Source organism: Streptomyces sp. NPDC036813 (genome assembly GCF_055609245.1).
Genome location: NZ_JBVJPV010000007.1, coordinates 1 through 57,671, shown reverse-complemented (window position 1 = coordinate 57,671; position 57,671 = coordinate 1). Strand labels below are relative to the sequence as shown.

General features: G+C 73.5%; 46 protein-coding genes, 1 pseudogene and 1 riboswitch. Of the genes and pseudogenes, 26 read left to right on the top strand and 21 right to left on the bottom strand.

Features of this window, described 5'->3' with window-relative positions; translation table 11 throughout:
- Window positions 1-306: 306 nt before the first annotated feature.
- Window positions 307-1,203, bottom strand: a complete 897-nt coding sequence (locus tag ACZ67Q_RS16380) for a hypothetical protein (RefSeq protein ID WP_471182071.1) — start codon at window positions 1,201-1,203, stop codon at window positions 307-309.
- 300 nt (window positions 1,204-1,503) lie between these two features.
- Complete coding sequence (locus ACZ67Q_RS16375) at window positions 1,504-1,992, bottom strand: hypothetical protein (protein ID WP_471182068.1); 489 nt, start codon at window positions 1,990-1,992, stop codon at window positions 1,504-1,506.
- Window positions 1,993-2,346: 354 nt separating this feature from the next.
- Here ACZ67Q_RS16375 and ACZ67Q_RS16370 point away from each other — a divergent pair, with 354 nt between their 5' ends.
- From ACZ67Q_RS16370 to ACZ67Q_RS16350, 5 genes are all read left to right on the top strand, one after another.
- Window positions 2,347-3,450, top strand: a complete 1,104-nt coding sequence (locus ACZ67Q_RS16370) for a PP2C family protein-serine/threonine phosphatase (protein ID WP_471182693.1) — start codon at window positions 2,347-2,349, stop codon at window positions 3,448-3,450.
- A 384-nt stretch (window positions 3,451-3,834) separates the two neighbouring features.
- The gene (locus ACZ67Q_RS16365; protein ID WP_471182065.1) at window positions 3,835-4,914 is read left to right on the top strand and encodes a hypothetical protein; all 1,080 of its coding nucleotides are present in this window, start codon (window positions 3,835-3,837) and stop codon (window positions 4,912-4,914) included.
- Between the two features lie 89 nt (window positions 4,915-5,003).
- Window positions 5,004-5,360 (top strand): hypothetical protein, encoded by a 357-nt coding sequence (locus ACZ67Q_RS16360; protein WP_471182063.1) that lies wholly within the window; start codon window positions 5,004-5,006, stop codon window positions 5,358-5,360.
- A 4-nt stretch (window positions 5,361-5,364) separates the two neighbouring features.
- Complete coding sequence (locus tag ACZ67Q_RS16355) at window positions 5,365-7,992, top strand: substrate-binding domain-containing protein (protein ID WP_471182060.1); 2,628 nt, start codon at window positions 5,365-5,367, stop codon at window positions 7,990-7,992.
- Between the two features lie 30 nt (window positions 7,993-8,022).
- Window positions 8,023-9,414, top strand: a complete 1,392-nt coding sequence (locus ACZ67Q_RS16350) for an extracellular solute-binding protein (RefSeq protein WP_471182057.1) — start codon at window positions 8,023-8,025, stop codon at window positions 9,412-9,414.
- A gap of 44 nt (window positions 9,415-9,458) precedes the next feature.
- Here ACZ67Q_RS16350 and ACZ67Q_RS16345 read toward each other — a convergent pair whose 3' ends face one another.
- On the bottom strand, window positions 9,459-9,656 hold the full coding sequence (locus ACZ67Q_RS16345; RefSeq protein ID WP_471182054.1) for a hypothetical protein: 198 nt from the start codon (window positions 9,654-9,656) through the stop codon (window positions 9,459-9,461).
- 200 nt (window positions 9,657-9,856) lie between these two features.
- Complete coding sequence (locus ACZ67Q_RS16340; protein WP_471182052.1) at window positions 9,857-10,639, bottom strand: hypothetical protein; 783 nt, start codon at window positions 10,637-10,639, stop codon at window positions 9,857-9,859.
- 267 nt (window positions 10,640-10,906) lie between these two features.
- On the opposite strand from ACZ67Q_RS16340, the gene thrS reads away from it, so the two are divergent.
- Both thrS and ACZ67Q_RS16330 read left to right on the top strand, forming a co-directional pair.
- Window positions 10,907-12,109, top strand: a complete 1,203-nt coding sequence (gene thrS / locus ACZ67Q_RS16335) for a threonine--tRNA ligase (protein ID WP_471182050.1) — start codon at window positions 10,907-10,909, stop codon at window positions 12,107-12,109.
- A gap of 45 nt (window positions 12,110-12,154) precedes the next feature.
- The gene (locus ACZ67Q_RS16330; protein ID WP_471182047.1) at window positions 12,155-13,120 is read left to right on the top strand and encodes a nucleoside hydrolase; all 966 of its coding nucleotides are present in this window, start codon (window positions 12,155-12,157) and stop codon (window positions 13,118-13,120) included.
- Here the strand turns inward: ACZ67Q_RS16330 and nicT are convergent.
- Window positions 13,117-14,220 (bottom strand): Nickel transporter NicT, encoded by a 1,104-nt coding sequence (nicT, locus tag ACZ67Q_RS16325; protein ID WP_471182044.1) that lies wholly within the window; start codon window positions 14,218-14,220, stop codon window positions 13,117-13,119. The two genes, ACZ67Q_RS16330 and nicT, sit on opposite strands and share 4 nt — an antisense overlap.
- Window positions 14,221-14,247: 27 nt before the next feature.
- Window positions 14,248-14,432, bottom strand: a riboswitch (cobalamin riboswitch).
- Window positions 14,433-14,557: 125 nt separating this feature from the next.
- On the opposite strand from nicT, the gene ACZ67Q_RS16320 reads away from it, so the two are divergent.
- Entirely contained in the window at window positions 14,558-14,917 is a 360-nt protein-coding gene (locus ACZ67Q_RS16320) for an ArsR/SmtB family transcription factor (protein WP_471182041.1), read from the top strand.
- An 85-nt stretch (window positions 14,918-15,002) separates the two neighbouring features.
- Window positions 15,003-16,646 (top strand): glycoside hydrolase family 13 protein, encoded by a 1,644-nt coding sequence (locus ACZ67Q_RS16315; RefSeq protein ID WP_471182038.1) that lies wholly within the window; start codon window positions 15,003-15,005, stop codon window positions 16,644-16,646.
- Window positions 16,647-16,717: 71 nt separating this feature from the next.
- On the opposite strand, the gene ACZ67Q_RS16310 is transcribed toward ACZ67Q_RS16315, so the two are convergent.
- Entirely contained in the window at window positions 16,718-17,428 is a 711-nt protein-coding gene (locus tag ACZ67Q_RS16310; RefSeq protein ID WP_471182690.1) for a DUF4142 domain-containing protein, read from the bottom strand.
- A 210-nt stretch (window positions 17,429-17,638) separates the two neighbouring features.
- Between ACZ67Q_RS16310 and dnaK the strand changes: the two genes are divergently transcribed.
- From dnaK to ACZ67Q_RS16260, 10 genes are all read left to right on the top strand, one after another.
- A complete protein-coding gene (gene dnaK, locus ACZ67Q_RS16305) occupies window positions 17,639-19,504 on the top strand; it encodes a molecular chaperone DnaK (RefSeq protein WP_471182036.1) in 1,866 nt (621 codons plus the stop codon).
- A 176-nt stretch (window positions 19,505-19,680) separates the two neighbouring features.
- A complete protein-coding gene (locus tag ACZ67Q_RS16300) occupies window positions 19,681-20,400 on the top strand; it encodes an Ig-like domain-containing protein (protein ID WP_471182033.1) in 720 nt (239 codons plus the stop codon).
- Between the two features lie 115 nt (window positions 20,401-20,515).
- A complete protein-coding gene (locus ACZ67Q_RS16295) occupies window positions 20,516-21,178 on the top strand; it encodes a DUF6445 family protein (RefSeq protein ID WP_471182030.1) in 663 nt (220 codons plus the stop codon).
- Between the two features lie 181 nt (window positions 21,179-21,359).
- Window positions 21,360-23,672 carry an ATP-binding protein gene (locus tag ACZ67Q_RS16290; RefSeq protein WP_471182028.1) on the top strand — a complete coding sequence of 771 codons (2,313 nt, stop codon included), beginning with the start codon at window positions 21,360-21,362 and terminating at the stop codon, window positions 23,670-23,672.
- 334 nt (window positions 23,673-24,006) lie between these two features.
- The gene (locus ACZ67Q_RS16285) at window positions 24,007-25,194 is read left to right on the top strand and encodes an NAD(P)/FAD-dependent oxidoreductase (RefSeq protein WP_471182025.1); all 1,188 of its coding nucleotides are present in this window, start codon (window positions 24,007-24,009) and stop codon (window positions 25,192-25,194) included.
- Between the two features lie 15 nt (window positions 25,195-25,209).
- Window positions 25,210-26,127, top strand: a complete 918-nt coding sequence (locus tag ACZ67Q_RS16280) for an RNA polymerase sigma-70 factor (RefSeq protein WP_471182022.1) — start codon at window positions 25,210-25,212, stop codon at window positions 26,125-26,127.
- Window positions 26,128-26,192: 65 nt separating this feature from the next.
- On the top strand, window positions 26,193-26,603 hold the full coding sequence (locus ACZ67Q_RS16275; RefSeq protein ID WP_471182019.1) for a GntR family transcriptional regulator: 411 nt from the start codon (window positions 26,193-26,195) through the stop codon (window positions 26,601-26,603).
- Complete coding sequence (locus ACZ67Q_RS16270; RefSeq protein WP_471182016.1) at window positions 26,600-27,490, top strand: ABC transporter ATP-binding protein; 891 nt, start codon at window positions 26,600-26,602, stop codon at window positions 27,488-27,490. Before ACZ67Q_RS16275 ends, ACZ67Q_RS16270 begins: the two co-directional genes overlap by 4 nt.
- A complete protein-coding gene (locus ACZ67Q_RS16265) occupies window positions 27,490-28,443 on the top strand; it encodes a transporter (RefSeq protein WP_471182687.1) in 954 nt (317 codons plus the stop codon). Before ACZ67Q_RS16270 ends, ACZ67Q_RS16265 begins: the two co-directional genes overlap by 1 nt.
- A 47-nt stretch (window positions 28,444-28,490) precedes the next feature.
- Window positions 28,491-29,285 carry a class I SAM-dependent methyltransferase gene (locus ACZ67Q_RS16260; protein ID WP_471182013.1) on the top strand — a complete coding sequence of 265 codons (795 nt, stop codon included), beginning with the start codon at window positions 28,491-28,493 and terminating at the stop codon, window positions 29,283-29,285.
- Between the two features lie 79 nt (window positions 29,286-29,364).
- Here the strand turns inward: ACZ67Q_RS16260 and ACZ67Q_RS16255 are convergent, their stop codons facing one another.
- The 7 genes from ACZ67Q_RS16255 to ACZ67Q_RS16225 form a co-directional block, all read right to left on the bottom strand.
- Window positions 29,365-29,697 carry a TcmI family type II polyketide cyclase gene (locus ACZ67Q_RS16255; RefSeq protein WP_471182011.1) on the bottom strand — a complete coding sequence of 111 codons (333 nt, stop codon included), beginning with the start codon at window positions 29,695-29,697 and terminating at the stop codon, window positions 29,365-29,367.
- 14 nt (window positions 29,698-29,711) lie between these two features.
- Entirely contained in the window at window positions 29,712-30,197 is a 486-nt protein-coding gene (locus tag ACZ67Q_RS16250) for an SRPBCC family protein (protein ID WP_471182009.1), read from the bottom strand.
- 1 nt (window position 30,198) lies between these two features.
- Window positions 30,199-30,480 carry an acyl carrier protein gene (locus ACZ67Q_RS16245; protein ID WP_469815050.1) on the bottom strand — a complete coding sequence of 94 codons (282 nt, stop codon included), beginning with the start codon at window positions 30,478-30,480 and terminating at the stop codon, window positions 30,199-30,201.
- Window positions 30,481-30,514: 34 nt separating this feature from the next.
- On the bottom strand, window positions 30,515-31,747 hold the full coding sequence (locus tag ACZ67Q_RS16240) for a ketosynthase chain-length factor (RefSeq protein WP_471182006.1): 1,233 nt from the start codon (window positions 31,745-31,747) through the stop codon (window positions 30,515-30,517).
- Window positions 31,744-33,012, bottom strand: a complete 1,269-nt coding sequence (locus ACZ67Q_RS16235; RefSeq protein WP_471182004.1) for a beta-ketoacyl-[acyl-carrier-protein] synthase family protein — start codon at window positions 33,010-33,012, stop codon at window positions 31,744-31,746. The genes ACZ67Q_RS16240 and ACZ67Q_RS16235 overlap by 4 nt, the downstream gene beginning before the upstream one ends.
- A complete protein-coding gene (locus tag ACZ67Q_RS16230; RefSeq protein WP_469815046.1) occupies window positions 33,009-33,416 on the bottom strand; it encodes a cupin domain-containing protein in 408 nt (135 codons plus the stop codon). The genes ACZ67Q_RS16235 and ACZ67Q_RS16230 overlap by 4 nt, the downstream gene beginning before the upstream one ends.
- Window positions 33,417-33,508: 92 nt before the next feature.
- Window positions 33,509-34,642 carry a SchA/CurD-like domain-containing protein gene (locus ACZ67Q_RS16225; protein ID WP_471182001.1) on the bottom strand — a complete coding sequence of 378 codons (1,134 nt, stop codon included), beginning with the start codon at window positions 34,640-34,642 and terminating at the stop codon, window positions 33,509-33,511.
- 176 nt (window positions 34,643-34,818) lie between these two features.
- Between ACZ67Q_RS16225 and ACZ67Q_RS16220 the strand changes: the two genes are divergently transcribed.
- Window positions 34,819-36,537: an FAD-dependent oxidoreductase gene (locus ACZ67Q_RS16220; protein ID WP_471181998.1), complete on the top strand. Its 1,719-nt coding sequence runs from the start codon at window positions 34,819-34,821 to the stop codon at window positions 36,535-36,537.
- Between the two features lie 775 nt (window positions 36,538-37,312).
- On the opposite strand, the gene ACZ67Q_RS16215 is transcribed toward ACZ67Q_RS16220, so the two are convergent.
- From ACZ67Q_RS16215 to ACZ67Q_RS16205, 3 genes are read right to left on the bottom strand one after another with little or no spacing between them, the layout of a single operon-like run.
- Entirely contained in the window at window positions 37,313-37,792 is a 480-nt protein-coding gene (locus tag ACZ67Q_RS16215; protein WP_471181996.1) for an RNA polymerase sigma factor, read from the bottom strand.
- On the bottom strand, window positions 37,782-38,357 hold the full coding sequence (locus ACZ67Q_RS16210) for a class F sortase (RefSeq protein WP_471181993.1): 576 nt from the start codon (window positions 38,355-38,357) through the stop codon (window positions 37,782-37,784). Before ACZ67Q_RS16210 ends, ACZ67Q_RS16215 begins: the two co-directional genes overlap by 11 nt.
- The gene (locus tag ACZ67Q_RS16205; protein WP_471181991.1) at window positions 38,354-38,722 is read right to left on the bottom strand and encodes a sortase-dependent protein; all 369 of its coding nucleotides are present in this window, start codon (window positions 38,720-38,722) and stop codon (window positions 38,354-38,356) included. The genes ACZ67Q_RS16210 and ACZ67Q_RS16205 overlap by 4 nt, the downstream gene beginning before the upstream one ends.
- A 298-nt stretch (window positions 38,723-39,020) precedes the next feature.
- Here ACZ67Q_RS16205 and ACZ67Q_RS16200 point away from each other — a divergent pair, with 298 nt between their 5' ends.
- On the top strand, window positions 39,021-41,282 hold the full coding sequence (locus tag ACZ67Q_RS16200) for a peptidoglycan recognition protein family protein (protein WP_471182685.1): 2,262 nt from the start codon (window positions 39,021-39,023) through the stop codon (window positions 41,280-41,282).
- Between the two features lie 54 nt (window positions 41,283-41,336).
- On the opposite strand, the gene ACZ67Q_RS16195 is transcribed toward ACZ67Q_RS16200, so the two are convergent.
- On the bottom strand, window positions 41,337-42,506 hold the full coding sequence (locus tag ACZ67Q_RS16195) for a serine/threonine-protein kinase (RefSeq protein ID WP_471182682.1): 1,170 nt from the start codon (window positions 42,504-42,506) through the stop codon (window positions 41,337-41,339).
- Between the two features lie 305 nt (window positions 42,507-42,811).
- On the opposite strand from ACZ67Q_RS16195, the gene ACZ67Q_RS16190 reads away from it, so the two are divergent.
- Together ACZ67Q_RS16190 and ACZ67Q_RS16185 are read left to right on the top strand one after the other, a co-directional pair.
- Window positions 42,812-43,771 (top strand): ATP-binding cassette domain-containing protein, encoded by a 960-nt coding sequence (locus ACZ67Q_RS16190; RefSeq protein ID WP_471181989.1) that lies wholly within the window; start codon window positions 42,812-42,814, stop codon window positions 43,769-43,771.
- Complete coding sequence (locus tag ACZ67Q_RS16185) at window positions 43,768-44,556, top strand: ABC transporter permease (protein WP_471181987.1); 789 nt, start codon at window positions 43,768-43,770, stop codon at window positions 44,554-44,556. The genes ACZ67Q_RS16190 and ACZ67Q_RS16185 overlap by 4 nt, the downstream gene beginning before the upstream one ends.
- Before the next feature lie 62 nt (window positions 44,557-44,618).
- Here ACZ67Q_RS16185 and ACZ67Q_RS16180 read toward each other — a convergent pair whose 3' ends face one another.
- Together ACZ67Q_RS16180 and ACZ67Q_RS16175 are read right to left on the bottom strand one after the other, a co-directional pair.
- Entirely contained in the window at window positions 44,619-47,747 is a 3,129-nt protein-coding gene (locus tag ACZ67Q_RS16180) for an ATP-binding protein (protein WP_471181984.1), read from the bottom strand.
- A 206-nt stretch (window positions 47,748-47,953) separates the two neighbouring features.
- Window positions 47,954-50,884 carry a S53 family peptidase gene (locus ACZ67Q_RS16175; protein WP_471181981.1) on the bottom strand — a complete coding sequence of 977 codons (2,931 nt, stop codon included), beginning with the start codon at window positions 50,882-50,884 and terminating at the stop codon, window positions 47,954-47,956.
- Between the two features lie 474 nt (window positions 50,885-51,358).
- Between ACZ67Q_RS16175 and ACZ67Q_RS16170 the strand changes: the two genes are divergently transcribed.
- The 3 genes and pseudogenes from ACZ67Q_RS16170 to ACZ67Q_RS16160 form a co-directional block, all read left to right on the top strand.
- The gene (locus ACZ67Q_RS16170; protein ID WP_471181979.1) at window positions 51,359-54,757 is read left to right on the top strand and encodes a hypothetical protein; all 3,399 of its coding nucleotides are present in this window, start codon (window positions 51,359-51,361) and stop codon (window positions 54,755-54,757) included.
- Between the two features lie 82 nt (window positions 54,758-54,839).
- Window positions 54,840-55,277, top strand: a complete 438-nt coding sequence (locus ACZ67Q_RS16165) for a PPOX class F420-dependent oxidoreductase (protein WP_471181977.1) — start codon at window positions 54,840-54,842, stop codon at window positions 55,275-55,277.
- A 35-nt stretch (window positions 55,278-55,312) separates the two neighbouring features.
- A pseudogene (locus ACZ67Q_RS16160) lies at window positions 55,313-55,462 on the top strand (GNAT family N-acetyltransferase); the annotation flags it as partial.
- 37 nt (window positions 55,463-55,499) lie between these two features.
- On the opposite strand, the gene ACZ67Q_RS16155 reads toward ACZ67Q_RS16160, so the two are convergent.
- Together ACZ67Q_RS16155 and ACZ67Q_RS16150 are read right to left on the bottom strand one after the other, a co-directional pair.
- Entirely contained in the window at window positions 55,500-55,835 is a 336-nt protein-coding gene (locus tag ACZ67Q_RS16155; protein WP_471181974.1) for an SCO5918 family protein, read from the bottom strand.
- Window positions 55,836-55,902: 67 nt separating this feature from the next.
- Window positions 55,903-57,396 (bottom strand): DEAD/DEAH box helicase, encoded by a 1,494-nt coding sequence (locus ACZ67Q_RS16150; protein ID WP_471181971.1) that lies wholly within the window; start codon window positions 57,394-57,396, stop codon window positions 55,903-55,905.
- Window positions 57,397-57,671: the final 275 nt, after the last annotated feature.

Genomic DNA, 57,671 nt, shown 5'->3' with positions numbered 1-57,671 from the left:
CCACGACGCGACCGCAACGGGCCGCCGCAGGCAAGAAAGGGGCGCGGGGAACGGCGCGAGCAACCGGGAGGCACCGGCACAGGCTGCCGCAGGCGACGCACGCCACGATGTGACCGCAACGGGCCGCCGCAGGCAAGAAAGGGGCGCGGGGAACGGCGCGAGCAACCAGGACGCACCGGCACAGGTCGCCGCAGGCGAACGCACCGGGACAGGTCGCCGCAGGCGAACGCACCGGGACAGGTCGCCGCAGGCGAACGCACTCGCACAGGCCGCCGCAGGCGAACCCGTACAAGGACCGGCCAAACCTCACGCCGGCGGCGCCGCAGGCGCGGGTTCCGGTGTCGGCTCCGGTGCCGGAGTCCCCCGCCGGCGCCCGGCGCGAGCCAGTAGCCAGGTCAGTCCCGCCACCGTCAGCCCCAACGTCAGCAGCATCCACGACGCCGTACGCAGAGTCTCGGTCAGCGCGTCGTACACCGCCCCCGCCGCCTGCGCGGAGACCTCCGTCGGCAACCCCCGCAACGTCACCCGCCGCACCACCGCGACCGCGACCCCGAGCAGCGCCCCGCCCACCGCCGTGCCCAGGGCCGTCGCGGTCAGCGCCCGCCGCCGGCACGCGGCAAGCCCGATCCCGGCGGCCGCCAGGGTGACGGCCGCGACGGGCAGCCAGAACCCGGCGACCTCCAGCACGTCGTATCCCTTCCGCAGTCGCGACAGATCCTCCGCCGGCACCAGGGCGACCTGCGTGTGCCGCACGGGGATCCGCGCGGCCAGCGGCACATGGTCCTCGGCGAGCTGCCGCTTGACCTGCGCGGTGACCGGCGCGAGGTCGACGGTCACCGGCCGGTCGTCGTCCTCCCGCAACGCCCGCAGCACGGCGTCGTGGGCGGACCGGTTCGCGGTGTCCCACGCGGCGCGGAACGCCTCGGTCTGCGTGAACGACCGCACCGCGTCGTGCACGAACGGCCCCATCGCGCCCTGCGCCGTCCCGGTGCCGACCTGCCGCAGGATGCCCTCACCGACGGTGTCGGCGATCTGCCCCTGGACGGCGGGGTCACCGGCCAGCGGCGCCATCGTGGCGACGTACCGCCCGGTGTCGGTCAGGCCGTACGCCGCCCACGCCGCCAGTGCGCCGAGCGGCACCAGCAGGCAGGACAGGACGATGAGAACGGCCGACGAAGCGGTCCGCAGGCGTCGTGACGACACGCTTCAAGGCAACGCCCCCGGCGCGGACGCCGCCAGCGGGCGTGCGCCGTACGGGTGACCTGAGGCAGCGGCTGGACCTGGGCTTTCCGCCCTCCGGTGGAGGGTTCACCCGAACGGGTGTTTCCTGGTGCTGGCGGACGTTTCCGGTACGGGGGAGCAGGAAGCGCCGCGTGCGGTTCGTCCGAGTCCTCTCCGGGCGCCCGGAACCGGGTTCCGGCGGTCCGGTGAGTGGAGGGATGAGGGAAACGTGGGCCCCGGTGCACCACACCGGGGCCCACGTGTGCGCCGGTCGCGGCGCCCTCACCGGATGCGGTTGCCCTCCGCGTCCTCCCGCGTGTAGTAGCGGTAGAAGAACACCAGGTAGATGGCCGCCCCGGTGATCAGCCCCAGTGCCACGGAGCGCAGGATGGTGTCGCCGGTCTGGCTGTACAGGAAGCCGATGGAGATGCCGGCGAAGGCCGATTTCACGCCCGAGTGCAGTTCGCGCGTGAGCCGCGGGGCGAAGAGGGCGACGCCGATGCACGCCACGATGAACACGATCGCGGTGACGAAGCCGAACAGCAGGTTCCAGCCCGTGATGGGTCCGCCGCCGCGACGGTTGGCCGCGGCCCAGTAGCCGTAGACGAGCCCGAGGACGACGGGGACGCCGTACCTCGCCAGGGTGTGCGTCCGTTCGCTGAGGACGTCGGGCAGTCCGTTGGGCGCCCGGCGGGCGCCTAGCGCGCCGAGGCGGGTGCCGATCGAGCCGCGGGTACGACCGCTCCCGGGTGCGGGTGCCGCATGAGCCATGAGAGCGCTCCTCTCTCTCCTCGCCCCCGCCTTCCAGGGCACACCTGGCGGGGACCACCGGCAAGTCGACGTGTGCCCCTCTCGCGGACGCTGATGCGAGCCGCGCGGGCCCGTGTTTCGCTGGGGTGCGTGAGCGGCGGCACGGACAGCGAGAACCCGGACGACGCCGGCCAGCACAGCCCCGGCCCGGACGGTCACGGGCCGCGTCGTCACGCCCCGGACCCTCGGGCCCCGGACGTCCAGGCCCCGGACCATCACGTCCCGAACCTTCAGCCCCCGAACCTCCGGGCCCCGGACGGACCCGCCCGTCGCCGTCACGCCCCCTCCCTCCGTGCCGCCCGCCGCCGGGACGTCGTGCACCGCCACCAGCTGCTGCAGATTCGCGGCCACAGCGTGGCCTGGGTGCCGCCGTTGCTGCTGCTCGCCGCGATCGCCATCGTCGACATCAACACACCCGGAGAGTTCCGCATCGTCTCCTGGATCGTGCTGGTGCCCGGCATCGCCGCGGCGATCTGCGGGGTGCGGGGCACGGCCGCCTTCGCGGTGCTCGCGGTCGTCACCTACGTCGTCGTGGACGGCGCCTGGCCGAACCGGTACCAGGCCGGTCTGGCCGACTTCGTCCTCGTCACCGTCGGCGGTGTGCTCGCCACGCTGGCCTGCGCGGTCCGGGTGCGCGACGAGCGGCGGATGCTGCACATGATGCAGATCGCCGACACCACCCGCCGTACCGTGCTGCGCCCGCTGCCCCCGCACTGGGGCGGCCTCGACCACGCCGCCGTCTACCTCGCCGCGGACACCGACGCCCGGATGGGCGGCGACTTCTACGACATCCAGCCCGGCCCGCACGGCACCCGGGTGCTGCTCGGCGACGTCCAGGGCAAGGGGCTCGGCGCGGTGGAGGCGGCGGCCGCGCTGCTGGGCACGTTCCGGGAGGCGGCGTACCACGAGCCGGACCTGCTGACGGTCGCCGTGCGCCTGGAGACCCGTATGGCGCGCCACCGCGGCCACACGGCCGCCCTCGGCCGCACCGACGCCGACCGCTTCGCCACGGCCGTCCTGCTGCACTTCCCGCCCGGCGTGCCCGACGCCGTCGACGTGGTCCTCTTCGGCCACGAGCCGCCGCTCGCGGTGGGCCCCGCGGGCGTACGGCCCCTGCCGGAGGGCGACGGCCTTCCGCTCGGCCTCGGCGACCTCACCGGCGCCCCGCCCCGTGCGCGCCGTGTGCCGCTGGCCCCCGACGAGACGCTGTTGCTGGTCACCGACGGGGTGACCGAGGCCCGGGACGACACCGGCTGCTTCTACCCGCTGGCCGAGGACCTCGCCCGCGCCGTCGGGGCCGACCCCCGCACGGCCGAGCCGGACCGCCTGGTCACCCATGTCCGCGACGCGACCCTGCACCACTGCGGGGGCCACCTCGCCGACGACACGACGGTCTTCGCCGTGCACCGCCGACGCTGACCCGGCATCCGGCATCCGGCACCCGGCATCCGGCACCCGGACGGCGCACCGGCCCCGGCACCCGGACGGCGCACCGGCCCCGGCACCCGGACCGCGCACCGGCCCCCGACGCTCCGGACGTCGTACCGAACCAGGCCCTCCGCCCCGGTACGGCCCCGTACCGCTCCGGTACCGACCAACGGCGCACCTGGCCGGAGCCCCGCCGCCACACCCCTCCGCACACCCTCCCCACACCTCTCCCCGGGCACCTTCCCGATCGCCTCCCCGGTCGCCTCCGCCCGTACCGTCCCGGTCGTCGTTCCGTCCCCCGGTCCCCCTTTGCAGCCGCAGCGGTTACGGTGCTGCCGTACGTGATCCACGACAGTCGTCAGGGGGGAGTGGCCCATGGCCGGAACCGTGCTGCTGCTCGCGGCCTCGCCGGTGGGGCGGGGATGTCTGGTGGACGCGGCCTCCGTGCTCCCCGTCCTGGCCGCCGTGCCGCCCGCCGTGCTCGCCGGGACGGACACCGCGAACGTCGTCGAACTTGCCGACCCGCTTCAGCCACAGGCCGTGCTGACCCGGCTGCGGGCCGCCGCGGCCGCGCCCGGGCCGCTGACCGTGTTCGTCACCGGGCAGCTCCAGCTGGACCGGCGTCAGCGCCTGCCCCATCTGGCGCTGGCCCGCACCACCGCCGCCAGCGTGCGCTACACCGCCTTCCCCTGGCACTGGTTCCGCGAGGAACTGCGGCTGCGGGCCGGCGGCAGCACCACCCTGGTGGTCGACCTGCACGCCGACGCCGAGTGCTGGCAGTGGCTGCGCACCTCGGTGCTCGACTCCGGCCGCGGCACCGCCGTTTACGGTCGCATCGCACCGCCGCCCGGCCGGCGCAGCGTGGCGGCACCGGCGTACATGAAGGCCGTCGCGACGATCCTGCGCAGCGGGCGACGGCCGCCGTTGCCGCAGCTGCACGAGCAGGCGCTGGCCCGGATCGCCGCGGACGGCCCGCTGCACGACCTGGTGCTGAGCGCGCCCGGACCGGCCCCCAGCGACCCGCACGTGGCGCTCAGCACCGCCGTGCGCGAAGGACGGCACGCCGACGCCGACGCGCTCGCCGCGCAGTGGGAACAGGCCGCCCGGCGGGCCCACGGACCCGGCTCCGACGAGGCGCTGCACTGGACCGAGGTCCGCGCCGACCTCGCGATGTTCGCCGGGGACCCGGTGCGCAGCTGCCGCACCTGGCTCGAGGTCGCCTCGGTGCGGCTCGCCGCCGGGCAGGCGCCCGACGCGCCCGCGGTGGAGGCCGCGGTGGACCGGGCGCACCACCAGTGGGCGTCGATCCGTGACGCCGGCCGGGCGCGGGACCTGGGCGCGGCGCTCGCCGAGGTGCGGGGCCGCGTGCCGGGGCGGCGGGAGGGCGCCCTGGATCATGTGCTGGACCAGCTGCGGCAGTTGGACGGCCGGCCGGAGTCGCCGACCCGGGTGTGAGCGGCCCGGCGCGGGGGCGCGCACCCGGGGTGCGCGAGGTCCGTCCGAGGTCTCCCTTCACCACCTGAGCCGGTGTCATGATGAGGTACATGGCTGAGGGGGACGCAGTGGCCGGGGTGGGCGTGCGGGTCAGTTTGGACGCGAGCGCGAGCAGAACCGACGTGAGCGCGCTCCAGGCGTGGCTGGAACAGGAACAGCCGCTCCAGGACCTGGTGCGCGGGGGAACGCTGCAGATCGAGGTGCGGCCCGGCACGGACGCGGCCGGGGAGCACATGGGCTCCGCGTGGGAGATCGCGCTCCACATCGCCGGGGACGTCACCACCGTCGCCACGCTGGCCGAGTACACCAGCCGCGCGGTCAGGGCCTGGCAGGCCAACCGCCGGCGCGTCGAGGACGGCGAACCGCCGAGGACACGGGTCGAGCCACTGGACTCCGACGAGGACTGAACCGGTGAGCTTCGACCCACGGGGGAAGGCGAACCGGGCGCTCGTCGTCGGCGTGTCCGAGTACGACCACACCAGGGCCGACGCCCCGGACGGCGTGCCCGGACAGCTGCCCGCCGTCCGCTACAACCGCACCACCCTCACCGAGGCCCTCTACCGCGGCGGGCTCTTCCGCGAGGGGGAGGTCGTGCCGTGCGTCTCGCCCGCCCACGACGAGTTCGCCGCCGCCCTGCACCGGGTGGCGCGGGACGCGCGGGGGCTGCTGCTGCTCTACTTCGCCGGGCACGGCATCGTCACCGCCGCGGGCGACGAACTCTTCCTGCAGATGCGCAACGCGCGCGTGGCGCGGGGCCGGCACGACGTGTTCCCCGGCGCCGTGCCGCTGACCGAGGTGCTCGCCGTGCTGGCGGCCAGCAGCGCCGAGCGGATCGTGGTGATCCTCGACTGCTGTTACGCCGGGAACGCCGCCGGTGTCTGGCACCGCTTCGAGCCGCGCGAACGGCAGAAGATCCTGCTGCTGATGAGCGTGCAGGCCAACCGGCTGATCCATCCCGGCGGCGGCAACCGGGCCACCCCCTTCACCCGGCACCTGGTCCGCGCCCTCGAGAAGAGCGGAACCGACGGCGCCGCCGGCGGGGGTGAGCTGTGGCTGACCGAGCTGTACGCCGGGCTGAAGGAGCGGATGGCCAAGGCGCGGGTCCCCACCGGGGCCGGCGACCACCAGGATCCGCAGGCGGCCTGGGAGCCGGGGCAGGACGTCCTGCTGCGTGCGGTCGCCCGCCGGCCGGGGCACGGGCCCGAGCCCGTGCCCCGGCCCCGTACCGAACCGGCATCCCGGCCCGGGCAGGCGCCCCGGCGCAGACGGCGCGCGGCGTTACGGGCGGTCGCGTCCCTCTGGGGCGAGACGGCGGCCCGGCTGCGGCGCCGGCTCCGCCTCTGGCTGATTTTGGTGCTCGCCCTCGCCGCCACGGCCGCCGGGGGCTACGCCGTCGCCGAACTGTTCGGCGACGACGCGCCGTGCGCCCCGCCGCTGGAGCTGCGGGTGCTGACCGACCCCGACCTGGAGCCGGCGCTGACCGCGGCCGCGGACGCCTACCTCGCGTCGGACACCGGCGACGGCTGCCGCCGCACCGGCATCACCGTCGACAGCGCGGGCGCCGCCGACGCGGTCGCCGCGCTGCGCGACCGCACCGACGCCTGGCAGCAGCCGCGCGACGACGACGATCCGCAACGGGACGTCGGCCCGCAGCCGGACGTGTGGATCCCGGCGTCCCCCGCAGACGTCACCCGGGTGACCGCCGGACAAGGGGAACGGGTCTTCGCCCATGTGGAGCAGCTGGGCGAGCCGTTGGCCTACTCACCGGTGGTGCTCGCGGTGCCGGGCGGGGACGGTGTCCGGTCCGCAGCCGCCGGTACCGGGTCCGGCGCGGGAGCGGGTTCCGGCGGGGGGCTGGCCGAGCTGGTCGCCCAATTCGAGGCGCGCGGCGGACGGGCCCAAGTCCTGCGCCCCGACCCGGAGTTCACCGACACCGCGCTCCTCGCCACGCTGGGTCTGTACGCCGGCGGGGCCGACACCCGGGCCGTCGAACGGAGCGTGCGGCAGAGCGGGTCGCCCGCGGCTACGGCCGGCGAGCTGCTGTGCTCCCTGCCCTACGACCCGGCCCAGGACCGGCGCACCGCCGTGCTCGCGCCCGAGTTCCTGCTCAAGAGCGGCCTCGGCTGCGCCTCGGAGATGGTGCGCGCCGAGCGCGTCGCTCAGTACCCCGACGACGTGCCCGCCCTGCAGCCGGCGTTCGTACGGGTGCGCTGGGAGGACGGCGACCGGGACGCGAAGGCCCGGGACGACGCCGTACAGCGGTTCCGCGACTGGCTCGGCGGTGACGGCGGCCGCAAGGTCCTCGGCGACTACGGCTTCCGTTCCGCCGACGCCCCGCACCGGCTGCTCGGCCGGGGCAAGGCCGCGCCCGGCGTGCTGACCGACCCGGGCGCCCCGCGCGAGGCGGCCGAGCCGACCGCGATGAACGCGGCGCTGGAGCGCTACCGCAGCGCGGGCGGCCCCGGCCAGGTGCTGTTCCTGCTCGACAGCTCCGGCTCCATGGCGGGGCTGTGGGAGGGGCCCAGTGGGGGGCCGGGCCTGCTGAAGCAGTCCCTGGGCGGGCTCGGCGACCGGGACGAGTACGGGGTGTGGGCGGTGGCCGGCACCTCGGGCCCCACCCACAGCGAGCTGCTGCCGTTCGGCACGCATCGGCGCGCCGACGGCGTCCGCGCCCTCGATCCCGGCGGCAGGGCCCGGGTGCGCGACGCCGAGGCGGACCCGCACGCGGCGCTGCTGGACGCCCTGGAGTTCCTGCACGGGCGCGGCACCGACGACCAGCGGCCGCAGCTGATCGTCTACCTCACCGACGACGAGGACGACAACCGGCTGAGCGGCCACCAGCTCGACGAGGTCCTCCAGCGGGCGCGTACGGCGCGCGTACCGGTCGTCATGGTGTCGCTGGCCAACGGCGGATGTGACGGCGGCCGGCCCGACGCGCGTGTCGCCGCGGCGAGTTCGGGGCGCTGCCTGGACCCCGGCGACGACCTGGGGGCGGCGCTGCACGACGAGGTCGCGCGGACCGGGACGGGGGAGGAATGAGGGCGGGAGAGGAATGAGGTCGGGGGAGGCATGAGACTGCGACGGATCGCCGCCGTCCTGGCGCTGCTCGCCGTGGCGTCCTGCACGGGCGGCGCGGACGACGACACGCCGCCCGGGGCCTCGTCGTCCCACTGGATCGTGGTCGCCAGCGGACGGGACGTCACCGGCAAGGGCGGCATCCGTCAGCAGCTGATCGACGCCTGGAACCGCACGCAGCCGGAGGGCGGCTACCGGGCCCGGCTGGTGGAACTGCCCGGTTCGGCCGACGCGCAGCGCAGCCAGCTGCTCGGCGCGCTGCAGTCGGGCAGCGCGTCCTACGACGTGGTCAACCTGGACGTGACCTGGGTGCCGGAGTTCGCCGCTGCCCGGCTGATCCAGCCGCTGCCGGACAGTGCCGTGGAGCGCAGATCCGATCTCGTGCCGTCCGTGGACGACACGTCCCAGTGGGACGGCGAGCGGTACGCGGTGCCGTTCAACAGCGATGTCGGGCTGCTGTACTACCGGCGCGATCAGGTGGCGGCCGTCAGCGGGCGCAGCGATCTGGGCACCAGCGTGAGCTGGGACGAACTGCGGGCGCTGATCGAGGCGCTCAACCGCAAGCGGCCGACGGGATACGAGGCCGGGTGGACCACCCAGCTCGACGGTTACGAGGGGCGGACCGTCAACGCCGTCGAGGCGTTCGCCTCCGCGTGGGGCGACGACGTCCGGCTCACCGACTCCACGGGGCGCTACCGGGGCGACGAGGAGCAGCTCGCGGCCGGGATCGGCGAACTGCGCCGGCGCACCGGGACGGCGTACACGCTGCGGGACGCCTACGAGTCCGACGAGGCGCGCTCGCTCGACGACTTCGCGCGGGGCCGCACGACGTTCCTGCGGCACTGGCCGTACGTGTATCCGACGCTGTACGGGACGTTCAAGGACAATCTGGGGGTGACCCGGCTGCCCGGCAAGGCGGTGCTCGGCGGGCAGGACCTCGCGGTCACCTCGACGACGGCGGGCGAGCGGGCGACGCGCGCGTACGACCTGATCCGCTTCCTCACCGATCCCGACAGCGAACGGTGTCTGCTGCGGGCCGGGTTCGCGGCGACACGGACGTCCGCCTACGAGGACGGCGCCACGTGCACGCACGCGCCGGTGTACGCGGAGACGCCGTCGGCGTCCCCGACCGGCGAGAGCCCCGGCCGGACGCCACCGGACCGGCTCGGCGGTCTCAGCTACCGCCGGCAGATCCTGCTGCCGTCCCTGCGCGAGGCCGTGCAGCGCCCGCGCACACCCCTGTACGGCGCGGTGTCGCGCACGCTGATCACCACCCTGGGTCCGCTGTACGACGTGGGGCCGCGGGGCGGGGGCGCGCAGGCGCCGAGCGACCAGGAACTGGCGGAGTCGCTGAACCGGGCGCTGAAGCGGGAGCTGCCGCACTGAGGCCGGGCGTTGCGCCAGGCCCACGTGCCGTGGGCCACGACTGCCTAGGGGTGGCCCGGCCAGTGGGGCTGCACCACGGTGCTGGGGTGGGGCGACGCCTTCGCCGGACCGGCGTTGGCCGCCGTGATCAGGGCCGCGACGGCGAGTACGGCCGCGACCACGCCCCGGGTGACGGGTGTCGCGCCGGCCGGGCGCGGGCGGGCGTAGGGCTGGTCGTGGCGTGCGGAGGGGCGGACGTGCACGGCAACCTCGCAGCGGGCGGGCGATGACAGCGGCTTGTCGGTGGGCTCGAGTCGCTGTTCAACCTAGGGGGCGCCGGAAGCCGACGGCAAGGGTGACCGGGGCAGTTCGGGCGAGGCGGGGGGTGGCGGGCGTGGGTGAGATGGCGGGGGTGAGGGGGCGGTTCGTCTGCGGGTGCGTTGTGGCTGGTCGCGCGGTTTGCCTACACCTGCGCCCGCCCCTGCTTGCGGACTTCCGCCAGGCGTAGTGCTCCCAGTTGGACCGCTACCTGCGTCGCGTCGGAGGGGACGTCGGAGAGGCCGCCGTTGGTCAGGGTGAAGGCGTCCGGGCCCTGGCGGACCACCGCCACGTCGAGGGTGAGGACCGTCGGGTCCTCCGTGCCCTCGGCCGGCGGGGCCGTCACCGTGACGTGCAGGCCCTGTCTCGCGTCCCCGACCGGGGGCAGGGAGGTGGCGGAGATCTGGACGTCCTGGGCCACGCCACGCCCCGTCGTCGCTGTGAAGTGCGCGCACGTCTGCGGCACCGTCGCGAGCCAGGCCAGCGTCCGGTCGACGTCGGCCGGCGGCTGGGCCGAGACCTGGTAGCGCAGCTGGGCGCCGGTGTCGGTGTTGTCGAGGCCGATGACCGCGCGGGCCGGGGAGCCGAGGAGTTCGTCCGCGTACAGGGCGTCGAGGAAGCGGGCGCAGTCGCCGGGTGCGCCCGTCGTCTTCAGCATGCCGTCCCGCCAGGTCGCCGCGCCCCGCGTGGGCGTCCAGGCCGGGCCGAGGTCGGACTCGGTGACCAGTACCGACTGGGCCTGGGCGGCGGTCAGCGCGGGCGTGGTGGTGGGGGAGGCCGGTGCCGTGCGGGAAGCGGAGGACGTGGTGGGCGTGCTGGTGGGGGCCTCTTCCATGTCGAGGTAGCGGCCCGAGCAGGCGGTGGCGGTCAGGAGGGTGCCGGCGGCGAGCGTCAGGGCGAGGGCGGCGGGGGCCGGGGGTCGGGGCATCGGGGCTCCTGGGCGGGGCGGGTGCGTAGGTCCAGGTCAGCACCGTGATCGCCGGGCGACCAGCGCACAGGACCGTCCGGGCGACAAAAGCGCTCGCGCCGAGGAGACGGGCGTCGGTACCGTCGTCGTATGCAGCGCGTACAGGTCCTGTCCACGACGACGCCGGAGAGTGTCCCGGCGCGCTGAGCGATGTCGCGAAAGCCCCGGGGCGGGTGCCCCGGGGCTTTCGGCGTGCGGGGGCTCGTCCCGCTGGAGGAGGAGCCCACCATGCATGATCACCGCCGTCTCGGCCGTGAGCTCGACCTGTTCGGCACCGACCCGCTGATCGGGGCGGGCCTGCCGTACTGGCTGCCCGACGGGGCCGTCGTGCGGCACACCCTCGAGGAGTACGTCCGGGACGTGGAGCGTGCCGCCGGCTACCGGCATGTGTACTCGCCCGTGCTCGGCAAACGGGAGCTGTACGAGATCTCCGGGCACTGGGACCTGTACAGCGACGACATGTTCCCGCCGATGCGGCTGGGGGCGGAGGAGGTCGTGCTGCGGCCCAGTCTGTGTCCGCATCATGCGATCGTCTACCGGTCACGCTCCCGGAGCTATCGGGAACTGCCGTATCGCGTTGCCGAGGTGGGCGGCATGTTCCGGTCCGAGCTGTCCGGGGTGCTCGGGGGTCTCACCCGGGTGCGGGCCATCCAGCTGAACGACGCACACATCTTCTGCACCCCGGACCAGGCCGTCGGCGAGGCCCGGGCCGCCCTGGAGCTGATCGCCCGCGCCCATGCCGATCTCGGCATCCGGGGCGCCCGCTATCGGCTGTCGCTGCCGGGGGAGGGCGGCAAGTACGTCGCCGACCCGGAGCTGTGGCGGCGTGCGACCGGCATGCTCCGGGAGGTGCTGGCGGGGGTCGAGCACGAGGAGGCCGAGGGGGAGGCCGCGTTCTACGGGCCGAAGATCGATGTGCAGGTCGCTGATGCGGCGGGGCGGGAGTCGACCCTGTCGACCGTGCAGATCGACCTCCATCAGCCGGAGCGGTTCGGGCTGTCGTACGTCGGCGCGGACGGTGCCAGGCACCGGCCCGTGATGGTGCACCGCAGTGTCATCGGCAGCGTGGAGCGGGTGGTCGCGCACCTCCTCGAACAACACGGCGGTGCTTTTCCCGCCTGGCTGGCGCCGGTGCAGCTGGTCGTGCTGCCGGTGTCGCCGGAGCAGGAGGAGCGGGCCCGGGAGGTGGCGGGGCGGGCGCAGGCCGCCGGGTTGCGGGCCGAGGTCGCCGCGGAGGGCAGCCTGGGGGCGCGGATCCGGGCGGCGCGGCTGGTGCCGTACCAGGCGGTCATCGGTGCCCGGGAGGACGCGGCCGGGGAGGTCGCGCTGCGGCTGCGGGACGGGCGGCGGGCGGGGCAGGTGCCGGTGGCGGAGCTGGTGCGGCGGGTGGCGGGGGTGGTGGCGGCGCGCGGAGCGGATCTGTGGGGCTGAGCGGCCCGGGCGCTTATCGTCGGGGGACGACGGAAGGAGCTCGTGGTGGCCGGTCAACCCATCCCCGTGATCATTGACTGCGACACGGGTGTCGACGACGCCCTCGCCCTGCTGTTCGCCGTACGTCATCCCGGTCTGGATCTGCGCGCGGTGACGTGTGTCGCCGGGAACACGGACGTGGACGGCGTCGTGCGCAACACGCTGACCGTGCTGGAGCAGGCGGGGGCGCCGGAGATTCCGGTGGGGCGGGGTGCCGAGCGTCCGCTGATCGAGCCGGCGCGGTCGGCGCGGCACGTGCACGGCCACGACGGCATGGGCGACCTGGGGCTGCCCGCGCCGAAGCGCCGGCCCGCCGACGTCGACGCGGTGACGCTGCTGCGCCGCGAGATCCTCGCCAGCGAGCGGCCGGTGACCCTGATCCCGACGGCGCCGCTGACGAACGTCGCGCTGCTGCTGCGCACCCATCCGGAGGTGACCCGCAACATCGAACGGATCGTCTTCATGGGCGGCGCGGTCGCCTCCGGCAACGCCACGCCGGTCGCGGAGTTCAACGTCTGGCACGACCCGGAGGCCGCGGCGATCCTGCTGACCGCGGGGGTGCCGATCACCATGTACGGCCTGGACGTGTTCATGCGGGTGGTCGTGCCGGGCGCCGATGTGCACCGGATGCGTGCGAGCGGTGAGCCCGGGACCCGGCTGGCCGGTGAGCTGCTCGCCCACCGGCCGACCACGCAGGGCGGCGAGCCCGAGGCGGAGGAGGCGGGCGGCCTCGGTGACGCGGGCGCGGTGTGCGCGGTCGCCGATCCCGCGGGCCTGACGACGCGGCTGCTGCCGGTGGAGGTGTCACTGGCGCCGGGCCCGGGCCGCGGGCAGACCGTCGTCGACCGGCGCCCGCGCCCCGGCGAGTCCGAGATCCACGAGGGCGCCCGCGAACAGCCCCTGGTGGACGTGGCGTTGGAGGTCGACGTCGACCGCTACGTGAAGCTGTACCTGGACACGGTCGAGCGCTAGTCGGCGGCGGAGGCCGTCCAGCGTTCCTCGACCCTGGCCAGCCTCCAGTACGTCAGGGCCGCCGCCCACACCAGGACGAACAGGCCGACGATGAGGTAGCCGACGTTGTCCAGGTCGATGCCGGCGATCCAGCCGGTGACGCCGTCGTCGAGGCCGAACTTGTCGTGCAGCACGCCGACCAGCTCGATGGTGCCGATCACGAAGGCGACGGCGATGGACAGGCCGGTGATGGCCAGGTTGTAGAACACCTTGCGGACGGGGTTGGAGAACGCCCACTGGTAGGCGAAGTTCATGAACGTGCCGTCCAGGGTGTCGAAGAGGCACATGCCGGCCGTGAACAGCAGCGGCAGGCACAGGATCGCGTACCAGGGCAGCCCGGCCGCGGCGCCCGAGCCGGCCATCACCATCAGGGTGACCTCGGTGGCGGTCTCGAAGCCGAGGCCGAAGAGGAAGCCGAGCGGGTACATCTGGCCCGGCCGGGAGATCGAGCGGGTGAGACGGCCCAGGAAGCGGTTCATGAAGCCGCGCGAGTCCAGGTGCCGCTCCAGCTCGGACTCGTCGTACGCGCCCGCCCGCATCGACCGGAACACCTTCAGGATGCCGAACAGGGCGACCAGGTTGAGGGCGGCGATGAGGTACAGGAAGGTGCCGGCGACGGACGTGCCGAGGACGCCGAGCACCTGGTGGGTGGTCGACCCCTCGTTCATGACCTTCCCGGCCAGCGAGGTGCCGCCCGCGATCAGCAGCGCCAGCAGGACGACGACGCTGGAGTGGCCGAGCGCGAACCAGAAGCCCACGGACACCGGGCGCTTGCCGTCGGCCATCAGCTTGCGGGTGGTGTTGTCGATGGCGGCGATGTGGTCGGCGTCGAACGCATGCCGAACGCCGAGGGTGTAGGCGGTGACACCGAGGCCGATGCCGAACGCCTTGGAGCCGACCTCGTAGTGGCCCGGCACGACGAGGAGGAAGAGGATCCCGAAGGCGGCGACGTGCAGGGCGGCGATGGCGGCCAGCAGGCCGGCGGTCTTGACGGTGTCCTCGCGGCGCCACTTGAAGGCGGCCGCGGTCGTCGTCGTCGGGGCAGGGTCGGGCAAGGTCATCCGGTCACGCTCCAGCACCTCGTGGATCACTTCGTGAGTGCCGTGGCCGGTCTCCTGGCTGACGGGTCGTGCGTCCGCCGTCCCTGCCTTCCCGGCCGTACGACCAGTGGCCCGGCGTGCGCCGGACGGGACGAGAACTTCCCCGATCACAGTGGCGAGGGCCGCTCCGGTTTCCCACCGGCTTCCCGAACACCACGGCCCGCCCACGGTAGGGGGGCGGAGCGTCTTCTGCATAGCTGCACAGCTGAGCAGGTATCCAAGATCACAGAGGGAATAAGCCGCCCGGGTTCCGCGGGCCCGCGGCCGGTGGCCCGGGCGGGGGCGGGAGAATGCGGGCATGCACCTCGTGCCTCCCGACCGCGCCGACCGCCGGACCATCGACGGTCACCGTGTCTGTGACGCCATCGCCGCCATCGGAGACGCCGCCCACGTGCGCGGCTGGGCCGACCGCTTCTCGCTGCTCGCCGACCCCAACCGGCTCGCTCTCCTGCTCGCCCTGCACCGCACCGGCCCGCTCGCGGTGTCCGACCTGGCGATCGCGACCGGCATGAACGACCCGGCCGTGTCGCAGGCACTGCGGCTGCTGCGGGCGGCCGGCACGGTGGCGGGCGAGAAGCAGGGCCGGGTGGTCCGCTACCGGGTGGTCGACCCGGACGTACGGACGCTGCTCGCGCGCTGCACCGCCGACGGCGCCTGACCCGAGCGGGCGCGGACACGTTCCCTCGCGCGGCGAAGTGGACAGTCATCTCCCTGTCGTGCCCGAACCGGCGAACGGAGACCGCGTGCCCGATCTCTCCTCCCGCGACCCCGACTGGTGGCGGCAGGCCGTCGTCTACCAGGTCTATCCCCGCAGCTTCGCCGACGCCGACGGCGACGGGCTCGGCGACCTGCGCGGCATCACCGACCGCCTGACCCATCTGGCCGCACTCGGCGCCGACGCGCTGTGGCTGAGCCCGTTCTACCCCTCCGAACTCGCCGACGGCGGCTACGACGTCGCCGACCACCGCGCCGTCGACCCGAGGCTGGGCAGCCTGGACGACTTCGACGCCCTCGTCGCCGAGGCGCACCGGCTCGGCCTGAAGGTCGTCGTCGACATCGTCCCCAACCACACCTCGCATCAGGGCGCCTGGTTCCAGGAGGCGCTGCGCGCCGGGCCCGGTTCGCGCGCCCGGGAGCGGTACGTCTTCCGCGACGGCCGTGGCGTCCACGGGGAGCTGCCGCCCTCGGACTGGCAGTCGGTGTTCGGCGGCAGCGCCTGGGAGCGAGTGCCGGACGGGCAGTGGTACCTGCATCTGTTCGCCCGTGAGCAGCCCGACCTGAACTGGGCCGACGACGAGGTCCGCGCCGACCTGCGCCGCACCCTGCGCTTCTGGGCCGACCGCGGCGTGGACGGTTTCCGGGTGGACGTCGCGCACGCCCTGGCCAAGGACCTGTCCGAGCCGCTGCGCGACCTCGGCGCGCCCGAACTGAGCGACGAGGCGGCCCTCACGGTGCTGCCCCCGGGCAGCCATCCCTTCTACGACCGTGACGAGGTGCACGAGATCTACCGGGACTGGCGCCGCCTGCTCGACGCCTACTCCCCGCCCCGCGCGGCCATCGCCGAGGCGTGGGTGCCGGGGGAGCGCCGCGCGCTGTACGCCCGGCCGGACGAGCTGGGCCAGGCGTTCAACTTCGAGTATCTGCAGGCCCCCTGGCACGCGGACGCGCTGCGCGAGGTCATCACCGCGTCGCTGGCCGGCGCGCGGGCCGTCGGCGCCTCGGCCACCTGGGTGCTGTCCAACCACGACGTCATCCGGCACGCCTCCCGGCTGATGCTGCCGCCCGGCACCGACGACAACGCCTGGCTGCTGTCCGGCGGCAAGGCGCCCCGGATCGACCCGGCGGCCGGGCTGCGCCGGGCCCGCGCGGCGACGCTGCTGATGCTGGCGCTGCCCGGCTCGGCGTATCTCTACCAGGGCGAGGAGCTGGGGCTGCCCGAGGTCGCCGAGCTGCCGGCCGAGGTGCTCCAGGACCCGATCTGGGAGCAGACGGGCCATGTCCGCAAGGGCCGCGACGGCTGCCGGGTGCCCCTGCCGTGGACGGCCGGCGGCCCGTCGTACGGTTTCGGGGCGGGCGGCGCCTGGCTGCCGCAGCCGTCGTCCTTCGCGTCGTACGCCGTGCAGGCGCAGGACGGCGTGGAGGGCTCGACACTGGAGCTGTACCGGGCCGCGCTGAAACTGCGCCGCAAGCTGGTGGAGGGCGAGGAGCTGCGGTGGGCCGAGGACGTCCCGGCCGGTGTGCTCGCCTTCGCCCGCTCTCAGGGCTGGCGGTGCGTCGCCAACCTGTCGGAGCGGGCGGTACCGCTGCCGGCCGGTGAGGTGCTGCTCGCCAGCGCCCCGCTGGAGGACGGCCGGCTCGGCCCGGACACCACGGTCTGGCTGGGCTAGGGCGCCGTCGGGGGCGGTGGGCTAGCGCACCGTCGGGGGCGGTGGGCTAGCGCACCGTCGGGGGCGGTGGGCTAGCGCACCGTCGGGGACGGGTCGCCGGGCAGGGGGACCGGGACGGACGTCGGGTTCGGCGGCGGGGTGAGGACCACCTGCGGCTGTCCCCCGGCCGGGGGCGGCGGGGTGACGTCGTTCGAGGGCAGCTTCGGCGGGGCGGTCTGCTGGAAGAGGGCCTGGTCGAAGTTGACCAGGCCGGTCTTCTCCATGACCGTCATGTGGTCGAGCACGGTGTCGTTGGCCTGGTCGGCCAGCGCGCGCACCAGGGTGTTCTTCGTCGTGGAGCGGATCTTGGCGATCGTGTTGAAGATCGAGCCGTGCGTGATGCGCAGGATGTTCGCGAAGTCCGAGTCGAACTGCCTGCCGCTGTCCGCGTTGAGGGTGGCGACGAATCCCTGCTGCTGGGGGCTGGGCAGGTTGGGCAGCGTGATGTTCAGCATCGGAGCGACCCTGCGGCAGGTGATGTCCAGGGCCGCGTGCCCGTCGATGAGGTGCCGGCCCGCCGTGAGGACCGCCTTGTCGGTGCTCTTCTTCAGGGCCATCTGCCCCACGGGGTACTCCCACAGGCCGGCCGCGCGCACCTTCACCACGAAGTCGCGGTCGCCCTCCGTGAGCGGTCCCCACTGGGTGTTGGCGATCACACGTGAGGTGTCGCTGGACACCGTCTGCAGGCCCAGCATGGCGGGATAGGCGAGTGCGACGAGGGTCAGGCCGAGGGCTCCGCCCACGAAAAGGGTTCCCGTCGCGGTCCGCGAGAGTCGCACCATGCCTCCTGTCGTCGTCCGGTCGGACGCACAGGAGTACGGGGGCAAGGGCGGTTGTGTTCGGGCGGCGCCGTAAAAAATCTTCCTTGACGGCGGTCGGCTGGGGTTTTATGCAGGTATGTGAGGTCACGTCCGCAGCCCCGGCAGCTACGGCACCCGAGAAGGGAGAGCCCGATGGCGCGTTCGGTCGGAATCGATCTCGGCACCACGAACTCGGTGGTCGCGGTCCTGGAGGGCGGCGAGCCCACCGTCATCACCAACACGGAGGGCGCCCGCACCACCCCGTCCGTCGTCGCCTTCGCCAAGAACGGCGAGGTGCTCGTCGGGGAGGTCGCCAAACGGCAGGCCGTGACGAACGTGGAGCGCACGGCCCGGTCCGTGAAACGGCATGCGGGCGACCACTCCTGGCGGTTCCCGGAGAGCGGCGACGTCGACGGCAAGCGGTACACCGCGCAGGAGGTCTCCGCGCGTGTGCTGCAGAAACTCAAGCGGGACGCGGAGGCGTACCTCGGGGAGGACGTCACGGACGCCGTGATCACCGTACCGGCGTACTTCGACGACGCCCAGCGGCAGGCCACGAAGGAGGCCGGGGAGATCGCCGGCCTGAACGTCCTGCGGATCGTCAACGAGCCGACGGCGGCCGCGCTGGCGTACGGGCTGGACAAGGGCAACGACCAGACGGTGCTCGTCTTCGACCTCGGCGGCGGCACGTTCGACGTGTCGCTGCTGGAGATGGGCGACGGTGTGATCGAGGTCAAGGCGACCAACGGCGACACGCACCTCGGCGGCGACGACTGGGACCAGCGGATCGTCGACCACCTCGTCACCGGGTTCAAGAACAACTACGGCGTCGATCTGTCGAAGGACAAGATGGCCGTGCAGCGGCTGCGGGAGGCGGCGGAGAAGGCGAAGATCGAGCTGTCCTCGTCGACGGAGACGAGCATCAACCTGCCCTACGTCACCGCCTCCGCCCAGGGTCCGCTGCATCTGGAGGAGAAACTCACGCGGGCGCAGTTCGAGCAGCTGACGGCGGATCTGCTGCAGCGCTGCAAGGGGCCCTTCCAGAACGCGGTGCGGGACGCGGGGATCTCCGTCAAGGACATCGACCACGTGGTGCTGGTCGGCGGGTCGACGCGGATGCCGGCCGTGACGGAGCTGGTGAAGGAGCTGACGGGCAAGGAGCCGCACAAGGGCGTCAACCCCGACGAGGTGGTGGCGGTCGGCGCGTCGTTGCAGGCGGGTGTGCTCAAGGGCGAGGTCAAGGACGTCCTTCTGCTGGACGTCACCCCGCTGTCGCTCGGCATCGAGACCAAGGGCGGCATCATGACCCGGCTCATCGAGCGCAACACGACGATCCCCACGCGGCGTTCGGAGATCTTCACGACGGCGGAGGACAACCAGCCGTCGGTGACGATCCAGGTGTACCAGGGGGAGCGGGAGATCGCGGCGTACAACAAGAAGCTCGGCATGTTCGAGCTGACCGGTCTGCCGCCCGCGCCGCGCGGGGTGCCGCAGATCGAGGTGGCGTTCGACATCGACGCCAACGGGATCATGCACGTCTCCGCGAAGGACCTCGGCACCGGCAAGGAGCAGAAGATGACCGTCACCGGGGGCTCCGCGCTGCCGAGGGACGACATCGACCGCATGGTGCGGGAGGCCGAACAGCACGCCGAGGAGGACCGGGGCCGACGGGAGGCGGCGGAGACCCGCAACCAGGGGGAGCAGCTCCTCTACCGGACGGAGAAGCTGATCCGGGACAACCCGGAGAACATCCCGGCGGACGTCAGGAGGGAGACGGAGGAGGCGCTGGCCGAGCTGAAGGAGGCGCTGAAGGGGGAGGACACGGGGGCGATTCGCTCCGCGGTGGACAAGGCGGCTCAGGCGGCGCAGAAGATCGGTACGGCGATGTACGAAAGGGCCTCCGGCGGCCGAGGTGAGGGTGAGGGTGAGGGTGCGGGTGCGGGTGCCTCCGGCGGTGGCGCCGATGATGACGTAGTGGATGCGGAGATCGTGGATGACGACAAGCGGCAGGCGGGCTGAGGGGTCCGGTCGTCTGCGGCTGGGTGGCGGGTCGCTCGCGCAGTTCCCCGCGCCCCTGAAGGTCGGCTGCCGTTGCTGTCACTCGCATGGGCGCACCGGCGCGGCACGTGACGTGCAGGGCACTGAGAATCGGCGTGGGGGGTCGACACCCGTTCGTTCAGGGAGATCGCGCCACCATGAGACGCCCCCTCGCTTCGCTGGGCTGCTGTGCAGCTCTCGTTCTGACCGTCCTCGTCCAGTCGCCCGCCGGGGCTCGGGAACGCGAGCTGTGGGGCTCGGTGACCATCGTTCCCGGCCGGCAGGGGCTGCTGGAGGTCACCGGGTACGGCGGTCCCGCTCTGGGCGCCGGGTCCCGGCTGACGCTGACCGTGTCGGAGCCGGCCGCGGTGACCGGTACACCGCTGGCCGACGGCGGGTACCGGGGGGCCGTCGCCTCCGACGGCGGCACCGGCAGTTACACGTTCACCGGCACCACGGCGGCCGGTCCGTGGGCGGGCCGGACGTTCCCGTTCGTGCTCTCCGTTCCCGCGGACGCCGTGCCGGGGACCCGGCTCAGCGCGTGCGCGATGGTCGTCACCGACGCCGGCGGCGGCCGCCGGGACGAGGGGGCGTGCACCGTCACGGTGGGGCTGCCCGAGCCGACGCTGACGCAGCCGCTGGCCGGTGTCCCGCTCGGCTCGCGTCCGCGGACCGCCGGGACCGCCTATCCGGGCGCCCAGGTCAGCGTCCTGGACCAGGACGAGAACGAGGTGTGCTCCACGACCGCCGCCGCCGACGGCACCTGGTGGTGCGTCCCCGGGACCGATCTGCCGGCCGGCGCCGGGCGGCTCCAGGCGACCGCCACCTTCAACGGGGTCAGCGCGACGAGCGAGCAGATCCGGATCACCGTGACGTAAGGGGCCGTAACGGCGCAGCGGGGCCCGCTTGTTGGGGAAACGTTGACCTTTCGTCCGGGAGTGTTGACTCTTCCCCGGGAGAGTCCATAGCCGGGCCGCCCCTACATTCGGCCGCATGTCCGTGCCGCTCCCCGTCCTGCCGTATCGCAAGCCCACCAAGGGCCGCGACTACTGGGTCTTCGACGACGTCCTGCCCGATCCCGACGCGGTGCGTGAGCGCGTGCTGGGCAGGGACGACTGGGTCAAGGGGTATCCGTACACCTCCGAGAGCTGGCCCGGGCTGCGCGCCATGCCCGGTCTGGAACCCGATGAGCTGGCGGTCGTCGAGAAACTCGTGCGCAAGGCGACCGGGGCGAAGGAGCTGTGGGTGCAGCAGGCGCCGGGCGGCGGCACCCTCAACCACAACTGTGTGCAGGTCGTCGGGGAGGGCGAGAGCGAGCCCCGGCCGCACACCGACTCGCGGGCGCTGTGCCGGTACGCAGCCGTGCTGTACCTCAATCCGACGGTGCCCAAGGGGTGCGGTACCGCCTTCTACCGGCAGTCCCTGCCCGGCGGGCGGCTCGGCGGGAACGTCGTGCAGGCGCCGCACACCAATCTCGTCCAGGCCCTCGGGACACGGTTCGTCGCGCCGGACGCCTTCGAGGAGGACGTGACCGTTCCGCACCGGTACAACCGGCTGCTGCTCTATCACGCCAACCTCGTGCACAGCGCGACCGGTTACCACGGCATCGCGCTGGAGGAGAAGCGCATGACGGCGGTGTTCTTCTGGATGGCCTGACGTCCACATCGGTCGCCGCCTCACCCCTCGGACGGCTGTACGGGTGGCAGTACCGCTGCGGGTGATACCTAGGGGCCGTGCGTCCTCCGACCGGGCGGTGTGCGGACGTGTGACGGCGACGCCGCGCATCCGCATCCCTACGCTGTGACGAGTTCCGGCAGCAGGACCGCACGGGGGTCGTATGGGATTCGGATTCGGACAGCGGCGTGGCGGGCAACTCCCCGCCGAGGTCACCGGTTTCGTGGGGCGCGCGCCGGAACTGGCCGCGCTGCGCGATGCGTTGGCGCAGGCGCGGCTCGTCACGGTGGTCGGGCCGGCCGGCGTCGGCAAGAGCCGTACGGCGCTGCGGGCGGCCGGGGAGGCGGCCGCGCGGTACGCGGACGGGGTGCGGCTCGTCGAGCTGTCGGCGCTGCACGACGCCGAGTTGGTCCCGGCGACGCTCGCCGGGGTGCTGGAGCTGCCCGAGCAGTCCGGCATGAGCGCGCTGGACGCGGTCGTGGAGCATCTGCGCGGGCGGCGGATGCTGGTCGTCCTGGACACCTGTGAGCATCTGCTCGACGCGTGCGCGACGCTCTGCGACATCCTGCTGCGCGAGGCGCCCGGGCTGAGCGTGCTCGCCACCAGCCGTCAGCCGCTCGACGTGCCCGGTGAGCACTGTCTGACCCTGGCTCCGCTGCCCCGCGAGGACGCGGTGGAGCTGTTCCTCCAGCGGGCCGCCGCCGTCACCGCGGGGCAGGGCGTGACCGACGCGGACCGGGAGCGCACGCTCGCCCTGGTCGACCGGCTCGACGGCATTCCGCTCGCCCTGGAGCTGGCGGCGGTCAGGCTGCGCGCCCTGCCGCTCGCGGAGCTGGTCGCCCGGCTCGACCGCCGCTTCGAGGTCCTCACCGGGGGCCGGCGCACCGCGCTCACCCGGCACCAGACCCTGCGCACCGCCATCGACTGGTCCCACGAGCTGTGCACCCCGCCCGAACGGCTGCTGTGGGCGCGCCTCTCGGTCTTCGCGGGGCCCTTCGACCTGGCGGCGGCCGAGCAGGTCTGCGCCGGGGGCGGTCTGCCCGCCGAACGGGTCGTCGAGACCCTGGTCGCCCTGGTCGACAAGTCCGTCGTGCAGCGCGTCGACGAGGACGGCGGCGCGGCGCGCTACCGGCTGCTGGACACGATCCGTGAGTACGGGCGGGCACGGCTGTCCCTGACCGACGACCACGAGGCGGTGCCGGAGCGGCACTTCGGGCGCTACGAGCGGCTCGCGGGCCGGTTCTGGGACGAGTTCGTCGGGCCGTCCCAGGTCGCCCTGCACCGCGCGGTACGGCGGGATGCCGCCGATGTGCGGGCCGCCCTGGAGTACGGCTGCGCGAGCCCCGCACGGGCGCCGCGGGCGCTGTGGCTGGCGTCCCGGCTCGGGCCGTACTGGCGGGCCGCGGGCACCCTGTCGGAGGGGCGGTACTGGATCGACAAGGCGCTGGAGCTGACCCCGCGGGACTGCCCCGAGCGGGCCTGGGGGCTGTTGATGACAGGGGTGTTCGGGGTGTGGACGGCCGACCTGGACACCGCCCTGGAGCGGTTCCCCGAGGCCCACGCGGTGGCGCGACGGGTGGGGGAGCGGCGGGTGGAGCTGTTCGCGGAGGCGTATCTGGGGGCGCTGACCGCGCTCGGCGGCAAGGTCGAGGAGGGGCTCGCGGACCTGGAGCGGGCGCGGCAGCGGATCGTCGCGGCCGGTGACGCGCTGGGCATCGGGGTCGTGCACTACGAGGGCGCGCTGCTGCGGGCCGTGCTCGGCGACACGATGGGGGCGCTGGAGCTGTGCGCGACGGGGCTGGCGTATCTGGAGGGCACCGGGGAGCGGCAGATCTACGCCTCCACGCTGGCGGTGCAGGGGCTGATCCTGTCGCTGGCCGGGGATCACGACGACAGCGCGGCGTGCTTCGAGCGGTCCCTCCAGGCGGCCGCGGAGATGGGGGAGGTGCTGGTGGCGGCCCTGGCATGCCTCGGGCTCGCCTGGTACGAGGCCCGGCGCGGGCGGCACGCGCGCGCGTGCTGGCTGCTGGGGTACGCCGAGCACGCCCGCCGTCTGGGTGGTGACCCGGTGGCGATGCTGCCGCGGCTGCTGCAGGAGCAGGAGGCGGTGCAGCGGGCGGTGCGGGCGGCGCTGGGCGCGGAGGACTTCGGCCGGCTTCGGGACGCGGGGGCGCGGATGTCGGGGCGGCAGGTGCTCGAGGCGGTACGCGCGGGTGCCGACGAGCCGGAGCCCTGGGACGGTGTGCGGCGGCCGCCGCGGCCCCGGGAGCCGGTGGAGGGGCGCGCCGCGGACGCTCTCACCCGGCGCGAGCGGGAGGTCGCCGCGCTGGTCGCGCGGGGGCTGTCCAACCGGGAGATCGCCGAGCGGCTGGTCATCTCCAAGCGCACGGTCGACGCCCATGTCGAGCACATCCTCGCCAAGCTGCGCATCACCTCGCGCACCGAGATCACCGCGGTGACCGGCCCGGTCACCTAGGTACGGGGTGGGAGCGCGCCGGACGGGGCCTGGCGGGAGTAGGTATACGGATCTTGCCCGGTCGTGGTGCGCGGCGCCCGTCCGGCACGGCAGCCTGGGGGCAGCCGCCGCGGGGACGGAGCGTCCGGGTGCCGACAGTGGTCGGATCCCCCACGGCTGTCATGGCAGGCATCCGGCGCGGTACCTCCCTCCGGCGGCTGCAGCGGGGCTGCCCCTGGTCGGCGGGGCAGCCCCGCCGTGTGTGATGTGAGTCACTTTCGGTACCTGTCACGTCTGTTCCCCGTCCCTTGTCCCCTGGGCGTCACCGCTTGGTGGCCCGGACCCGGGAGGGACCATGACGCACCAGGATCAGTACGCAGAGCACCGCATCGTCGTCCTCGGAGCCGGCTACACCGGCATGCTGGCGGCCCTCCGCCTGGCCCGCCGCACCCGCCGCAGCGGCGTCCGCATCACCCTCGTGAACCCCTCGGACCGCTTCACCGAACGCCTGCGGCTGCACCAGCTGGCCGCCGGTCAGGAACTGGCCGACCACCGCATCCCCGGCCTGCTCGCCGGCACCGGCGTCGCCTTCGTGCAGGGCACCGTCACCGCGCTGGACGCAACAGCCCGCACGGTGACCGTCGACGGGGGTGCGGCGGTGCTGCCGTACGACACACTCGTGTACGCCCTCGGCAGCGCCCCCGACACCGGGCGGGTGCCCGGCGCGGACGCCCACGCGCACACGCTGAACGGCCGGGACGCGGCGCTCGCGCTGGCCGGCCGGCTGCGCGAGCTCGCCGCGGCCGGCGGCGGCACGGTGGCCGTGTGCGGCGCCGGACTGACCGGTGTGGAGGCGGCGACGGAGATCGCGGAGGCCTACCCGGCGCTGACGGTGACGCTGATCAGCACGGGCGAGCCGGGCGCCCTGATGGGCGAGCGGGCCCGTACCCATCTGCGCCGCGCGCTGCACCGGCTCGGGGTGAGCACGCGCACCGGCGCCGCGGTCACCAAGGTGCTGCCCGACGGCGTGGAGCTGGCGACCGGAGAGGTGGTGTCGGCCGACGTCTGTCTGTGGACGACCGGCGTGCGCGCCCCGCGGACGGCCGCCGACGCCGGGATCGAGGTGGACGGCACCGGCCGTGTGGTCACGGACCGCACCCTGCGATCCGTGTCCCACCCCGAGGTGTACGCCGTCGGTGACGCGGCCGCCGTGCGCATGCCGTGGGGACCGCTGCACGGCACCTGCCAGAGCGGGATGCCCACCGCCCAGTACGCGGCCGACACGATCGCCCGCCGGCTGCGCGGCCGGCAGGTCAAGCCGTTCCGCTTCGGCTATGTGCACCAGCCGGTGAGCCTCGGCCGGCGCGACGCCGTCATCCAGTTCACCCACCCCGACGACACGCCCCGGCGGGCGTATCTGAGGGGCCGGGCCGCCGTGCTGTACAAGGAGACGGTCAGCGCCAGCCCGCTCCCGGCGTACCGGCTCGTCAAGCGGGTCGATGTGAACGTGGCCCTGTCCCGGGGCGGCCGGGCGACGCGGTGAGGGGAAGCGGACACGATGACGGAACCGACGACCGGGCGGGAAGAACGGGACCGGCAGGGCCGCCGGGACGAAGGGGACCGGCAGGACCCCTACCTCCAGCACCGCAGGCTGCTGTTCGCCACCGCCTACCGGATGCTCGGCAGCGTCGCGGACGCCGAGGACGTGCTCCAGGACGCCTGGCTGAGCTGGCACCGGGCGGACCGCTCCGACGTGCGCGACCCGCGGGCGTACCTGGTCCGCACGGTCACCAACCTCGCCCTGAACCGGCTCACCTCGGCCCGGGCGCAGCGCGAGAAGTACGTGGGCCCGTGGCTGCCGGAGCCGCTGCTGACCTCACCCGACGCGGCCGAGGAGACGGAGATGGCGGACAGCGTGTCGACGGCCCTGCTGGTGGTCCTGGAGACCCTGACCCCGGTCGAGCGGGCGGTGTTCGTGCTGCGCGAGGTCTTCGGCTTCAGCCACGCCGAGATCGCCGAGGCCCTCGACCGCCCCGAGCCGGCGGTCCGGCAGATCGCCCACCGCGCCCGGGAGCACGTCCGCGCCCGCCGTCCCCGCTACGACTCCGACGCAGGCCGTCGCGCGGAGGTCACCAGCCGCTTCATCGAGGCGTGCGCGGGCGGTGACCTGACGGCGGTGATGGAACTCCTCGCCCCGGACGTGACCTGCTGGTCCGACGGCGGCGGCAAGATCACCGCGGCCCGGCGTCCGCTGTACGGCCCGGACCACGTGGCCCGCTGGATCCTGGGCGTCCTGGCCAAGCCGCAGTCCCGGGGCGTGCTCATGGAACGTGCCGAGATCAACGGCGAACTGGGCCTGCTCATGCTGCTGGGCGGCACGCCGGTGGGCGCGTTGACGTACGACGTGGTGGACGGCCGTATCCGCAACCTGCGGCTGCAGGTGAACCCGGACAAACTCACCGGGGTGCGGGGCTGAGGAGCCGGTTCGTTTGACATCCGCGCTGCTCTCTTCCATGAGTGTGCTAATTCATTAATGGAACCATGGAAGGTGACGTGGTCGAGTACCGGATCGACCGGAGCAGCGGCGTTCCCGCCTATGTGCAGATCGTCCAGCAGACCGAACGCGCCCTGCGGATGGGCACGTTGAAGGTCGGGGACCGGCTGCCGACGGCCAAGGAGGTCGTCGCGGCCTGTGCCATCAACCCGAACACCGTGCTGCGGGCGTACCGGGACATGGAGCAGGCGGGACTCGTCGAACTGCGCCGTGGGCTGGGCACGTTCGTGACCCGGTCGCTGGCGCAGCCCGCCGCCGAGGACGACACGCTGCGCGCGGAACTGGCCGGCTGGACGGCCCGCGCGCGGGTGGCCGGGCTGCAACGGGCGGACATCCTCGCCCTGGTCACGGCCGCCCTGGACCATCACGAGCGACAGCACCACCAGGAGGACGCATGACCGGGCCTGACGCCCCGGCCGCCCTGCGCGCCACGGGACTCGGATTCCGGTACCGGGCGCGGGGCGGCTGGGCCCTGAAGGACTGCGAGTTCACCGTGCCCGAGGGCCGCATCACCGCGCTCGTCGGGCGCAACGGCGCCGGCAAGAGCACCCTGCTGCACCTGGCCGGGGGCCTGCTGCGCCCCCGTACCGGGCAGATACGGGTCCTCGGCACCGTTCCCGGTACGCCCGAGGCGCGCACCCAGGTCGCCCTGCTGACCCAGGACAAGCCGCTGTACCCGCGCTTCACGGTCGCCGACACGCTGCTGATGGGCGGCAAGCTGAACGCCACCTGGGACCGCGAGGCCGCCGGGGCCGTCGTGGCCGCCGGGGGGATCGCGCTCACCGCGCGGGTCGGCGAGCTGTCCCCGGGGCAGCGCACCCGGGTCGCGCTCGCCCTCGCGCTCGGCAAGCGGCCCCGCCTGCTGCTGCTGGACGAACCGATGGCCGACCTCGACCCCGTGGTGCGCGGCGAGATCATGGCCGTGCTGATGACCGAGGCCGCCGAGCGCGGGACGAGCATCCTGCTGTCCTCGCACGTGCTGCCCGAACTGGAGCAGACCTGTGACTGGGTCGTCGTGCTGCGCGACGGCCGGGTCGAGCTGAGCGAGGACGCGGACGCGCTGCGGGAGGCGCACGCACTGGTCACCGGGCACGCCGACCGGGCGGGTGCGCTGGCCGGCCACACCGTGGTGCACCGGAGCACCGCCGGGCGGCAGCTGAACGCCCTGGTGCGGCGGCGCGGGCCGCTGACGGGCGACTGGCATGTGGAGCGGGCCGGCCTGGAGGACGTCCTGCTCGCGTATCTTCAGGCCGGCGACGCGGCCGGGACGGAGGCGGCGGCGTGATGAAGGGTTCCTTCTGGCTGGCCTGGCGCCAGCAGCGCACGACGGTCGCGGTGGGCGTCGCCGTCCTGCTCGCGGCCGCGGCCCTCGCGGCGTACTCCCGCTCCGGGATGCTCGACGACCTGCGCAGCGGGCTGTTCGACCGGTGCGAGGCCGGGCCCCTGTACTGCACCGGCCCGGACGGCCGGATCCTCTTCCTCGACATCGATCCGCTGCGCTACCTGGGCGCACTGAACATCGCGCTGCCCGTGCTGGTCGGCGTGTTCTGGGGCGCCCCGCTGCTCGGACGCGACCGCGAACTGGGCACGCATCGCACCGTCTTGGCGCAGGGAATCAGCCGCGGACAGTGGTTCTCCTCGCGGTACGCGCTCGCCGCGGTGAGCGCGGTCGCCCTGTCCGGTGTACTGGCGTGGCTGTTCGCCTGGTGGCGGCAGCCGGCCGAGGACAGGAGCTACGGACTGTTCTGGTACGAGACGTCCGCGCTGAGCGGCTCCGGGCCGCGGGTCGTCGCCGCCGCGCTGTTCGGGCTCGCGACCGGCACCCTGCTCGGGCTGCTGTGCCGCCGGGTGCTCGCGGCGATGGGATGGACGCTGCTGGTCACGGGCGGGGTGTCGCTCGCCGTGGAATGGCTGCACAAAGCGCGCGTGCTGGTCGCCCCGCACACCTACACCAGCGCCGGCAGCGCGCCCAAGCCCGAGATGGGCGACAAGTGGTCCACCGGGCACTACGGCCTGATCACCGCCGACGGTCACCGCACCGACGTCCTCGCCTGCCCCTTCCCCTCCGGCGCCGAGCTGCGGCAGTGCATGGCCCAGCACCACTTCGTCGCCCGCTTCTACGAGGCCAACCCCGCCGGTGACTACTGGGCGTTCCAGTGGACCGACACCGCGCTCCTCGGCGGACTCGCGCTCCTGCTCACCCTCGCCACGGTGCTGCTGCTGCGCCGCCGCGTCTGAACTCCCCTTCCCCCTTCACCGCTGTTCCGTACGGAGGTCGATCCGCCATGCCCGCAGACGCCAAGTCGCCGCGGAAACTGCGCAGCAACCGCGCCGCCCTGACCCACAAGATGGGGTACGCGCTGCGCCACCCCGAGCGGGTCGCGCCGTATCTGAAGCGGGCCGGGCGGGACGCCTGGCTGCGGCTCAAGCACCCGGACCACGTGGGTTACTACCGGGCGGTGATGGCGTCCGACACAAGGCGCAGTCCCGAGGCGGCGGTCGGTTCGCAGACGCACGAGCGGTGGCTGGCGCTGGGGCGGATGCAGTTCGACTACCTCGTCGAACACGGGCTGCGGCCCGGGCAGCGCATGCTCGACATAGGCTGCGGCAACCTGCGCGGCGGCTGGCGGTTCATCCAGCACCTCGACGCCGGCCACTACTACGGCATCGACATCTCGCCTGACATCCTGGTCGCCGCCAAGCAGACCCTCGTCGAGCGGGGTCTGCAGGACAAGATGCCGCACCTGACCATCACCGGCGACCTCACGCTGGACTTCCTGCCCGACGACCACTTCGACGTCGTCCACGCGCACAGCGTCTTCTCGCACTCGCCGCTCGACGTCATCGAGGAGTGCCTGTCCCACGTCGGCCGGGTGCTGAAGCCGACGGGCTTCTTCGACTTCACCTTCGACCGCACGGAGGGCGCCGAACACCAGGTGCTGCGCGAGGACTTCTACTACCGCACGGAAACCCTCCTCGCCCTGGCCCGCCGCCACGGCCTGCACGCCCGTTTCATGGAGGACTGGGAAACCCGCCCGCACGGCCAGTCGAAGATCCGGGTGAGCCGCGCACCGCGGTGACCGGCACGGGGGCCGGTGGGGGGGGGGCAGCCCGCGGGCCCGGCCGAGGTCGGCCGGGCCCGGGCGGGGGGCAGCGGGGTCAGCGGACCGTGGCTGCGTCCCAGTGGTAGAAGCGGTGTGCCATCGCGTCCTTGGGGCTGCGCCAGGTCGCCGGGTCGTACGCGGAGACGAACGGCGTCAGACGTTCGCTGACGTCACGGAACTCCGGGTGCTCGACCAGACGCGCGATCGCAGGCGACGGGTCCTGCTCCGCCTCGATGAGGTGGAGGTAGATGTCGTTGAACTGGAACAGGCTGCGCCGGGTGACGCCCACCAGGTGCGGCAGCTCGCCCTGGTCGGAGTCGGCGAAGACCTGCGCGATGTCGTTCTGAGAGCCGGGTTTCATCCGGGCGACGATCAGGGTGTGGTGCATCGCGGGGCGCCCCTTCAGTCCGTGGCCAGCGCCGGCTCGCGGCGCTCGTCGCCGGCCGCCTGCTCGATGCGGTCCCGGATCAGCGCCATCTGCGTCTTCGAGTTGCGGTTGATCATCGCGGTCATGCCCGCGTCGTCGACCGGCGCCTCCGGCTTCATCGCGAAGTCCTGGATCCAGCGCATCCGCACACCCTCGGGCGTCTCGCGGTACTCCCAGCGGATGTTCATGTACTGGAAGGGCCCGGTCTCCACGCGGTGCGCGCGCACCGTGCGGCTCGCCCGGTCGGCCGTGCGCTCCGACACCCAGCTCCACACCTTGCCCTGCTCGTCGGGGTGCATGGTGAGCCGGAAGGTGACCGTGTCGCCCTTGCGGTCGAGGACGTCGACCGAGGCGTACTCGCTGAACAGGTCCGGCCAGTTCGCCAGGTCGTTGGTCATGTCCCAGACCAGGTCGAAGGGGGCGGCGATGGTGATCTCGTTCTCGGTGTGTCCGTCGGTCATGTCAGGCTCCACTCGTCAGGGCGTCGTTGACCAGCGCGAGGAACTCGGCCGGCGTCTTGCACTTCTCCGCGTTCTCCGGCAGGCCGGCGCCGTGCCGCTTCTCCAGCTCGGCGACGATGCCGAGCAGACCCAGCGAGTCCAGCCCGAAGCTGTCGAAGCCCGAGGCGGACTGCCGCTCCAGCTCCTGCGGCTCGACGCTGACGCCGGCCGTTCGCTTCATCAGCTCGGCCAGGTCGGCGTAGGTGACGCGGGCGGTCAGCCGGTGGTCCAGTTGGTCGGTCATGTGCTGTTCCCTCTCTCGTGGCTCGCGTGGATGGTCACGGCGCGCGCAGGACGAGCGCCGCGTTGTTGCCCATCAGGCCCCGGCTGACGACCAGGGCCGTACGGACCTCGGCGGTCCGGGCCCGGCCGGTCACCAGGTCCAGCTCGTGGCAGGGGTCGAAGACGTTCGGCGTGGGCGGGATCAGGCCGTGCTCCATCGCGAGCACCGCCGTCGCCACGTCCAGCACCGCCGCCGCGCAGTGCGCCCGGCCCCCGCCGGTCTTCGGCGCGGTCACCGGCACCTTCCGGGCGTGCGGCCCGAGCGCGTCGGCGAGGGCGAGGACCTCCGCCTCGTCCGCCTCCGGCACCCCCAGCGCGTCGGCGAAGACGACGTCCACATCCTGTGGACGGCACCCCGCCTGCGTCAGCGCACCGGTGATCGCGCGGGCCAGCCCCTCGCGGGAGTCGGCCCAGCGGGAGGCCCCGGTGAAGGTCGCCGCGTGACCGGCCACCGTCGCCCGTGCCTCCGCGCCCCGCTCGCGCGCCGCCCGCTCGTCCTCCAGGACGAACATCGCGCCGCCCTCACCGGGCACGAAACCGCACGCGCCCGAGGTGAAGGGGCGGTACGCGCGCTCCGGGTCGTCGCTGGTGCTGAGCTCCGGATAGCCGAGCTGGCACACCATCGAGTACGGCGCGAGCGGCGCCTCCGTGGCGCCGACCACCACCGCGTCGGTGCCCCGGCCGATCGCTCGGGCCGCGTGCGCCAGCGCGTCCAGGCCGCCCGGCTCGTCCGCGCACACCACCCCGCACGGGCCCTTGAACCCGCCGCGGATGGAGGTCTGGCCGGTGCTGGCGGCGTAGAACCACGCGATCGACTGGTACGGCCCGACGTGCTTGGGGCCGTCGCCCCACAGCTTCTGCAGCTCCCGCTGGCCGAACTCGCCGCCGCCGGAGCCCGCGGCCGTCACCACGCCCACCGCGTACGGCGAGTCGGGATCGGCCGGCGCCAGCCGGGCGTCGTCCAGCGCCAGTTGGGCCGCGGCCATGGCGTGGTGCGTGAACCGGTCCGTCTGGACCAGGTACGTCGCCTCGATCAGCGCCGCCGGGTCGAACCCCTGCACCTCGCCGCCCACCTTCAGCGGCAGATGCGTGCAGCCCTCGCGGGTGATCGGGCCGAGGAAGCCGCGGCCGTCGGCCACCGCCTTCCAGTACGTCTCCACGCCGACGCCCTGCGGCGCCACCACACCCAGCCCGGTGACGACGGCCCGCCGGGTATCCGGTCCGCTCATCGCAGCCTCCTTACCGGTCCTGTCAGAACGACCGCCGACTGGAACCCGCCGAACCCGCTGCCCACCGACAGCACCGTGGAGAGCTCCCGCTCCCGCGCGGTGCGCGGCACGTAGTCGAGGTCGCACTCGGGGTCCGGCACCTCGTAGTTCGCCGTCGGCGGCACCACCTGGTGGGCCATCGCCAGCACGCACGCCACCAGCTCGATCGAGCCGATCGCGCCGAGCGAGTGACCCACCATCGACTTGATGGAGCTCATCGGGGTGTCGAAGGCGTGCGCGCCCAGGGCGCGTTTGACCGCGGCGGTCTCGTGCCGGTCGTTCTGCTGCGTGCCCGAGCCGTGCGCGTTGACATAGCCGACCGCCGTCGCGTCCAGCCGGGCCTGGCCGAGCGCGTCGTCGATGGCCCGCGCCATCTCCAGGCCCTCCTTGGTCAGACCGGTCATGTGGTACGCGTTGCCGTACGTGGCGTAGCCGGCCAGCTCGCAGTAGATCTCCGCGCCGCGCGCCCGGGCGTGCTCCAGGTCCTCCAGCACCAGGACCGCGCCGCCCTCGCCCATGACGAACCCGTTGCGGCGGGCGTCGAAGGGGCGGGAGGCGTGCTCGGGGTCGTCGTTGCTCGGCGACGTCGCCTTGATCGCGTCGAAGCACGCCATGGTGATCGGGGATATCGGCGAGTCCGACGCGCCCGCGATCACCACGTCCGCGCGGCCCTCGGCGACCGCCTGCGCGGCGTAGCCGACCGCGTCCAGACCCGAGGTGCAGCCCGTGGAGACGGTCTGCACCACGCCGCGCACCCCGAACTCCTCGGCCACGGTCGCGGCCAGCGTGCTCGGCGAGTACGCGCGGTGCAGATCCGGGCCGGCCTTCGTGTGGTCCACGTCCCAGCGGGCGCCGCGCTCGCTGACCAGCACGTAGTCGTGCTCCAGCCGGGTGGTGCCGCCGACCGCGGTGCCGAGGAAGGCGCCCATGCGCCACGGGTCCTCGCGGGCCGTGTCCAGGCCCGCGTCCCGGACCGCCTCGGCGGCCGCGACCAGGGCGAACTGTATGTACCGGTCGCAGCGCTGGGTGGTCGCGAGATCCAGCCCGTGCGCGGCGGGGTCGAAGTCGCACTCGGCGGCCATCTGCGAGCGCAGGCCCTCCGGGTCGAACAGGGAGATCCTTCGGGTGGCCGTACGCCCCTGCGAGAGCAGGTCCCAGAACGCGGGGACGCCGATGCCGCCGGGTGCGACGACGCCTATGCCGGTGACCGCGACGCGCCTGTTCATGACACCGCCCCGGCCGGTTCCGCGTCCTCCGTGTCGACGTGCCCCATGTCCGGGCGCGGCGCCAGCGGGCCGAGGTGGAAGACGATCCGCGCCTCGGTGTCCCCGACGTTGCGGAACCGGTGCCGCACGTGCGGCGGGATCAGCAGCCCCTGCTCGGTGCGCAGATGCTGCGGCTCGCCGTCCAGGTCCACCTCGAACACGCCCTGCGTGACGAAGACGAACTCCTCGGAGTACGGGTGGTAGTGCTCGGCGATGCGCTCCCCGGGCTGCACGATGGCCACGCCCATGAAGCCGCTGGTCGAGCCCGCGGTCGTCGGCGTCAGAAGCGCGCGGACGTCACCGCCGCGCCGGCGGTTGGGGGCGATCGAACCGAGGTCGACGATGCGTGCCTGCTGTTGCGTCATGACGTTTCACTCCGGGAGGGAAGAGGGTTCGGGGTGAGTCGGGAAGTGCCGGCGGCGGTGACATACGGGTCGCAAGGCCGCCGCCGTGCGGGTCAGGAGGCCGCCGCCGTGCGGTCCGTGAGCGGTCGCATCCGGGCCCGGGTCAGGAGGCGGGGCAGCGCCCGCTCGTCGGTCAGCGGGACGTCGAGGCCGAGGGCGTCGCCGTCCAGCAGCGGCGCGGCCGCGGCGCGCGCCTGCGCGTCCGCCAGGGCGAGGACGCGTCCCGGGGTGTCCTGCGGGTCGCCGGCCACATCGACCAGGCGCACCACGAGGTCGTCGCGGTGAAAGACGGTGCAGGACGTCACCGGGGTCTCCGGGTCGCCCGCGGCCGCCGCGTCCTGCCGCGCCAGCAGCCGGGCCAGCGCCGGGCCGGCGCCCGGGCGGGCGTAGTAGAGCAGGGCCACCCGCTCCACGTCGGCGCCCGGGGTGACGGCGTCCACATGGTGTACGGCGGGCAGCGCGGCCCGGGTGAAGAAGGCCCGCGCCGACTTGGGGTCCTTAAGGTCGCGGTCCTGCTCCAGATAGGGGTTGATGGCCTCCTCCACGGCCCGCACCTCCGGCTGGCGCGACACGTGCCGCAGCGCGGCCTGAAGGTCGCCGCGCACCTCGACCGCGCGCACCACCCGGTTGCCGTGCATGAACAGGGACGTGCGCAGCAGCCGGGTGGTGTCGTCCACCCGGGGCTGCGGGGAGGCGTAGTGGGACAGCAGCTCGGCGACGACGGCCTCGCTGCCCGGGGTGACCGTGAAGGTCAGGGCGTGGCGGACGACGTTGCCGCCGGTGCGCGGGGCCGGCTGGAGGCCGCCCGTGGGAAGGGCGTCGGCGCTGCCGAACGTCTCCCGCAGCACGGTGTAGCGCAGGGAACGGGTGTCGCGGACGCAGCCGCTCATCGGCTCGACCATGTCCAGGTGCTGGTCGCTGTTGACCCAGGCGAGGAAGGGCTCGGCGCTCTCCCACTCGCTGGTGATGAGCCACTGGGTGGGGTTCTCCAGGGACTGGCACAGCTGGTCGCTGATGTGTCCCGGTACGGAGGCCACCTGCGCGCACATGCGCTCGTAGGCGGTCAGGAACTCCTGTTGGGTTCCGTCGTGGATGTCCACCATGAGCACGACCCGCACCCGGGACCCGTCGAACGCGTCCGTGGCGACGCGGTCCGGGACCGTCGACACGGCGGGGGAGACCGTCATCCTGCACACCTCTTCTTCGGGTGGGGAGTTTTCGTTTTCCGCGGTGGGTGGTGGGTGGGGGTCGCCCGGGGCGGCCTCCGCGGCCACGTAGGGACGATCCTGAGCCGAGCTGCACGAGCGCGCGATCCGGGCGGGGTGAGCGGGTGAAGCGTGAGCCGCCGAGGGCGGCGCGGGGCATGGATGTGAACCCGTGGGATCGACGCGCTGGAGGCGAAGCGATGAAGCAACAGGCCGGTCAGGAGGCCGTGCACCGGGTTCCTGTCCTGATCGTCGGAGGGTCCCTGGTGGGACTTTCGACATCCGTGTTCCTGGGCCGTCTGGGGGTACGGCACACTCTCGTGGAGCGGCATGCCGGTACGTCCATTCACCCGCGTGGGCGCGGCAACAACGTCCGGACGATGGAACTGTTCCGGGTCGCGGGCGTCGAGGGGGACATCCACCGGGCCGCGGCCACCCTCGCCGACAACCACGGCATCCTGCAGACGCCGACGCTCGTCGGGGACGCCGGGGAGTGGCTGTTCAAGGAGATCGACCCGGGCGGCGGGCTGGCCCGCTTCAGCCCCACCTCCTGGTGCCTGTGCAGCCAGAACGACCTGGAGCCGGTGCTGCTGGACCACGCCGTGGCGCTGGGTGGCGACCTGCGGTTCTCCACCGAGCTGATGTCCTTCGAGGTGGACGGTGACGGCGTGACGGCCGTCGCGAAGAGCCGTGAGACCGGGGAGCACCTGCGGGTGCGGGCGGACTACCTCGTCGCCGCGGACGGGCCGCGCAGTCCCGTGCGCGAGCAGCTCGGCATCGGGCAGAGCGGGCCGGGCGACCTGTTCCACAACATCAGCGTCACGTTCCGCTCGCGCGGGCTGGCGGAGGTGGTCGGGGACCGGCGGTTCATCGTGTGCTACCTGACGTCCCCCGAGGCGGACGGGGCGCTGCTGCCCGTGGACAACCGGGAGAACTGGGTGTTCCACGCGCCCTGGCATCCCGAACGCGGGGAAACGGTCGAGGAGTTCACCGACGAGCGGTGCATCGCGCACATCCGGCGCGCGGTCGGGGTCGACGACCTCGACGTGGAGATCACCGGGCGGGCGCCCTGGCACGCGGCCCAGCGGGTCGCGACGGCCTACCGGTCCGGGCGGGTCTTCCTCGCCGGGGACTCCGCGCACGAGATGTCACCGACCGGGGCGTTCGGGTCCAACACCGGGATCCAGGACGCGCACAACCTCGCGTGGAAACTCGCCGCCGTGCTCGGGGGGTGGGCCGGGGACGGGCTGCTCGACAGCTACGACGCGGAACGGCGGCCGGTGGCGGAGGCGACGAGCGCGCGGGCGGCGGTGCGGTCGGTGGAGCACGCGCATCCCGGGTTCGCGCCGACTGCCGGGGCCGGCGGGGCCGGCGGGGGTGGCGGGGGTGGCGGGCGGCGGCCCGGGGGGATCCTCGATGTGGCGCTGGGGTACCGCTACCCGGGTGGTGCGGTCGTCGGGGCCGATGCCGGTGGGCCCGTGGTGCCCGAACGGCTGGAGCTGTCCGGGGCGCCGGGCAGCCGGGCGCCGCATCTGTGGGTGCGGCGGGCCGACGGCACGCGCGTGTCCACCCTCGACCTGTACGAGACGTCGCTGGTGCTGCTGTGCGACGCCGCGGCGGGGCGGGCCTGGTACGACGCGGCGCTGCGGCTGGCCGACGAGCTGCGTGTGCCGCTGCGGCCGCATCGGGTGGGGGCGGGCGGGGATCTCGTGCCCGAGGAGTCCGTGTCGTGGTCGGATCTGCACGGGGTCGCTGCGGGCGGCGCGGTGCTGGTGCGGCCGGACGGGTTCGTGGCTTGGCGGACGGCGCATGCGGTGCAGGACGCGGAGCGGGAGCTGAGGGGGGTGCTGGGTCGGGTGCTGTCGTTGCGGACGTGAGGGGTGGGGGCGCGTGGTCCGTCTGCGGGTGCGTGGGGGTTGCTCGCGCCGTTCCCCGCGCCCCTTCTGGTGCCTGCGGCGGCCCGTTTCTGTCCGGTGGGTGGTTGCGGTCCCGCCTCCGCTGCGTTGTGGGTCGGGGCCGGGGCGTGGGGTGTCCGTCCTCGGTCCGGCCGCCCGTCGCCTGATACGGCGCCCTGTGCCGGTGCCGGCCGCTGCGGGCGGACACCCCCCACCCCGTCCCCTTCCCGCCGTACGCGGGTGCGGGCTGTCGCCCCTTCCGGGTCCGGGGCGCAGCGCGTGGCGGGCGGTCCGTCCGAGGCCGACGGCGACTGCAACACCCCAGGGGCGCGGGGCTGCGTCGATATGCGGCTCCGCCGCGTGGGCGCGACCGGCCACGACGCACCCTCACCCGTCAGCGCTCCTGTTCGGTTAGGGCAGTTGCGGTGACGGGGCCGTTGTCGGGGTGACGGAAGGGGGTGCCGACGGGGATGCCGACGGGACGGGGGTCGGAGTTGCGGGGACAGGGGACGGTGTGGTGCTGATGGGGGGCGGGGCCGCAGGCCGTACGGGGGGCTGGGGCGTGCCCCGGTGCAGGGGGAGTGCGAGCAGCGTCGCCGCCGCGCCGCACACCGCCGTCGTCGCCGCCGCGCGGAGCAGCCGGCGTGTGCGCGCCGCGCGGCGCAGCCGGCGGTAGTGGCCCGGGGGTGGGGGCAGGTGCCCGGAGGGGGGACGCAGGAGCACCGCGAGGGGGTCGTCGTCGCCGGGGCCGCCGTCGTCAAAGCGAGTGGTCAAGGCTTCTCCTCAGGTGGACGCGGAGCAGTTCACGGGCCGCGTGCAGGTCGGCCTTGACGGTTCCTTCCTTGCGTCCGGTCAGCACCGACACCTCCCGGATCGGCATGTCGGCGTAGTAGTGCAGGAGGATCGGGACGCGCAGCCGCCGGGGGAGGGACTGCACCAGGAGGCGGATGGAGGGGTCCGCCTGTTCCGTGTGCGCCGGCACCTCCGCGCCTGCCCGGCGTACCGCCCTGCGTTCGCGTTCCTGTTTGCGCCAGTGGTCGCGGACGAGGTTGGCCGCCGTGACGTAGAGGAACCCGCGGGGCTCCTCCACCTTCGTCCAGCGGGCCCACAGCCGGGTGAACGCCTCCGACGCGATCTCGTGGGCCGTCTCGTCGTCGTCGACGAGACGGCGGCACCAGCCGGCGAGGCGCGGGTAGAGGACGGCGAACAGTTCGGCCGCCGCCTGGTCACGACCCACCGTGCGCCGACTCCGCGAAGACGATGACGTTGTCGGGGTAGCCGTCGTCCGTGCGCCGGCCCCCGCAGGTGATCAGGCGCAGCACGGGGCGGCCCACGTCGCCGTACACGTCGGCGGTGGGGAAGCGCGACTTGGCGACGGTCCGTACGGCGGTCACCGTGAACGCCGGGCGGGTGCCGTCCGTCAGGCGGGTGGTGACGCGGTCGCCCCGGCGCAGCCGGGCCAGGTGGCGGAAGACGCCGTCGCCGTAGCGGCCGACGGTGACATGGCCGAGCAGGACCGCCGGGCCGGTGCGGCCCGGTACCGGTGAGTGCCGGTACCAGCCCGCCCGGTCGTGGGCGGTGACCGGCGGCACCTCCACTGTGCCGTCCTCCGCCAGGCCCAGCTGGATGACGGGGGTGTCCAGGTCGATGGCCGGGATCAGCAGGCGGACGGGGGCCAGTGTGCCGGGTGGCGGAGGGGAGTCGTGGCTGCGTGCTGCCGGGTGGGGTTTCGGGGCGGCGCAGGCGGTGAGGAGCGTTGCCGCCGCCGCTCCTGCGAGGGTCCGCCGGGTCAGCGGGCTCACGCTCCGGTCGCCCGTCGACGCCGTACGGCGAAACCCGCGCCGCCCGCCACGAGCAGGGCGGCGGCTCCCCCGCCGATCAGGCCGGCGTGGGACTCGGTGGGGGGCACGGCCCCGGTGTCCGGGGCGCCGCTCGGGACGACCGAGACCTGGCCCGGTGACGGCGCGGCCGACGGGGACGCCGTGGGCGCGGCGCCGGGGACGCTCGGGGAGGCCGAGGGTGCGGCGTCCGGGAAGGTCGGGGACGCGGAGGGCGCGGTCGAGGGGACCGGGCTGGGGGTGGCGCTGGCGGTGGCGAACGCGGGGGCGGTGGCCGCCAGGACGGCCGTGCAGGTGAGAGCCAGGGTCGTGAGGCCGCTTCGGTGCATGGGTGTGTCTCCCTCGGGGCGGGTGGGTGGTGCTTGGTCGTGCGGAGAGACGAACGGGCCCCCGGGCGGGTTGTAAAGGGATGGCAAAGGAGCGGGAGGGCGTGATCTGCGTCACCGAAGCGCGGTCTCCTGTGATGCCGGCGTGGCCGCCCGCGCTGTAGTGAACGGTGCACCCGAGTGACCGGTGCGCCTTCTGTGACTTCGCTTCCTCTGCCGCCGTTCCGCGGCCTTCTTCGGGGTGGGATACGTCGTGAGTCGTCGTACGACGCGTGCTTCGCATGCGTACAGACCGCTGAGCCTGAAACGACGGGCGTGGCTGACGCTCGGTGCCGTGGTGCTGGGAGGCGGGGGCGTCGTGACGTACGCCGTCGCCAGCCCCTCGCACGACTCCGGCCCCGGGATGCGGGCGAAGCGGCCGGCGCGGGTCTACGACCTGGCGCTGGGCGGTGCCGCGAGCGACAAGCGGGCCCTGCCGCGCACGGACACGCACGAGTTCTCGCTCGTCGGCGTCTCCTGGAGCGGCCCGGCCGTGCGGCTGCACGGCACCGCGCAGGTGCGCACCCACAGCAGCGTCACCGGTGAGTGGAGCGACTGGCAGAACCTCGACGTGGACGCCGACCCGCTGGAGCACCCCGACCAGGGTGAGCGCGGCGCGTCCGAGCCGCGGTGGGTCGGTCCCTCCGACGGCGTCGAGGCCCGTGTGCTGCGCAAGAACGGCACCACCCGCGCGCTGCCCAAGGGGCTTCAGGTCAATCTCGTCGACCCGGGCGTCGTCACCGACGCCGAGAGGCGGGTGAGTTCCTCCGAGCCCGCCGCGTTCGTGGCCGAGACGACGCCGACCGACTCCGCCTCCCCGACCGACTCCGTCTCCCCGACCGACTCCGCGTCGGCTCCGGTGACGGACTCGCCGTCGCCCACGGATTCCGCCTCGCCCACGGATTCCCCGTCGCCGACGGGCTCCGTGTCCTCCTCGCCCACGGCCACGGCGTCCCCCTCGCCGACCGCCACCACCCCGCCCCCGCCCACCGCGCCGCCGTCCACCGTGCCGCAGCCGCCGATCACCTCGCGGGCCGCGTGGGGCGCCGACGAGTCGCTGAGCCCCGATCCGTCGGAGTACAACGCCGACGTCAAGGCCGTCTTCGTGCACCACACCGACGGTGACAACGGCTACGCGTGCACCGACTCGGCGTCGATCGTGCGCGGCATCTACGCGTACCACACGCAGGTCAACGGCTGGAACGACATCGGCTACAACTTCCTCGTCGACAAGTGCGGCACCGTCTTCGAGGGCCGCAAGGGCGGCGTCGGCCTGCCGGTGCTCGGCGCGCACACCTACGGCTGGAACCGGGAGTCCGCGGGCATCGCCGTGCTCGGCGAGTACGGCACCACCGCCGCGAGCAACGCCGCGCTGGAGGCCGTCGCCCGGGTCGCGGCCTGGAAGCTCGGGCAGTACGGCGCCGACCCGGCCGGCACGGTGCAGCTGAACTCGGGTGCCACGCAGACCAACTATTTCGGCACCAGCTACACGGCCGGGACGAAGTACACCTTCCAGCGCATCTCCGGTCACCGCGACGGCTACAACACCCAGTGCCCGGGCAGTTCGCTGTACGCGCAGCTGCCGACCATCCGGGCGTGGGCGGCCGGTCCCGTGCAGGGGCTGAAGGTCACCTCGGTGGCCGGCGGGGCGAGCCTGTCCGGTTCGACGTACTACACCAAGGGCGCCGTCACCGTGAACTGGTCGGCCACCACGCCCCGTTCGCTGGTCAAGAGCTTCGAGCTGCTCGTCGACGGCAAGGCCGTGACGACGGTCGCCGGCACCGCCTCCTCCGCGAGTGCCACGCTCGCCCTCGGCAGCCACACCGTCGCCGTGCGGGCCGTGCACCAGTCCGGCAGGACCGCCACGACCGCCTCGGTGAACGTCGTCGCCGAGACCACCACCCCCGCCTTCACCGCCAACCCGGCGCTGTCCCTGCGCACCGGCACCGTGAACACCACGGCCGTCCCGGTCACGCTCGGCTGGAAGGCCGGCGACAACGCCGCCCTGCGCTCGGTGAGCCTGCTCTCGCCCGGTACGGCGACGTACGGCCCGACCACCTACAGCGCCGCCCGCACCGCCGCGTCCGGCACCGCCGCCACCTGGTCGATGCGGGCCGCCGACTGGGCCGGCAACGCCCGTACCGCGTCGGCCGCCTTCACCCCGGTGATCCTCCAGGAGAGCTCGGCCGTGAAGTCCGGCAGCTGGTCCGCCCGGTCCAGCAGCAGCTACCTCGGCGGCGCCTCGTACTCCAGCTCTTCCACCGGAGCGAGCCTGACCTGGACCTTCACCGGGCGGTCCGCCGCCTGGGTGGTCTCCCGGGCCTCCACCTCGGGGCAGGCGTACGTGTACGTGGACGGCGTCAAGGCCGCGACCGTGGACCTGAAGTCCGCCACGACGCTGTACCGGCAGGCGATCTGGACGAAGACGTGGTCCGCGAGCGCCAAGCACACCGTCAAGATCGTGGTGGTGGGCACGAGCGGCCGGCCGACCGTCACCACCGACGGGCTCGTCTACCTGAAGTGACGCCGTCCTGACCGATGCGAAGAGGGCCCCCGACCGGGGCCCTCTTTCTTTGCCTCAGCCGTCGTCCTCGGAGTGCTTCTTCTTGTGGTGCTTGCCCTGCGGCTCGCCGGTCGTGACGGTGACGGCCGCCGGCCGGGTGGCCTCCGGGACGGGCGTAACGGTCGCCGGGGTCTGCGGGGTCTCGGCGGAGCTGCGGTCGGGCGCGAACCAGGTCATCCCGGCCAGCAGCGCGCCGACGAAGAGCAGGACGCCGGCGAGCATGGCGGCCACCTTCTTCCCGGTGCCGCTGAGCCCGCGCGTCCGGACCGGGCGGCGGTGGTGCTGCTCGCGCGCCGGGAGGCGGTAGGTGGCCACGGCGGCGGGCGCGGGGGGCGGCGGTACGGGGGCCGCCGGCTCCCGGCTGGGCGGCAGCGGCTCGGCGCGGCCGTGCCAGGCACCGCCGGCGAACCAGTCGGCGATCGCCTGGGCGCTGGGCCGGTCCTCGGGCTCCTTGGCGAGCAGGTCGAGCAGGAAGTCCTCGAAGGCGGGCGGCAGGCGGACACCGAGGTCGCGGGGCGGGACCGGGGCGGCGTCCAGGTGCTGGTGCAGCACGCCGAGCGCGGTGTCGGCCTGGAACGGCGGCTGCCCGGTGAGGAGTTGGTACAGCACACAGCCCAGGGCGTACACGTCGGACGGCGGTCCGGCGGGCCGGCCGAGGGCGCGTTCCGGCGCTAGGTAGAGGCCGGTGCCGACGATCTGCCCGGTCGCGGTGAGGGCCGCGCCGGGGTCGTCGAGGAAGCGGGCGATGCCGAAGTCACCGATCTTGAGGGTGCCGTGGGGGTCGAGAAGCAGGTTGGCGGGCTTGATGTCGCGGTGCACGATGCCCTGCTGATGGGCGGCGGCGAGACCGGCGGCGGCCTGCGCGGCGATGCGGGCGACCCGCTCGGGGGGCTGCCGGGTGAGGCGGGCGAGGCTGTGGCCCTCCACCAGTTCCATGACGAGGTACAGGCGCTCCTCGTGCTGCCCGAAATCCAGCACGCCGACCACGTGCGGATGGTTCAGGGCTCCCGCGGTCTGCGCCTCCAGCCGGAACCGGGCGGCGGCGGTGGCGTCCGAAGTCGCCTGTTCCAGCAGGAGTTTGACCGCGACTGGTCTGCCGAGCATCTCGTCGTGCCCGCGCCAGACCTCTCCCATCGCGCCCCGCCCGATGGGTTCGAGCAGCCGGTACCGGCCCGCTATCAGCACCTGTGACTCATCCTCGTCTCGCACGATTCGACGTGACCGCCGCAGACCGTGCGCACCGCCGAAGCCGGCGGTGACGGTGGGGGGAGGCCGCAGCGAGCACAGCGTACTGGCGCAGCGACCGTGCGGTCCCAACTGCCCCGTGTGATTCAGGTGGTGGCCTCCGGCGTGGCGGAGTCGAAGCAGACGGTCTCCGGGAGGAAGGCGACGCGGGTGGAGTCCCTCGGTTTCAGTGCACTCGTCCTGTCCCCGGAGGCTGAAACCGCGCTGAAGCCGTCCTGAATGCGGCCCCCCGCACGCTACGGGGCATGACGACGACCGAGTACGAGCCGGCGATCGCGGCCAGTGGACTGCGCAAGGCCTACGGGGACAAGACCGTCCTCGACGGCGTGGACATCCAGGTGCCCGCGGGCACCGTCTTCTCCCTGCTCGGCCCGAACGGGGCCGGCAAGACCACGGTGGTCAGCATTCTGTCCACCCTCATCTCCGCCGACGCCGGCCAGGCCCGCATCGGCGGACACGACCTCGCCGCCGAGGCCCAGGCCGTACGGGCCGCCATCGGCGTCACCGGCCAGTTCTCCGCCGTGGACGGGCTGATCACCGGCGAGGAGAACATGCTCCTGATGGCCGACCTCCACCACCTGCCCCGCAAGGAGGGCCGGCGGGTCACCGCCGAACTGCTGGAGCGGTTCGACCTGGCCGAGGCCGCCAGGAAACCCGCCTCCACCTACTCCGGCGGCATGAAGCGCCGCCTCGACATCGCCATGACCCTGGTCGGCAGCCCGCGGATCATCTTCCTCGACGAACCCACCACCGGCCTCGACCCGCGCTCCCGCCACACCATGTGGCAGATCGTCCGCGAACTGGTCTCCGACGGTACGACCGTCTTCCTCACCACCCAGTACCTCCAGGAGGCCGACCAGCTCGCCGACCGCATCGCGGTCCTCAACGGCGGCCGGATCGTCGCCGAGGGCAGCGCCGAGCAGCTCAAGCGACTGGTGCCCGGCGGCCACGTACGCCTGCGCTTCGCCGACCCGCAGACCTACGAACGCGCCGCCGCCGCCCTGCGCGAGACCCAGCGCGACGACGACGCCCTCACCCTGCAGATCCCCAGCGACGGCAGCCAGCGCGAACTGCGCGCCATCCTCGACTGGCTGGACAGCGCCGGCGTCCAGGCCGACGAACTGTCCGTGCACACCCCCGACCTGGACGACGTGTTCTTCGCCCTGACCGCCCCCGCAACCTCCGAGAAGGAGACCGTCCGATGATGAGCACCGCCGTCCGCGACAACGTCACCATGCTGCGGCGCAGCCTCCTGCACGCCCGCCGCTACCCCTCCCTCACCCTGAACCTCCTGCTCACCCCGGTGATGCTGCTGCTGCTGTTCGTGTACGTCTTCGGCAACGTGATGAGCGCGGGCATCTCCGGCGGCCACGCGGACCGCGCCGACTACGTCGCCTACCTCGTCCCCGGCATTCTGCTCATGACCGTCGGCATGACCTCGCTCGGCACCGCGGTGTCCGTGGCCACCGACATGACCGAGGGCATCATCGCCAGGTTCCGCACCATGGCCATCTCCCGCGCCTCCGTACTGACCGGGCATGTGATCGGCAGCGTCATCCAGACCGTGCTGGCGCTTGCGGTGATCCTCGGCATCGGCGTGGCCATCGGCTTCCGCCCCGACGCGAGCCCGGTGGAATGGCTCGCGGCCATCGCCCTGATGGCCCTGGTCAGCCTCGCTCTCACCTGGATCGCGGTCGGCATCGGCCTGGTCAGCCCCAACGCCGAGGGGGCCAGCAACCTCGGGATGCCGCTGACGATGCTGCCGCTGCTGTCCAGCGCGTTCGTACCGGTGGACGCGATGCCGGCCGGCTTCCGGTGGTTCGCCGAGTTCCAGCCCTTCTCCCCGATCATCGAGACCCTGCGCGGCCTGCTGCTCGGCACCGGGATCGGCACGAAGAACGCGGCGCTGGCACTGGGGTGGTGCGTGGCCCTCACCGTGCTGGGCCACCTGTGGTCCAAGGCGTCGTTCAACCGTGAGCCCCGCCGGTGACACATGGGCGGCGGCCAAGTGCCCCGGGGGCACGGTCCGTTGCCCCCGCAGCCGTGCGGGCCCTACCCCGCCGCAAGCTCCCGCAGTGCCTGCACCCGCAGTTCCTCCCGCCCCAGGGCGGCGTACCTCGACCTCGCGTCGGTGTACGCCGCCTTGTCGGCGTTCTCGGCCGCCGCGTCGGCGCGCGCGGAGGACAGCGTCGGCAGGTCCCGGATCACCGGCATCCGTTCCGCCAGCGCAACCAGCCGGACCGCCGCCGTCTCGCCCGACGCCATTCCGGCGTGCCCGAGCGCCAGCAGCATGGTGCCGTGCACCGGGAGTTCGACCGGGGCGGCGACCCCCGGCGGGGCGCTCAGCATCTCCAGCAGCCGCTCCCGCAACTGCCCGGCGAGCGCGGCCACCGGCTCGAGCCGTCCGTGCTGCGCGTGCGCCGCCAGCGCCGCCGACTGCACCTGCAGGGACCACGGGTCCACGAACGGGTCACCGGCGTAGCGCCGGCCGTCCTCCCGCACCTGTTCCACCGCCCGGCGCCACAGTCCGAGCCCGACCTCCGTCAGGCCCCGGGCCAGTGCGATCTCGGCGCGGGCGGGCAGATCGGGCGCGAAGACGCGGGCTGTCTCCGACTGCCGGTCCAGGGAGGTCAGGCCCAGCCAGTACTCCGCCTCGTCGAGCTGCCCGCGCTGCAGGCAGGCGAGCACCAGCCCCCAGTACACGCCGATCGAGTCCGACCAGTCGCCGAACTCCTCGAGCGCGCCGAGCGCGGCCCGCAGATGCTCGTACGCCTCGGCGCCCCGCTCGGACTGCAGGCACAGTTCGCTGACCCGGCCGTGGCCGAGCAGCCGCATGGCCGGGTTGCCGAGCGGTCCGAGGGCGTCCAGGAGGTGGCGGGCGTGCGTCAGCGCCCGCTCGGCGTCGTGCTCGGCCTCCCACACATAGCTGGCGATGCACGCGGCGACCCCGGCCACCAGCGGCTCACCGCAGTCGCACAGCTCCTGCAGCCGCGTGTAGTGCGGCGGCCGTATCTCCGGTACGGCGCACAGGACGACGGCCAGCGCCCGCAGCAGCGTGTCCGGCGGGGCGGGCGGCAGACGGCGCAGGACGACCAGCTGGCGCAGGGCGTGGGGGCCGTGGCCCATGAACAGGGCGCCGGTGATGACGGCGGCGGCGCTGCGGGTCGTCTCGACGTCGTCCGGGCCGGGCCGGAAGTGCGACAGCGGGCCCGAGGTGTCGGCGGCGAGCGCGGCGAGCCGGGTGTAGTGGGTGTCGATGGCCCACAGGGAGGCCAGTACGGCGGTGAGGGCGGCGGTGGTGGGGGCGTCGCCGCGGGCCAGTGCGTGCCGTAGCGCCAGGACCAGGTTGTCCTGCTCGGCGCGCACCTCCATCAGGGCGCCCACCGGTCTGCCGCTGAACAGGATGTCGTGCCGGTCGCGGCCGAACTCCCGTGCCCAGCTCAGGAAACCGTCCGTCACCTGCTGCTCCTCGCCCGCCTCCGCCCGCCGGGCGGCGCTGAACTCCCGCAGCGTCTCCAGCATGTGGAAGCGCACTCCGGCCGGGCTGTCCCCGACCTTGACCAGGGACTGCCCGGCGAGCTGTTCCAGCACGGTCAGCGCGTCCACCTGGTCACCGAGCACGTGCTGGGCGGCGTCCTCGGTGAAGCCGCCGGGGAACACCGACAGGGCGCGCAGCGCGCCCCGGCCGTCCTCCTCCAGCAGCTGCCAGCTCCACTCGACGACGGCCTGGAGCGTGCGGTGGCGTTCGGGTGCGTCGCGGGCGCCGCCGCGCAGCAGCCGGAAGCGGTCGCGCAGCCGGCGGTTGATGTCGGCCACGGACAGCACCCGTACCCGGGCCGCGGCGAGTTCCACGGCGAGCGGCAGCCCGTCGAGGTGCCGGCAGATCTCGGTGACCTCGTCGGCGGGCAACTCCGCGCCGGGCCGTACGGCCCGCGCCCGCTGTGTGAACAGCTCGACGGACGTCGTCAGCGCCAGCTCCGGCAGGGCGTACACGGATTCCGAGGTCAGCCCCAGCGGGGCCCGGCTGGTGGCGAGCACCCGCAGCTGCCGGGAGCGGGATATCAGCGCCTGCACCAGATCGGCCACACCGCCGAGCACCTGCTCGCAGTTGTCCAGCACCAGCAGCGCCGGGCCGCCGCCCAGGGCGCCGAGGATGCCGGCGGCCTCGTCGGCACCGCCGGCGAACGGCCGTCCGTCACCGGCGCCCACGGCCGCGGCGACCTCGGCGGCGACGTCGTCGTCGGCGACGACACCGGCGAGCGGGACGAAGTGCACGACGGCCTGTTCGGCGGCCCGGCTCACCGCGTGGGACAGCCGGGTCTTGCCCAGCCCGCCGGGGCCGACGACGGTGACGACGCGCGCCTCGCGCAGCAGCCGGGCCACGGCGGCCACGTCGGCGTCCCGGCCGAGCAGCGGGTTCGGCTCGTGCGGCACGCCGTGGCGGACCGGCGCGGCGCCCGAGGCCAGCAGCTCCTGGTACACGGCCGTCACGCCGCCGCCCGGGTCGGTGCCCAGCTCCTCGCGCAGCGCGCGCCGGTAGGCGTCGTACCGGGTGAGCGCCGCGGCCCGGCCGGCGGTGGCGGCCTCGCAGCGCAGCAGCTCCGCCAGGACCTCCTCGTCGCGGGGCAGGTCGCGGGCGAGTTCGAGGAGGGGTGTCAGGGCCTCCTGGCGGCGGTCCAGGCGGGCCAGGGCCAGTGCGCGGGAGCGCACGAGCGAGCGGTGCGCGGGGACGAGGCCGGCGCGCAGGGCGGCCACCGGATCGTGCAGGTCCTCGCCGGTCCCTGCGTCCACGCCCCCGTCCCACAGCGCGAGTCCCGCCTCGGCCCGCGCCAGCGCGGCCGCGTGGTCTCCGGCGCGGGCGCGTTCGGCGCTCGCCTCCGCGTGCCGGGGCAGCGCCAAGGCGTCGATGCGGGACTCCTCCAGCGCCAGCCGGTATCCGGTCGGTGTGCTCACCACCAGGTCGGCGCCGAGCTGCGTACGCAGCCGGGACACGAGGACCTGGACGGCCTTCGCGGGCCGCTCGGGCAGCTCCTCGGGCCACAGCCCCTCCACCAGCCGGCCGGTGCTGCACCCGGCGCGCAGGTCACCGGCGAGAAGGGCGAGCAGGCCGCGCAGCCGGGGTGCGGTGATCTCCCGCCCGCGGAAGGCGACGGTGGGCAGGAGCGTCAACTCGGTGGTCACGCCTGCAGAGTAGTCACCGGGGGAAACCCTGAGGGGGTGTCGGGTCGGATCCGGGTGCGGGCGGGGGTGGCGCCCGATGTCGCGGCGCGCACGGGCCGGGAGTGACTGAGCGGCCGTGGTGTCGGACACGGAAAGGGCCCTGCCCCCACCGCTCACGACGGCGGTGGGGGCAGGGCCCGTGTTCCGTGAGGCGCTGTGTGCGCGCCTTACATGTAGTAGCCGAACAGGTCGGCGATCACGTGCACGCTGCCGGCGTTCGGACGGAAGTCGATCTTTCCGTTGACGACCGGCACGGTCACCAGGTTGGCCACGGTCTGGCCCTTGACCCAGTTGACGCTGGAGGCGTTGGGCAGGGTGGACCCGTCGGGCCAGACGGTCAGGAAGCCGTTGGACGTCGGGGCGGTGACGGTGACGTTGAGGACCACGGCCTTGGCGTTCGCCAGGGTGTGGCCGTCATTGATGTTCAGCACCAGCGTGGCGCCGCCGGGCACCGGGGTGTTGCGGGCGGTGCCGAGGGCGTAGCGGGTGTCGAGCAGACGGCTCGGGCCCGCGGTGTGGAAGGACGAGCCGGTCGCGTCGGCCGTGAAGTAGCCGGCGACGTCCGCGATGAAGTGCACGGTGCCGGTGCCGGCGTTGTACAGGTTCACCTTGCCGTCGGTGCCGATCGGCAGGACGACCATGTTCGGACGGGTCTGGCCCGTGAGCCAGTTGATGTTCGACGACTCGGTGCGGGTCGCGCCGTTCGGGTAGGCGATGAGGTGACCGGTCGAGGTCGGCGCGGTGGCGGTGACGTTCATGACCACGGCGCTGGCGGTGGCGGGTACGCCGCCGGCGCCCGCGACCGTCAGGGACACGGTGCCCTTGCCCGCGACCGGCGTCCGGGTGGTCACGCCGATGGCGTTACGGGTGTCCAGGACGCGGGACGGACCGACGGGCAGGTAGGTGCTGCCGCCCGCTTCGGTGGTGTAGTAGCCGGCGACGTCCGCGACGAAGTGCACGGTGCCGCTGGAGGCGTTGAACAGGTCGACCGAGCCGTCCTTGCCGACCGGGACGGTCACCAGGTTCGGGATGATCTCGCCCTTGAGCCAGTTGCTGTTGGACGACTCCGGGCGGGTGGTGCCGCTCGGGTAGGCGATGAGGTGACCGGTCGCGGTGGGCGAGACGGCGGTCACGTTGATGACGACCGCGGTGACACCGGTGGCCGGGACGCCGCCGGCGCCCGCGACCTTGAGCTTGACCGTGCCGTTCGCGGCGACCGGGGAGGTGCCGGAGCGGCCGATGCCGTAACGGGTGTCGAGGACGCGGGCCGGGGTCAGCGCGTTGAACGTGCCGGCCGGGGAGCGCGGGACGGAGGCGCACAGGCCCTTGACGATCTCGCGGCCGTTCGGCGTGCCGAGACCGGTGGCGAGGTCGTAGCCGGCGCCGGCCTGGTACTGGCCGCTGTAGTTGCCGGAGTCGGTCACGTTGTTGTTGCCGGTGGTGACGTCACGGAACGCGGCGGCCGGCAGGCGGTACAGGGCGTTGTGCGCGTAGCCGACGGTGCCGTTGGCCTGGCAGGCGAGGTCCTGGTCGGCCTGCCCGATCAGCGCGGCCCACACCGGGGCGGCGCCGCTGGTGCCGCCGATGATGTTCCAGTACTGGCCGCCGGTGCTGCTGTGACCGAAGGCGACGGGGTAGCCGGTGGCCGGGTCGCCGACCGCGGAGACGTCCGGGACCTGGCGGCAGACCGTGCCGGTGGCGGCGGCGCAGGCGTCGTTGTAGCCGGCGCCGGTGCGGTTCTGGAAGCCGTTCGCGTCGACACCGAAGCGCTGCGAGACACCGCCGCCGGAGCCGGTCCAGGTGGTCTGGTTGGTGACCGCGGTCCGCATGGAGGTGCCGCCGACACCGAGGACGTACGGCGAGCCGGCCGGGAAGTCGGTGACGAGCTTGTCCTGGCCGGGGATGCTCTCGCCCGGCTGGTAGCAGCCGGTGGAGCCGCTGTCGCCGGAGGCGGCCACGACGGTCTGGCCCTGCGCGGCGGCCTGCTGGAACAGCAGGTTCTCGGCGTCCATCACCTCGGCCGGGGTGTACGTCTCACAGCTGCCCCAGCTGATGGAGACGACCTTGGCGCGGTTGTCGGTGACGATCCGGCGCAGCGTGGCCGTGCCGTCGTCCCAGGTGTTCTTGCCCTGGTAGACGAGGACCTTGGACTGGGGGGCGAGACCGACGATGGTCTCGATGTCGAGCGCGGTCTCCAGACCGACGCCGGTGTCGCCGCTCGCCGGGTCGGTGGGGCCGCCGTTGACGCGCACGGAGCTGACCGAGGCCTTGGTGCCGTGGCAGGCCTGGTAGCTGTTGATGTCGCGCAGGTCGTAGTTCTCCAGCGAGTAGACCGCGATGGTGGTGCCGGTCTGCACGTTGGGCTGGTCCGCCATGTTGTACGCGGCCGCGAGCGACCGGGCGCTCCAGTAGTCCTGCTTGTCGTAGGCGGCCGGGTAGCCGTCCTGGGCCGTCCCGAAGAGGTTCTTGATATCGGTGCACATGGTGCCGGTGGTGCCGGTCAGCCGGGACTGACGGGCGCCGTCCGTGGCCTGCTGCACCCGGGCCGGACCCTTGGCGCCGGTGTTGCGCGGCGCGCGGGCGGCGAGAGTGTTCAGGCCGACCACCGCGCGGACGTCACCGGCGACGGCGCCGTCGAGCTGCGGGGCGCGGGTGTTGGTGAACCCGGTGCTGCCGTCCTTCAGCTTGTAGCCGTCGAAGTCGGTGGCGAAGGCCTTGGCGGCCTTGCCGACCGTCGCGTGCACGGGCAGCGTGAGTCCGTCGGACTCCAGCGCGCCGACCTCGAGGCCCTTGGCGGCGAGCCGCGCGCGGACCCGCTCGGCGGTCTGCGGCAGCGCGCCGAAGCGGTCCGCGAACTCGCCGGAGCCGAGGTACTTGCGGTAGTTCGGCGACGCCGGGTCGGAGACCTCGGCGACGAAACGGTTCAGCGCCGCGGGGTCCCGCGGCTCCAGGACGACGCTCAGGTCGAGCACCTCCCCGGCCGCCGGGTCCGCCGCGCGTACGGCCCCCGCCGGCACCTTCGGCGCGCCGCCGACCCGCTGCGGGGCCGGCTCGCCGGACGTGGCCGCGTACGACACCGGTGTCACGGTGGCGGTCACAGCCAGGGCGGCTATGGTCGCCGCTCCCCATCGATACGCCTTTTCACGGGCGGTTCGGCCCATGCACACTCCCTCTTCGTCATCTGCGTCATCCAGGTGCGTGGGCAGGTGACACCGCGGAAGGGTGCGCCGGTGCGGGCACGCGGGCATACGACATGCGGCATGCGGGCACGGCGAGAGCGCGAAGAGTACGTGTCGGAGGCCCGGCCGCAGCCGGACCACGTAGAGCCCCCCCGGCGGTGTCACCGCTCCCACGCGGTGGACGACGGCCAGAAACGAATCTCTATCAGCCGCGGTATCGGCCCGCCAAGGCGGGGGTGGGCATTTTGCTAGACCGTGATCATGACAAGCGGATGGTTTACGGACATAGCGGCCAGGGCTCCGCCGTCCGGCACGGAAAGCGTTGTCTGCGGCCCTTGTTATGCTCCGGCTCACCTGCGGTGGGGGGCACGGCAGGGACGGGGGGAGGGACTCTTGCTGAAGCGTCATGGCCTGATCCGGGGAGTACTGGCCACCGCGGTGGCGGCCGGCGGACTCCTGCCGCTCGCATCGAGCGCCGTCGCGGATGACCCTGCCCCGCCACCGGAGATGGTGATCCCGGCGACACCGCGGCCGGCACCGGTCGGCGCGTCGCTGTACCAGTCGGGCATGTCACGCTTCGGCTGGGCGGACGCCGCCGGACCGGACGGCGTGTTCTACGCCGACGGAAAGCCGGGCGGCGTCGTCTGGACCCGGTACGCCGACGGTCGGAGCACCAGGGTCTCCGTGCCCGCCGGGAACATCCGGGCCACCGGCTCCGACACCCTGGCCGTCCTGCGCGACGGCGAGGTGGAGTTCCGCGGTGCCGACGGCAGCGTCCGCCACCTGGCCCTGCCCGGCGACATCAAGACGGCCGCCATGGTCTTCGGCTCAACGGCGGTCGCGTACCGGATGGTCACGCAGCCGGACGGGACACGGACGCCGGAGTCGACGCACCTGCTGTCGCTGCGGCCCGACGGAACGACGAGAGATCTGACCCTGACCGGCCCGGACGGCGTAGCGTTCGACCGGGTCATCGGCGGTGACGCGTCGAGTGTCGTGGTGTCGACGACGGCCCGGGACGGGCAGCGGCGCATCGGCATCGCCTCGACGCAGACCGGACGCGTCGAGGCACTGACCCCGCCGGTCCCGGAGTCGTACGAGAACGTGAAACTGTCCCCGGCACACCTGGTGGTGTACAGCGGGAAGAACGGCGTTCACGACATCCTGGCGTTCTCCCGCAAGGACCTTTCCGCCCCGGCCACCGTGGTCCCGGGGGACCGGATCGACCCGGTCGACTACACCAAGAACCACGGGTTCGCGATCGTCGGCGACTGGCTGGTCTACCCGTACGCCCGGACCCTCGAAGGGGTGCCGATCTCCGGCGGTCCGGCCGTCACGCTGCTTCCCCAGACCTTCTCCGGACCGGCCGCCGGACCCGACGGCACCGCCGCCGCCATGGGCGGCAGCGACCCGGTCCGGTGGGGGGTGCAGCACATCACCCCCGATGACTCCGGCAGGCCCGTCGCGCGGCTGGTGAAGCCGCTGCCCAACCCCGCGCGCATCCAGGGCGTCGCGCTCGCCCAGGGACGCCTGTCCGTGGTCGACGACAGCGACGACACCCCTTACGAGTACGTCCGCACCCTCGGCGCCTCCGGCACCCCCGCCGTCGGCGAACGCTCCAAGCTCACCGACGTTCCGCTGCAGGACTGCGCCGCGGACGACGCCACCTGCGCCGAGTACCGGGCGCTCGGCGACGGCCGCTTCGAGCGCCGCATCGGCGGCTACTACGTGGTCAACGGCCCCGAGCGCGGCGACTTCCGGTCCGCCTACCTCGGTGCCGGCCGGCTCGTCGACATCGACGGCGAGTACCTCGTGCACGACGCCGCGGACGCCAAGAACAAGCAACAGGTGTACTCGTTCACCGAGGAACGCGTCGTCAAGGAGCGCGCGGCCACCGCCGCCGCCCTGTGGGGCTCGTGGCTCTGGACCCCCGGCGCCACCGGCGGCACGCTGACCGCTGAGGACCTGACGACCGGCAAGCAGGTCGAGACCGCGGACGCCGCCACCCCTTGCATCCCCCAGGAACTCCAGGCCGACGGCCGCTGGCTGTACTGGAGCTGCGGCGCGAACGGCCCGGCCGGGGTCTACGACCGGGCCACGAAGGCCACGCAGCCCGTCCCGGCCGGTGAGGCCCTGCTCGGCGACGGCTATGTCGTCACGCACGACACGGCCGCCGGCCGGCTCGTCCTCACCGGCGCCGACCGCGCCCACCCCGTCAGCCGAGTCATCGGCGCTCTGCCCGCCACCGGCGTCCCGCAGCGCCACATCCGCTGGAGCGTCGACCGCTTCGGCGGCCACGTGGCCTACGTCGACGCCGACGAGCAGGTCCACGTCGTCCCCACCGGCATCGCCACGCAGCCGCTGTCGGTACTGCACCGCACGGCCGTCGGGACGGTGACGGCCGGTGAACCCGGCACGGACCTGCTGTGCCTCCTGCTCAGCAAGCCCGCGGGCGCGTGGACGGTCACCGCGCGCCACACCACGACCGGCCGCACCTACGACGTGGGCTCCGGCACCGACGCCCGCGGCCGGCTGCGCCTGCGGTGGACCGGCAAGGACACCGGCGGGCAGCTGATGCCCAACGGCCGGTACACCTGGACGCTGACCGCCGCACCGGCGGACGGCGACGGGCCGGCCCTCCAGCAGAGCGGGACCGTCACCCTGACGGGCGGTCAGTCCCCGGCGCCGACGAGGTTCACACCGGTCGAACCCGAGCGGCGGATGGACACCCGCACCGGAGCCGGTGTCCGCAAGGGCAAGGTCGGATCCGGCGGCACCGTGACCCTGAAGGTCACCGACTCCACCGACGTGACGGCCGTGGCCATGAACGTGACGGCGACCGACGCGACGGCGTCGACGTACATCTCGGTGTACCCGGCGGGCACGCCCCGCTCCAGCGCGTCCAACCTGAACGTGCCGGCCGGCCGGACCGTGCCGAACCTGGTCGTGGTCCCGGTCAAGGACGGCAAGGTCACCTTCTACAACCACGCCGGCACGGTGGACCTGATCGCCGACGTCACCGGCCTCTACACGAAGGGCGCCGGTTCCCTGTACGAGCCGGTGCGGCCCGCGCGCCTGCTCGACACCCGCAGCGGTCTCGGCGCGCGCAGGGCCAAGGTGGCGGCCCGCACCACCGTGCCGCTGACCGTCGTGGGCCGCGGCGGAGTACCGGCCAAGGGTGTGACCGCGGTCGTCCTGAACGTGACCGCGACCAACCCCACCGCCTCGACCGTCGTCTCCGTCGTCCCGGACGCCACCACGACGGCGTGGTCGGGCCCGTCGGTCCTGAACGTCCCCGCCGGGCAGACCGTGTCCAACCTCGTCGTCGCCGAGGTGCGCGACGGCCGGGTCTTCCTCTACAACCACGCCGGCTCGACCGACCTCGTCGCCGATGTCGCCGGGTACTTCACCGACGGCGACCTCGGTTCCCTGTACCAGCCGCTGGCCCCGGCCCGCGCCATGGACACCCGTGACGGCACGGGCGTACGCAAGGGCACGGTCGGCCCCGGCGGCACGGTCACCCTCCCGGTCACGGGGCGCGGCGGCGTCCCCGCCACCGGCGTCGCCGCGGTGGTCCTGAACGTGACGGCGACCGGTCCGACGGCGTCCACGTACATCTCGGCGTACCCGTCGGGCACGGCCCGCACCAGCGCGTCCAACCTGAACCCCCGCCCCGGCGGTACGGTGGCCGGCCTGGTGGTGGTCCCGGTGATCGACGGCAAGGTCACGTTCTACAACCACGCGGGCACGGTGCACCTGATCGCGGACGTGGAGGGCTTCTACGCGCCGTAGCGACGACGGGCACCGACCTGACCCGCCCTCAACACGGTGACGTGCCATGGCGGTTCCTCCACTCGATCAAGGAGGAGCCACCGTGGCGGCAGAGCTGACCGAAGAGATACGCAAGCGGCTGGAAGAGCCCAACTTCTGGTACGTGGCCACGGTGACGCCGGACGGCGCGCCGCACGTCACCCCGATGTGGGTGGACCTCGAGGACGGCCTGGTCGTCTTCAACACGTCCGTCGGCCGCGTCAAGGAGGAGAACCTCCGCCACGACACCCGCGTCCACCTCTCGCACGCCGCCGCCGACAACCCCTACGACCGGGTGCAGATCACCGGCCGCGCGGTGCGCTTGGTGGAGGGCGAGGAGGCGGAACGCGGCATGGACCGCCTGGCCCGCAAGTACCTGGGCCTGGACAGCTACCCGTGGCTGATCGAAGGCGAACAACGCGTGCACGTCCTGATCGAACCGGACCGGGCCCGCCACATCATCGGCGTGGAGCCGTTCCGCCCAGGAGTCATCCCCGCCTGAGGCCCGCGTCGTGGCCGCCCCGGCAGCCGCCTACCCAGTCCGGCGTCTTCCCCGAGAACACGGCGAGCCTCGCCCTGCACCGCCGGGCCGGGTTCCGCGTCGTGGGAAACCGCGAACGCATCGGCCGGCTCCACGGCGTATGGCGCGACGTCGTCCTGATCGAACGACGCAGCCCCACCGTGTGAGCCGGCCGGGCCGGTACGCGGAGGACGGGTCAGGCCCTCACGCCTCCCGGGGAACCACCGGACCCGGGTCGTCGAGGAGGTTCTGCGGCGTGGGCAGCGCGGACGACGGCGCGCCGAACGCGGGCTCGGGCTCGGCGTCGGGATGCGGGTGGCAGGTGAAGCCGAGGCGGGTCATCGCCAGGGTGACCTCCCGGCCGGTGAAGTCCCGTCGGTCCTGCCGGGTGACGACTTCCCCCACCTGCTTCACCGGGTAGCGGCGGCGCCCGATCGTCACGGACTCACCCGTGATGGGCTCGGGCGCGACGCCCTCCATGGAGGCCAGCACTCCGGCCTTGGTCAGCTCGAACGGATAGCGGGCGATGACACAGCGCATGATGCCTCCCAGGAAAGGGTGAACGGGCTGTCGGACAGGGGACGTTCCGGCGGGCCGTGCGGTGACGCTAGGCCGCCCGGCCCAGGGCGGAGCCGCGTCCCGAGCCGCGCCGTGCCGCTTCACCGGCGGACCGGCCGCGACCCGAACGGCTGCGGCGGGAGCGGGACGAGGAGGAGCCGGGAGCGGCGGCGCGGCGGCTGGGTTCGGCGGCGGGCACGGCGATGACCACGGGGATGCCGGAGGGTGCCTGGGCGCCGGTGATGCGGCTCAGCTCCTCCTCCCCCGGACGCACGGCCGTGACGCGTGCCGTGACGCCGGCCGACGCGATCAGCCGCTTGAACTCCCCGCGCTGCTCGGGGGTCACCAGGGTGACGACGGTTCCGGACTCGCCGGCGCGGGCGGTGCGGCCGCCGCGGTGCAGGTAGTCCTTGTGATCGGTGGGCGGGTCCACGTTGACGACGAGGTCGAGGTCGTCGACGTGGATGCCGCGGGCGGCGACGTTGGTCGCCACCAGCACGGTGACCTGGCCGTCCTTGAACTGGGCCAGGGTGCGCGTGCGCTGCGGCTGCGACCTGCCCCCGTGCAGGGCCGCGGCCCGCACACCGCTGTTCAGCAGATGCTTGGTCAGCCGGTCCACGGCGCGCTTGGTGTCCAGGAACATGATCACTCGGCCGTCCCGGGCCGCGATCTCGGTGGTCGCCTGCCGCTTGTCCGCGTCATCGACATGGAGCACGTGGTGCTCCATCGTGGTGACGGCGCCGGCCGAGGGGTCGACGGAGTGGACCACCGGGTCGGTGAGGTAGCGGCGGACCAGCAGGTCGACGTTGCGGTCGAGGGTGGCGGAGAACAGCAGTCGCTGGCCGTCGGGGCGTACCTGGTCGAGCAGGGCGGTGACCTGGGGCATGAAGCCCATGTCGGTCATCTGGTCGGCCTCGTCGAGAACCGTGATGGCGACGTCGTCGAGGCGGCAGTCGCCCCGGTCGATGAGGTCCTTGAGCCGGCCCGGCGTCGCGACGAGCACCTCGGCGCCGGCTCGCAGCGCACCGGCCTGCCGGCCGATGGACATGCCGCCGACGACGGTGGCGAGCCGCAGGCTCACGGCCCGGGCGTACGGCGTGAGCGCGTCGGTGACCTGCTGGGCCAGCTCACGGGTGGGCACCAGCACGAGGGCCAGCGGGCGCCGGGGTTCGGCGCGCAGCCCGGTGGTGCGGGCCAGTACGGCGAGGCCGAAGGCGAGGGTCTTGCCCGAGCCGGTGCGGCCGCGGCCGAGGACGTCACGGCCGGCCAGGGAGTTCGGCAGGGTCGCCGCCTGGATCGGGAACGGCACGCTCACGCCCTCCTGGCGGAGCGCGGCCGGCAGGGCGGGCGGCAGGCCCAGCTCGTCGAACGACTCCACGGGCGGCAACGCGGGAGTGATCGTCTTCGGCAGGGCGAATTCACCCGAAGGGCGGGACGCGCCCTGTGCCGAGGACGGCCGACGGCCGCGGCGGCCCTGGGAACCACCGGAGGAACCGGATCCACCGGATCGGTTGTTTGTGCGAGCGGAACGAGCACGGCTCATGCGAAATCTTCACGCTTTCCTGGACGCGGCGCGTATCCGTCAAGGAAATCGCGCGGCAGGAAAAAAGCCGCGCGGAAAACCGCAGAACGAGCCGGAATTGAAGGGGGCGGACCGGATCGGTCGACGACGCCCCGAACGACGCGAGCTGGGGCCCGCACCCCACGGTGCGGGCCCCAGCTGCTAGAGGTTGTCCCGTAAATGATCTGAGGCATGCAGGCTGACCTGCTCGTTTGCCTGTCATCCGGTGAGGGTGAGGTTGTGCAGGCGGGCGATGC

Coding starts and splice junctions, on each gene's coding strand:
- ACZ67Q_RS16375 (WP_471182068.1), bottom strand. CDS start 1,992: ATGGCTCATGCGGCACCCGCACCCGGGAGCGGTCGTACCCGCGGCTCG.
- ACZ67Q_RS16365 (WP_471182065.1), top strand. CDS start 3,835: ATGGCCGGAACCGTGCTGCTGCTCGCGGCCTCGCCGGTGGGGCGGGGA.
- ACZ67Q_RS16360 (WP_471182063.1), top strand. CDS start 5,004: ATGGCTGAGGGGGACGCAGTGGCCGGGGTGGGCGTGCGGGTCAGTTTG.
- ACZ67Q_RS16350 (WP_471182057.1), top strand. CDS start 8,023: ATGAGACTGCGACGGATCGCCGCCGTCCTGGCGCTGCTCGCCGTGGCG.
- ACZ67Q_RS16340 (WP_471182052.1), bottom strand. CDS start 10,639: ATGCCCCGACCCCCGGCCCCCGCCGCCCTCGCCCTGACGCTCGCCGCC.
- thrS (WP_471182050.1), top strand. CDS start 10,907: ATGCATGATCACCGCCGTCTCGGCCGTGAGCTCGACCTGTTCGGCACC.
- nicT (WP_471182044.1), bottom strand. CDS start 14,220: ATGACCTTGCCCGACCCTGCCCCGACGACGACGACCGCGGCCGCCTTC.
- ACZ67Q_RS16320 (WP_471182041.1), top strand. CDS start 14,558: ATGCACCTCGTGCCTCCCGACCGCGCCGACCGCCGGACCATCGACGGT.
- dnaK (WP_471182036.1), top strand. CDS start 17,639: ATGGCGCGTTCGGTCGGAATCGATCTCGGCACCACGAACTCGGTGGTC.
- ACZ67Q_RS16300 (WP_471182033.1), top strand. CDS start 19,681: ATGAGACGCCCCCTCGCTTCGCTGGGCTGCTGTGCAGCTCTCGTTCTG.
- ACZ67Q_RS16295 (WP_471182030.1), top strand. CDS start 20,516: ATGTCCGTGCCGCTCCCCGTCCTGCCGTATCGCAAGCCCACCAAGGGC.
- ACZ67Q_RS16290 (WP_471182028.1), top strand. CDS start 21,360: ATGGGATTCGGATTCGGACAGCGGCGTGGCGGGCAACTCCCCGCCGAG.
- ACZ67Q_RS16285 (WP_471182025.1), top strand. CDS start 24,007: ATGACGCACCAGGATCAGTACGCAGAGCACCGCATCGTCGTCCTCGGA.
- ACZ67Q_RS16280 (WP_471182022.1), top strand. CDS start 25,210: ATGACGGAACCGACGACCGGGCGGGAAGAACGGGACCGGCAGGGCCGC.
- ACZ67Q_RS16275 (WP_471182019.1), top strand. CDS start 26,193: ATGGAAGGTGACGTGGTCGAGTACCGGATCGACCGGAGCAGCGGCGTT.
- ACZ67Q_RS16270 (WP_471182016.1), top strand. CDS start 26,600: ATGACCGGGCCTGACGCCCCGGCCGCCCTGCGCGCCACGGGACTCGGA.
- ACZ67Q_RS16265 (WP_471182687.1), top strand. CDS start 27,490: ATGAAGGGTTCCTTCTGGCTGGCCTGGCGCCAGCAGCGCACGACGGTC.
- ACZ67Q_RS16260 (WP_471182013.1), top strand. CDS start 28,491: ATGCCCGCAGACGCCAAGTCGCCGCGGAAACTGCGCAGCAACCGCGCC.
- ACZ67Q_RS16255 (WP_471182011.1), bottom strand. CDS start 29,697: ATGCACCACACCCTGATCGTCGCCCGGATGAAACCCGGCTCTCAGAAC.
- ACZ67Q_RS16250 (WP_471182009.1), bottom strand. CDS start 30,197: ATGACCGACGGACACACCGAGAACGAGATCACCATCGCCGCCCCCTTC.
- ACZ67Q_RS16245 (WP_469815050.1), bottom strand. CDS start 30,480: ATGACCGACCAACTGGACCACCGGCTGACCGCCCGCGTCACCTACGCC.
- ACZ67Q_RS16240 (WP_471182006.1), bottom strand. CDS start 31,747: ATGAGCGGACCGGATACCCGGCGGGCCGTCGTCACCGGGCTGGGTGTG.
- ACZ67Q_RS16235 (WP_471182004.1), bottom strand. CDS start 33,012: ATGAACAGGCGCGTCGCGGTCACCGGCATAGGCGTCGTCGCACCCGGC.
- ACZ67Q_RS16230 (WP_469815046.1), bottom strand. CDS start 33,416: ATGACGCAACAGCAGGCACGCATCGTCGACCTCGGTTCGATCGCCCCC.
- ACZ67Q_RS16225 (WP_471182001.1), bottom strand. CDS start 34,642: ATGACGGTCTCCCCCGCCGTGTCGACGGTCCCGGACCGCGTCGCCACG.
- ACZ67Q_RS16220 (WP_471181998.1), top strand. CDS start 34,819: ATGGATGTGAACCCGTGGGATCGACGCGCTGGAGGCGAAGCGATGAAG.
- ACZ67Q_RS16205 (WP_471181991.1), bottom strand. CDS start 38,722: ATGCACCGAAGCGGCCTCACGACCCTGGCTCTCACCTGCACGGCCGTC.
- ACZ67Q_RS16190 (WP_471181989.1), top strand. CDS start 42,812: ATGACGACGACCGAGTACGAGCCGGCGATCGCGGCCAGTGGACTGCGC.
- ACZ67Q_RS16185 (WP_471181987.1), top strand. CDS start 43,768: ATGATGAGCACCGCCGTCCGCGACAACGTCACCATGCTGCGGCGCAGC.
- ACZ67Q_RS16155 (WP_471181974.1), bottom strand. CDS start 55,835: ATGCGCTGTGTCATCGCCCGCTATCCGTTCGAGCTGACCAAGGCCGGA.
- ACZ67Q_RS16150 (WP_471181971.1), bottom strand. CDS start 57,396: ATGAGCCGTGCTCGTTCCGCTCGCACAAACAACCGATCCGGTGGATCC.